The 57671-nt window shown below is 73.3% G+C and carries 39 protein-coding genes and 3 pseudogenes (3 of these 42 only partly in view); 19 read left to right on the top strand and 23 right to left on the bottom strand.

Annotated elements, in window-relative coordinates; genetic code table 11:
* Position 1 carries a 1-nt sliver of a class I SAM-dependent methyltransferase gene (locus RM590_RS13110; RefSeq protein ID WP_311704682.1) on the top strand. Its footprint begins 746 nt before the window's first position, so a 1-nt sliver of its 747-nt coding sequence is all that appears in the window; its start codon lies off the left edge, out of view; its stop codon straddles the left edge of the window (only 1 of its three bases is visible, at position 1).
* On the opposite strand, the gene RM590_RS13105 is transcribed toward RM590_RS13110, so the two are convergent.
* Both RM590_RS13105 and RM590_RS13100 read right to left on the bottom strand, forming a co-directional pair.
* A protein-coding gene (locus RM590_RS13105; protein ID WP_311704681.1) for a glycoside hydrolase family 2 protein crosses the window boundary here: on the bottom strand, positions 1-1670 show its 5' portion. 40 nt of this gene lie to the left of the window's left edge; 1670 of the gene's 1710 nt are visible here — the first part of the coding sequence; its start codon is at positions 1668-1670; its stop codon lies beyond the left edge, outside the window. The two genes, RM590_RS13110 and RM590_RS13105, sit on opposite strands and share 41 nt — an antisense overlap.
* Before the next feature lie 107 nt (positions 1671-1777).
* Positions 1778-2812 (bottom strand): annotated as a pseudogene (locus RM590_RS13100) (extracellular solute-binding protein); the annotation flags it as partial.
* Positions 2813-2988: 176 nt separating this feature from the next.
* On the opposite strand from RM590_RS13100, the gene RM590_RS13095 reads away from it, so the two are divergent.
* From RM590_RS13095 to RM590_RS13080, 4 genes are all read left to right on the top strand, one after another.
* Positions 2989-4026 (top strand): LacI family DNA-binding transcriptional regulator, encoded by a 1038-nt coding sequence (locus RM590_RS13095; RefSeq protein WP_311704680.1) that lies wholly within the window; start codon positions 2989-2991, stop codon positions 4024-4026.
* A gap of 117 nt (positions 4027-4143) precedes the next feature.
* On the top strand, positions 4144-5331 hold the full coding sequence (locus tag RM590_RS13090; RefSeq protein WP_311704679.1) for an MFS transporter: 1188 nt from the start codon (positions 4144-4146) through the stop codon (positions 5329-5331).
* A 202-nt stretch (positions 5332-5533) separates the two neighbouring features.
* Positions 5534-8230: a pullulanase-type alpha-1,6-glucosidase gene (pulA, locus tag RM590_RS13085; RefSeq protein WP_311704678.1), complete on the top strand. Its 2697-nt coding sequence runs from the start codon at positions 5534-5536 to the stop codon at positions 8228-8230.
* A gap of 350 nt (positions 8231-8580) precedes the next feature.
* Complete coding sequence (locus RM590_RS13080; protein WP_311704677.1) at positions 8581-9741, top strand: lactonase family protein; 1161 nt, start codon at positions 8581-8583, stop codon at positions 9739-9741.
* Positions 9742-9750: 9 nt separating this feature from the next.
* Here RM590_RS13080 and RM590_RS13075 read toward each other — a convergent pair whose 3' ends face one another.
* Complete coding sequence (locus RM590_RS13075; RefSeq protein WP_311704676.1) at positions 9751-12066, bottom strand: Orn/Lys/Arg family decarboxylase; 2316 nt, start codon at positions 12064-12066, stop codon at positions 9751-9753.
* 203 nt (positions 12067-12269) lie between these two features.
* Between RM590_RS13075 and RM590_RS13070 the strand changes: the two genes are divergently transcribed.
* Together RM590_RS13070 and RM590_RS13065 are read left to right on the top strand one after the other, a co-directional pair.
* Positions 12270-14012 carry an ABC transporter ATP-binding protein gene (locus RM590_RS13070; RefSeq protein ID WP_311704675.1) on the top strand — a complete coding sequence of 581 codons (1743 nt, stop codon included), beginning with the start codon at positions 12270-12272 and terminating at the stop codon, positions 14010-14012.
* A complete protein-coding gene (locus RM590_RS13065) occupies positions 14009-15781 on the top strand; it encodes an ABC transporter ATP-binding protein (protein ID WP_311704674.1) in 1773 nt (590 codons plus the stop codon). The genes RM590_RS13070 and RM590_RS13065 overlap by 4 nt, the downstream gene beginning before the upstream one ends.
* Before the next feature lie 202 nt (positions 15782-15983).
* Here RM590_RS13065 and RM590_RS13060 read toward each other — a convergent pair whose 3' ends face one another.
* Positions 15984-16775, bottom strand: a complete 792-nt coding sequence (locus tag RM590_RS13060) for an alpha/beta fold hydrolase (protein WP_311704673.1) — start codon at positions 16773-16775, stop codon at positions 15984-15986.
* A gap of 56 nt (positions 16776-16831) precedes the next feature.
* Entirely contained in the window at positions 16832-17284 is a 453-nt protein-coding gene (locus RM590_RS13055; RefSeq protein WP_311704672.1) for a hypothetical protein, read from the bottom strand.
* A gap of 376 nt (positions 17285-17660) precedes the next feature.
* Between RM590_RS13055 and RM590_RS13050 the strand changes: the two genes are divergently transcribed.
* From RM590_RS13050 to RM590_RS13040, 3 genes are all read left to right on the top strand, one after another.
* On the top strand, positions 17661-18614 hold the full coding sequence (locus RM590_RS13050) for a sugar phosphate isomerase/epimerase family protein (RefSeq protein WP_311704671.1): 954 nt from the start codon (positions 17661-17663) through the stop codon (positions 18612-18614).
* Between the two features lie 122 nt (positions 18615-18736).
* Positions 18737-20863 carry a PQQ-dependent sugar dehydrogenase gene (locus RM590_RS13045; protein ID WP_311704670.1) on the top strand — a complete coding sequence of 709 codons (2127 nt, stop codon included), beginning with the start codon at positions 18737-18739 and terminating at the stop codon, positions 20861-20863.
* Between the two features lie 156 nt (positions 20864-21019).
* Entirely contained in the window at positions 21020-23224 is a 2205-nt protein-coding gene (locus RM590_RS13040; protein ID WP_311704669.1) for a DEAD/DEAH box helicase, read from the top strand.
* Positions 23225-23258: 34 nt separating this feature from the next.
* Here the strand turns inward: RM590_RS13040 and RM590_RS13035 are convergent, their stop codons facing one another.
* The 3 genes from RM590_RS13035 to RM590_RS13025 all read right to left on the bottom strand — a co-directional run bounded on the left by RM590_RS13035 (position 23259) and on the right by RM590_RS13025 (position 25568).
* Positions 23259-23894 (bottom strand): SAM-dependent methyltransferase, encoded by a 636-nt coding sequence (locus tag RM590_RS13035; protein ID WP_311704668.1) that lies wholly within the window; start codon positions 23892-23894, stop codon positions 23259-23261.
* On the bottom strand, positions 23891-24886 hold the full coding sequence (locus RM590_RS13030) for an NAD(P)/FAD-dependent oxidoreductase (protein ID WP_311704667.1): 996 nt from the start codon (positions 24884-24886) through the stop codon (positions 23891-23893). The genes RM590_RS13035 and RM590_RS13030 overlap by 4 nt, the downstream gene beginning before the upstream one ends.
* 82 nt (positions 24887-24968) lie before the next feature.
* Complete coding sequence (locus tag RM590_RS13025) at positions 24969-25568, bottom strand: TetR/AcrR family transcriptional regulator (protein ID WP_311704666.1); 600 nt, start codon at positions 25566-25568, stop codon at positions 24969-24971.
* A 72-nt stretch (positions 25569-25640) separates the two neighbouring features.
* Here RM590_RS13025 and RM590_RS13020 point away from each other — a divergent pair, with 72 nt between their 5' ends.
* The gene (locus RM590_RS13020) at positions 25641-26477 is read left to right on the top strand and encodes a class I SAM-dependent methyltransferase (RefSeq protein WP_311704665.1); all 837 of its coding nucleotides are present in this window, start codon (positions 25641-25643) and stop codon (positions 26475-26477) included.
* A 45-nt stretch (positions 26478-26522) separates the two neighbouring features.
* Here the strand turns inward: RM590_RS13020 and RM590_RS13015 are convergent, their stop codons facing one another.
* A complete protein-coding gene (locus tag RM590_RS13015) occupies positions 26523-27983 on the bottom strand; it encodes an MFS transporter (protein WP_311704664.1) in 1461 nt (486 codons plus the stop codon).
* A 131-nt stretch (positions 27984-28114) separates the two neighbouring features.
* Here RM590_RS13015 and RM590_RS13010 point away from each other — a divergent pair, with 131 nt between their 5' ends.
* The 4 genes from RM590_RS13010 to RM590_RS12995 all read left to right on the top strand — a co-directional run bounded on the left by RM590_RS13010 (position 28115) and on the right by RM590_RS12995 (position 32285).
* Entirely contained in the window at positions 28115-28657 is a 543-nt protein-coding gene (locus tag RM590_RS13010; RefSeq protein ID WP_311704663.1) for a MarR family winged helix-turn-helix transcriptional regulator, read from the top strand.
* The gene (locus RM590_RS13005; RefSeq protein WP_311704662.1) at positions 28635-29477 is read left to right on the top strand and encodes an aldo/keto reductase; all 843 of its coding nucleotides are present in this window, start codon (positions 28635-28637) and stop codon (positions 29475-29477) included. Before RM590_RS13010 ends, RM590_RS13005 begins: the two co-directional genes overlap by 23 nt.
* 62 nt (positions 29478-29539) lie before the next feature.
* On the top strand, positions 29540-30520 hold the full coding sequence (locus RM590_RS13000) for an SDR family NAD(P)-dependent oxidoreductase (RefSeq protein WP_311704661.1): 981 nt from the start codon (positions 29540-29542) through the stop codon (positions 30518-30520).
* Positions 30521-30575: 55 nt separating this feature from the next.
* A complete protein-coding gene (locus tag RM590_RS12995) occupies positions 30576-32285 on the top strand; it encodes a GNAT family N-acetyltransferase (protein ID WP_311704660.1) in 1710 nt (569 codons plus the stop codon).
* Here RM590_RS12995 and RM590_RS12990 read toward each other — a convergent pair.
* The 5 genes from RM590_RS12990 to RM590_RS12970 all read right to left on the bottom strand — a co-directional run bounded on the left by RM590_RS12990 (position 32275) and on the right by RM590_RS12970 (position 39235).
* The gene (locus tag RM590_RS12990) at positions 32275-34182 is read right to left on the bottom strand and encodes an AMP-binding protein (protein WP_311704659.1); all 1908 of its coding nucleotides are present in this window, start codon (positions 34180-34182) and stop codon (positions 32275-32277) included. The two genes, RM590_RS12995 and RM590_RS12990, sit on opposite strands and share 11 nt — an antisense overlap.
* A gap of 91 nt (positions 34183-34273) precedes the next feature.
* Positions 34274-34786 carry a barstar family protein gene (locus tag RM590_RS12985; RefSeq protein WP_311704658.1) on the bottom strand — a complete coding sequence of 171 codons (513 nt, stop codon included), beginning with the start codon at positions 34784-34786 and terminating at the stop codon, positions 34274-34276.
* An 80-nt stretch (positions 34787-34866) separates the two neighbouring features.
* The gene (locus RM590_RS12980) at positions 34867-35676 is read right to left on the bottom strand and encodes an SAM-dependent methyltransferase (protein WP_311704657.1); all 810 of its coding nucleotides are present in this window, start codon (positions 35674-35676) and stop codon (positions 34867-34869) included.
* A gap of 74 nt (positions 35677-35750) precedes the next feature.
* The gene (locus RM590_RS12975; RefSeq protein WP_311704656.1) at positions 35751-37970 is read right to left on the bottom strand and encodes a polysaccharide pyruvyl transferase family protein; all 2220 of its coding nucleotides are present in this window, start codon (positions 37968-37970) and stop codon (positions 35751-35753) included.
* Complete coding sequence (locus RM590_RS12970) at positions 37967-39235, bottom strand: tetratricopeptide repeat protein (protein ID WP_311704655.1); 1269 nt, start codon at positions 39233-39235, stop codon at positions 37967-37969. Before RM590_RS12970 ends, RM590_RS12975 begins: the two co-directional genes overlap by 4 nt.
* Before the next feature lie 454 nt (positions 39236-39689).
* Between RM590_RS12970 and RM590_RS12965 the strand changes: the two genes are divergently transcribed.
* Positions 39690-40928 (top strand): WS/DGAT domain-containing protein, encoded by a 1239-nt coding sequence (locus RM590_RS12965; RefSeq protein ID WP_311704654.1) that lies wholly within the window; start codon positions 39690-39692, stop codon positions 40926-40928.
* Positions 40929-40967: 39 nt separating this feature from the next.
* On the opposite strand, the pseudogene RM590_RS12960 reads toward RM590_RS12965, so the two are convergent.
* Positions 40968-41990: pseudogene (locus RM590_RS12960) on the bottom strand (glycoside hydrolase family 43 protein); the annotation flags it as partial.
* A 113-nt stretch (positions 41991-42103) separates the two neighbouring features.
* Positions 42104-42940, bottom strand: coding sequence for a LamG domain-containing protein (locus RM590_RS12955; RefSeq protein ID WP_311704653.1), 837 nt, complete (start codon positions 42938-42940; stop codon positions 42104-42106).
* A gap of 244 nt (positions 42941-43184) precedes the next feature.
* Between RM590_RS12955 and RM590_RS12950 the strand changes: the two genes are divergently transcribed.
* A complete protein-coding gene (locus RM590_RS12950; RefSeq protein WP_311704828.1) occupies positions 43185-44840 on the top strand; it encodes an N-6 DNA methylase in 1656 nt (551 codons plus the stop codon).
* 16 nt (positions 44841-44856) lie between these two features.
* Here the strand turns inward: RM590_RS12950 and RM590_RS12945 are convergent, their stop codons facing one another.
* The 5 genes from RM590_RS12945 to RM590_RS12925 form a co-directional block, all read right to left on the bottom strand.
* On the bottom strand, positions 44857-46062 hold the full coding sequence (locus tag RM590_RS12945) for an McrC family protein (protein WP_311704652.1): 1206 nt from the start codon (positions 46060-46062) through the stop codon (positions 44857-44859).
* Positions 46059-47930, bottom strand: coding sequence for a DUF4357 domain-containing protein (locus tag RM590_RS12940; protein ID WP_311704651.1), 1872 nt, complete (start codon positions 47928-47930; stop codon positions 46059-46061). Before RM590_RS12940 ends, RM590_RS12945 begins: the two co-directional genes overlap by 4 nt.
* A gap of 115 nt (positions 47931-48045) precedes the next feature.
* Positions 48046-48519 (bottom strand): hypothetical protein, encoded by a 474-nt coding sequence (locus RM590_RS12935; protein WP_311704650.1) that lies wholly within the window; start codon positions 48517-48519, stop codon positions 48046-48048.
* Positions 48516-50942, bottom strand: coding sequence for an ATP-binding protein (locus tag RM590_RS12930; RefSeq protein WP_311704649.1), 2427 nt, complete (start codon positions 50940-50942; stop codon positions 48516-48518). The genes RM590_RS12935 and RM590_RS12930 overlap by 4 nt, the downstream gene beginning before the upstream one ends.
* 175 nt (positions 50943-51117) lie before the next feature.
* Positions 51118-51618 (bottom strand): ATP-binding protein, encoded by a 501-nt coding sequence (locus RM590_RS12925; protein WP_311704648.1) that lies wholly within the window; start codon positions 51616-51618, stop codon positions 51118-51120.
* 274 nt (positions 51619-51892) lie between these two features.
* Here RM590_RS12925 and RM590_RS12920 point away from each other — a divergent pair, with 274 nt between their 5' ends.
* Together RM590_RS12920 and RM590_RS12915 are read left to right on the top strand one after the other, a co-directional pair.
* Positions 51893-52744, top strand: a complete 852-nt coding sequence (locus RM590_RS12920; protein WP_311704647.1) for a helix-turn-helix domain-containing protein — start codon at positions 51893-51895, stop codon at positions 52742-52744.
* Between the two features lie 9 nt (positions 52745-52753).
* Positions 52754-52945 carry a hypothetical protein gene (locus RM590_RS12915; RefSeq protein ID WP_311704646.1) on the top strand — a complete coding sequence of 64 codons (192 nt, stop codon included), beginning with the start codon at positions 52754-52756 and terminating at the stop codon, positions 52943-52945.
* Here the strand turns inward: RM590_RS12915 and RM590_RS12910 are convergent, their stop codons facing one another.
* Positions 52946-57091, bottom strand: coding sequence for an Eco57I restriction-modification methylase domain-containing protein (locus RM590_RS12910; RefSeq protein WP_311704645.1), 4146 nt, complete (start codon positions 57089-57091; stop codon positions 52946-52948).
* A pseudogene (locus RM590_RS12905) lies at positions 57091-57671 on the bottom strand (helicase-related protein); it runs 2337 nt beyond the window's last position. Before RM590_RS12905 ends, RM590_RS12910 begins: the two are co-directional and overlap by 1 nt.

The raw sequence follows: 57671 nt of genomic DNA, 5'->3' as shown, positions 1-57671 counted from the left end.
ACGGCGCGCGCAAGGCCCGTCCGGCCCGCGAAGCGCGTCTGGAACTCCTCCTCGTCGCGCGGCCGGTCGCCGTAGCCCCAGGACTCCTGCCGGTCGTCGCCGCGCGCCTCGGCCACCGTCTCCGGGTGCCACCAGATCCCGCCGAACTCGCTGACGAAATACGGCTGGCCCCGGTACGGCAGCGACCAGGGCCGGCCGTCGGGGTGGGCGTTCACGAACGGCTCGCCGTCGGCGAGGCCGGAGAGCAGCTTGCGGAGGGCGGCCGGGTCCTGCTCGTAGGTGTGCGAGTCGTACACATCGCTCTCGGCGACCCGGTGCGCGTAGCCGGAGGCGTCCAGCACCGGCCGGGTGGTGTCCATCGCCTTGGTGGCCAGGTACATCGCCCGGGTGACGGCGTCGAGTTGGGTGATGCGGTCGTGGAGCCGCTGGTAGGTCTCGTTCAGCGGGCACCAGCCGACGATCGAGGGGTGCGAGTAGTCGCGCTCCAGCGCCTCCAGCCACTGCGCGGTGTACGACGCGTCGGGCTGCTGGTTGTCCCCCGAGCTCCCGCCGACCTCGCAGCCCCAGTCGCCGAACTCGCCCCACACCAGGTAGCCGAGCCGGTCGGCGTGGTACAGGAACCGCTCCTCGAAGACCTTCTGGTGCAGCCGCGCGCCGTTGAAGCCGGCCTCCATGGCCAGCTCGATGTCCCGCACCAGCGCCTCGTCGCTCGGGGCGGTCATCAGGCCGTCGGGGTACCAGCCCTGGTCCAGGACAAGCCGCTGGAAGACGGTGCGGCCGTTGAGCGTGATGGCCTTGCCGCGGATGCCGACGGCCCGCAGCCCGGCGTAGCTGTCGGCGGCGTCCACGAGCTGCCCGTCGGCGTCGAGCAGTTCGAGCCGCAGGCCGTACAGGTGCGGGTCCTGCGGGCTCCACTCCCGGCGGCGGTCCGCCGGGACGGGCAGGTGGAGGTGGGGCGCGAGATCGAGGTCGGCGCGCGACTCGGCGCGCGCCACCTCGCCGTCGGCGTCGCTGAGGACGGCCCGCACCCGGTGCCCGGGGCGGTTGCCGGACAGCGGCAGCTCCAGGTGGAACGCCGAGCCCGCCAGGTCGGGGGTGATCCGGGGCCGCCGCAGATGGAGGTCCGGCACCGGCTCCAGCCAGACGGTCTGCCAGATGCCGGTGGTACGGGTGTAGTTGCAGTCGTGGTTGGCGTAACGGGTGGCCTGCTTGCCGCGCGCCTGCGGCCCGGACCGGGGGTCCCGGGCCCGCACGGTCACGGTGATCTCCCGGCCGGCCCCGGGCACCGGGCCGAGGTCGGCGGTGAACGGGGTGAACCCGCCGCGGTGGCGAGCCACTTCGGTGCCGTCCACCCACACGGTCGTGTCGTAGTCGACGGCCTGGAAGTGCAGCAGCGCGCGGCGTCCGGCCCAGGCGGCGGGCAGCGTGACGGCCCGCCGGTACCAGACGGCGTCCAAGAAGTCGGTCTCGCCGATGCCGGACAGCTCCGACTCCGGGCAGAAGGGGACCGTGATCTCACCGTCGAGGTCACGTTCGAGCAGGCCGCGTTCCAGACCGCTGTCCCCACGGTCGAACTCGAACTGCCAGGTGCCGTTGAGGTTGAGCCAGTCGCCGCGGACGAACTGCGGTCGCGGGTACTCGGGCCGCGGCACGGCGGAGGGAGTGGGCACAAGAACTCCTGTGTGAGGAAACGATCGTGGTACGGGTGCGTACCGAGGGGTGCGGGGCGCCGGCGGTCAGGTGCCGCCGAGTCCGGTGGTGGCCACCGACTTCACGATGCGCCCCGGCGGCGGCCCGGATCCGGGTTCTCCTGCCGCGGCAGCACATAGCTGTGCGAGTCGGCGTTGACGGCGGGCACGCCGAAGACGGTGGGGTACGGGGCCGCGCCCAGCGGCCGGCCCGAGTCTCGGAGCGTCGGCAGCTCCCACTCCCCGCACATGATCATGGCACCGCGCCCGCTGGTGAAGGCGGCCATCGCGCCGTCGTAGTCGAGGTTGTTGGGGTTGGTGCGGCCGTCGAAGAGCTGCTGCATGAACGACACCACGCGGACCGCCGCGTCGACGTCCACCTCCGGCGCGCCGCCGTCGGGCAGCGACCAGGTGCTGCCGGTCTGGGCGTAGAGCCCGTTGAACATGCGCCAGTTCTGCGCGGGGTCGGTGACATGGCCGAAAAGCACCCCTGCGCCACCCTGTGTGTCGGCGAGCGCGGCGCTCGCGTCCAGCATGGCCTCGGGCGATCCCATCTCGACGAGAGCGCCGTCGCCGTCCAGCAGCCCGGCCCGGTCGGCGATCTCCTGGTCGTAGAAGACGATGAAGGGGTGGGTGTCCAGCGGGATCGCGTACACGACGCCGTCGTACTGGGCCCGCTCCCAGATCGCCGGCGTGAAGTCCCGTTCGGTGACGCCGAATTCGGCGAGCAGGTCGAGGTCGAGGGGGTCCAGCAGCCCGCCCGGCGCGTAGCCGGCCAGCCGGGAGAGATGGAGAACGGCGATCTCGGGCGCCCGGCCGCCAGCCGCCGCCATGGCGAGCTTGGTGTAGTACGAGGTGCCCCACTCCAGGATGGTCCGGTCCACGTCGAAGCCGTCCGGGCCGCTGGAGACGTCGGCGATCATCTCGTCCATCAGCTCGCCGTCGCCGCCGGAGAAGAGGTCCCACACGCGCAGCGACGAGTCCCCGCCGGAGGCCGCGGGAGACGCGCAGGCCGTCAGCAGCCCGGGCGCGAGCCCCGCCCCCGCGCCGACCAGTCCAAGGCGGAGGAAATCTCGCCGTGCCAACCGCGAACGGCCCCCGGGCCCTGAGTGATCACGACTCATCTCGCACCTTCCCGACCTCCCGACGCTGGGCTGGGGCTACTTTTTACATCGATGTACATGGAGTGTAAAGATCCAGCCATCCATGGCTTTGCGTGCGGGAGTTCGTCACGGAACGTAATGCCGGGCCGGGTCCGGAGGCGGCGAAGTAGGCTTGCGACCAGCTCAGGGAGGTGGGGGTGGCCAGGCCCAGGATCAAGGACGTCGCACTGCGGGCGGGCGTCTCGGAGAAGACCGTGTCCAACGTGCTCAACGACTATGTGCACGTCTCCGAGCGGACCCGGCAGGCCGTGCGGGAGGCGATAGAGGAGCTGGGCTACCGGGTCAACCTGGCGGGCCGGCACCTGCGCCGCGGCCGGACGGGCATCATCGCGCTGGTGGTGCCCGAGTTGGACATCCCCTACTTCGCCGCGCTGGCCAACCAGATCATCGCCGAGGCCGAACGGAACGGCCTCACCGTGCTGGTGCACCGGACGCGGGCCGACCGCGCGCACGAACTGGCCGCGCTGGACGGCTTCAACTCCGACTTCGCCGACGGGGTGATCCTCAGCCCGCTGGCCCTCACCGCCGCCGACCTGCGGGAGCGGCGGGGCACGCTACCGGCCGTGCTGCTGGGCGAGGCCATCGAGCCTGGCTGCGCCGACCATGTCGCCATCGACAACGTCCGGGCCGCGCGCGAGGCCACCGAGCATCTGCTGGCGCTGGACCGGCGGCGCGTCATCACCATCGGCGGCCGGGAGGCGCCCGGCCCCGGCACCGCCGAGACCCGCACCCGCGGTTACCTCGCGGCCCTGGCCGACGCCGGGCTGCCGCACGACCCCGCGGCCGTGCTGCCGGTGCGCGAGTTCCGCATGCCCGACGGCGCGGCGGCCACGGCGGCGGCGCTGGACGCCGGGCTGCGTCCCGACGCGTTGCTGTGCCTCAACGACCAACTGGCGCTGGGCGCCCTCCGGCTCCTGCACGAGCGCGGGCTGCGCGTTCCCGAGGACGTGGCGGTGGTCGGCTTCGACGACGTGGAGGGCGGTCGGTTCAGCGTGCCCACGCTGACCACGATCGCGCCCGACACCGGCGCGGTGGCCCGGGAGGCGATGGGGCTGCTGCTGACGCGCATCGCCGAGTCGGGGGACGCCGACGCCGAGCCGCCGCGCGAGCGGGTGGTGCCGCACCGGCTGGTGATTCGCGAAAGCACCGGCGGACGTTCCGGCACCGCGCTCTGACAGCCGTGCGCGTTCGCGAGCCGTCCGGCCCGGGCGACGGGGGGCCAACCGCGCCGGGCGGTCTGCTTGTAGGATCGGCCCTCGCACGAGTAGCCGACCGCAGGCAGGAAGAGAACAATGACCACTGCTGTCGGCAGGGCCGTCCGGGCACGCGTCGCCGTCGCCGTCATCTTCTTCGGCAACGGATTCGTCTTCGCGAACGTCGTCCCCCGCTATCCGGAGATCAAGGCGGACCTGGAGCTGTCCAACGCCGCCCTGGGCACCGCGATCGCGGCGATGCCGCTGGGCGCCCTGGCGTTCGGGCTGCTGGCGAGCCCGCTGATCAAGCGGTTCGGCTCCGGGTGGACGGCCGTCGGCACGCTGGCCCTGATGGGCGGCAACGTGTTTCTCATCGGCACCGCGCCCGGCTTCGCCCTGCTGTGCGTCGCCCTGTTCACCGCGGGCAGCCTGGACGGGACGACGGATGTGGCCATGAACGCGCACGGGCTGCGGGTCCAGCGGCTGTACGGCCGCTCCATCCTGAACGCGTTCCACGGACTGTGGAGCGTCGGCGCGGTGGTCGGCGGGTTCACGGGCGCCGGGGCCGCGCAGGCCGGGATCCCGCTGCCGGGCCATCTCGCCGTCGTCGGCGGCCTGACGTCGGCGGCGGCCCTGGTGGCATCCCGGTTCCTGCTGCCGGGCGCCGAGGACACCGAGCGGGCGGAGGCCAGCGCGGACGGCGGAGCGGCCCACCGGCCGGGTTCGCGCCTGCCGGTGCTCGGAGTCCTGGTCGCGCTGGGTCTGCTGGCCGCCGCGGCGGCGGTGGTCGAGGACACGGGCGCCTCCTGGGGTTCGGTCTATCTGCGCGACGAGCTGCAGGCCAACGCCTTCGTGGGCGGTCTCGCGTTCGCCTCGCTCCAGGGCGCGCAGACCGTCGGCCGGCTGCTCGGCGACCGGGTCGTCCACCGGCTCGGCGAGCGGAGCACCGCCCGGCTGGGCGGCGCGCTGGTCGTCACCGGGATGGGCGCGGCCCTGCTGTGGCCCTCGGTGCCGAGCACCGTCGTCGGCTTCGGGCTGGCCGGGCTGGGCGTGGCCACCCTGATACCGGCCGCGTTCCACGCCTCCGACGAGATCCCCGGCCTGTGGCCGGGCGCGGGCATCACCGTGACGTCGATCCTGATGCGGATGGGCTTCCTCCTCTCGCCGCCGCTGGTCGGGGTGATCGCCGACGCGGAGTCGATCCGGCTCGGGCTGGTGATCGTTCCGCTGGCGGGCCTGGTCATCCTGCTCACCTCCGGCGTGCTGAAGAGCCGGACGCGGGGCTGACCGGCGGCGGCATCGGGCCGTTTTCTGCAAGGACTTGCAAAGCCTCATGCCCCAACTGCCGACCGCGTCATGCCCATCCACCACGGAGAACGAGCGCTGCGGCACCCCTTGACCGGGCCCTCGGTCCGCTCTACGGTCAGGTCGCCGAAAGGAGTTGCAGCAAGAATCTGCCTCCGTTCGTCTCTCCGAAGGAGTGTCCCGCGTGCCGCGCTTCCGCCATGCCCGCGCCGCCCTCGCGGGCGCCCTGGCCGCCGTGCTGCTGTCCCTGCTCGCCGCCGCCCACCCGGCGCCGGCCGTCGCCGCGGCCGTTCCGGAGGTGGACCTGACCGCGGCCCGCGCGCACTGGATCGACGCCACCACCGTCGTCTGGCCGGTGGCCGCCGCGCCCGGCGGCAGCCACCGGCTGCTCCACGACCCCCGGGGCCGGATCGCCGCGGCCGACGGCCGGCTCACCGGCACGGACCCCGGCCGTTCGCTGCGGCTGACGCCGGCCCAACTGACCGCCGAGCAGCGCGCCGCGCACCCCCATCTCGCCGACCTGCCCGCCTTCGCCGTCGACCGGCGCGACGCGGACCGCGTCGAGGCGGCGCTGCGCGGTCAGCTCGTCGCCGCCCAGTGGTCCGCGGACGGCACGCTCACCGCCGCCACCGGCGTGCAGATCCCCGGGGTACTGGACGATGTGTACGCGCGAGCCGCCACCGAGGCCCAACTCGGCCCGGTCTTCGGCGAGAACGGCACCCCCACGCTGTCCGTGTGGGCGCCCACCGCGCGCGAGGTGGCCCTGGAGCTGGGCGGCAGGACCGTTCCCATGCGGCGCGACCGCGACAGCGGCGTCTGGTCGGTCACCGGACACCGCGGCTGGTACGGCCAGCCCTACCGCTACCGCGTGACCGTCTGGGCCCCGGCGGCGCAGGAGGTCGTCACCAACCGGGTCACCGACTTGTACGCCACCGCGCTGACCGCCGACTCCGAGCGCAGTCTGGTGATCGACCTGAACGATCCCCGGCTCGCCCCGGCCGGCTGGGACAGCCTGGCCAAGCCCGGGCCGGTGCCGCCGCGACGGGCCACGATCCAGGAGCTGCACGTCCGGGACTTCTCCGTCGCCGACCCCACCTCCGCGCACCCGGGGCGCTATCTGGCCTTCACCGACGAGGACTCCGCCGGCATGCGTCATCTGACCGGCCTCGCCGAGGCGGGCACCACCCATCTGCACCTGCTGCCGACGTTCGACATCGCGACCATCCCCGAGCGTGCCGAGGACCAGGCGGAGCCAAGCTGCGACCTGGCCGCGTTCCCGGCGGATTCACCGGACCAGCAGGCGTGCGTGGCGGGGGTCCGCGCGGACGACGCCTACAACTGGGGTTACGATCCGTTGCACTTCACCGTGCCCGAGGGCTCCTATGCCACCGACCCGGACGGCGCCCGGCGCACCCTGGAGTACCGGCGGATGGTGCAGGGCATCAACGGGGCCGGGCTCGGCGTGGTCCTGGACGTCGTCTACAACCACACGGCGGCCGCCGGCCAGGACTCCGCGTCGGTGCTGGACCGCATCGTGCCCGGCTACTATCACCGGCTGCTGGCGGACGGCTCCGTGGCGAACTCCACGTGCTGCGCCAACACCGCGCCCGAGCACGCGATGATGGGCAAGCTGATCGTGGACTCGGTGATCACCTGGGCCACGCAGTACAAGGTGGACGGCTTCCGCTTCGACCTGATGGGCCACCACCCCCGGCAGAACATGCTGGACGTCCGCGCGGCCCTGGACGATTTGACCCTCGCCGGGGACGGGGTGGACGGGCGGAACATCCTTCTCTACGGCGAGGGCTGGAACTTCGGCGAGGTGGCGAACGACGCCCGCTTCGTCCAGGCCACTCAGGCCCATATGGCGGGCACCGGCATCGCGACCTTCTCCGACCGGGCGCGGGACGCGGTGCGCGGCGGGGGCCCGTTCGACGCCGACCCGGGCGTGCAGGGCTTCGCCTCCGGCCTGTTCACCGACCCCAACTCCTCGGCGACGAACGGCACCGAGGCCGAGCAGCGGGCCCGGCTGCTGCACTACCAGGACCTCATCAAGGTCGGGCTGACCGGCAATCTGGCCGGCTTCACCTTCACCGACTCCACCGGCCGGACCGTGACCGGCGCCGAGGTGGACTACAACGGCGCGCCCGCCGGTTACGCTGCCGACCCCGGCGACGCGCTGGCCTATGTGGACGCCCACGACAACGAGACGCTGTTCGACGCGCTGGCCTACAAGCTGCCCGCGGACACCGCGCCGGCCGACCGGGCGCGGGCCCAGGTGGTGGCCCAGGCCACGGCGCTGCTCTCCCAGGGCCCCGTCCTGGGCCAGGCCGGCACCGACCTGCTGCGTTCGAAGTCGCTGGACCGCAACTCCTATGACTCGGGCGACTGGTACAACGCCATCCACTGGGACTGCGCGGCGGGCAACGGCTTCGGCCGCGGGCTGCCGCCCGTCTGGGACAACGAGCACTACTGGCCGTACGCCGCCCCGCTGTTGACCGCTCCCGGTCTGGACATCGGCTGCGCGGAGACCGGCGCGGCGTCCGCCGCCTACCGGGACCTGCTGACGATCCGCGCCACCGAGGACGTCTTCGGCCTGGCCACCGCGGAGGAGGTGACGGAGCGGATCTCGTTCCCGCTCTCCGGCCCGGGCGAGACCCCCGGGGTGATCGTGATGGCGGCGGGCGACCTGGTCGTGGTGTTCAACGCGACGCCGGAGCGCCAGTCGCAGCCGGTCGCCGCGCTGGCCGGGCGGGACTACGCGCTGCACCCGGTGCAGGCGGACGGCGCCGACCCGGTGGTCCGGTCGGCCGCCTTCTCCCCGGCGAACGGGACCTTCGAGGTCCCGGCCCGCACGGTGGCGGTCTTCGCCCGGGGCTGAGCGTCCGCCCGCGCGGCCCGGGCATGGCGCGGCGGCCCGTGGGCAGACACTCGGAGCCGGCGGTGGGAGATCGGCCGGAGGGCACGGGGACCGCTCGCCCGGTGCCAAATCCCGCTGAAGGGAGCGCGGACAGTGTGGCCCGCACGCTGTCCGCGCCTCCGGCCGGTCTCCGAACTCCCCCGCGTGATCGGCTCGTTGACCCTGCCGGCGCGGGCCGGGACCGCTCGACACGTCCGGTGCCACTCGCGAGCGCTGACGCGCCCGGGCGTACGCTTCCCTTCCCCCGGCGGGGTGTGGCGGTGATGCTGTATCGCGCACCGCCGGGAACGACGCCACCTATGGAGAAGCCGATGACGCCACAGCCCACGCGACGCACGGTCCTCACCCTGCTCGGTACGACCGCGGGCGGTCTGCCGCTCGCCGAAGGTGCCGCGCGGGGCGCCGGGGGAACGGCCGGGGCCGCCTCGGGGCGGGTCTTCCTCGGGGGCTATTCCGGCGGTGACCCGGCGGCGGGCATCGGGGTGGCCGGCGTCGACGAGGGGACCGGGGAGCTGCGGCTGGAGACCGTGGTGCCCGGCGAGAACCCGTCGTTCCTCGCCCTGTCCGCCTCGGGGCGCGTGCTGTACGCCGTCAACGAGACGCGGGACGGGACGGTTTCGGCGTTCGCCCTCGACGAGGACGGCGCCGTTCTCGGCTCCCTGGGCACCGCCTCCAGCGGCGGCGCCTCGCCCTGTCACCTCAGCGTGCACCCGCTGGGCGGGCACCTGTTCACGGCCAACTACGAGTCCGGAACGATCGCCGTGGTGGCCCTGCGGGAGGACGGCGGCCCGGGCGAGGTCACCCAGGTCGTGCAGCACACCGGATCCGGGCCCGATCCCGAGCGGCAGACCGGGCCGCACGCACACATGGTGCTGCCCGACCCCGGTGGGGAGCGGCTGTTCGCCGTCGATCTGGGGACGGACTCCGTGCACGTCTACGCCTTCGACCCCGGCCCGGGGACGCTGACGCGGGAGAGCGAGCTCAAGATGACGCCGGGGTCCGGCCCGCGGCATCTGGCCCCGCACCCCGGCGGGCGCGCCGTCTACGTCGTGGGGGAGCTGGACTGCACGCTCACGACGTGCGCCTACGACCCCGGCACGGGCGCCCTCACGCCGCTGGCCACCGTCTCGGCGCTGCCGCCGGGCACGCCGTCCGACGGGGCCATCGCCGCCGGGGTGCGGGTGTCGGCGGACGGCCGGTTCGTGTACGCCTCCGTCCGCGGCCAGGACAGCGTCGCCGTCTTCGCCGTGGAGGAGGAGGACGGGACCGCGCTCCGCCTCCTCTCCCACCACCCCGCGGGGGGCCGGACGCCCCGGGATCTGTACCTGGACGAGGCCCGGTCCCGGGTGTATGTCGCGAACCAGGACTCCGGGCTCGTCGCCGTGCTCGACCGGGATCCGGCCGACGGCGGGCTGGCGCCGGCCCGCGAGGCGCTGGCCTTCCCCCGGGTGACCTGTGTGCTGCCGCTGTGATGCCGGCGCTCAGGCGTCCGTCGCGCGCACACACTCGATGAGGTAGTCACCGGTGTCCGGGTCGACGGTCACGCCGTGGGTCTCGCTGCGGAAGCCGGGGAAGTGCCGGTCGAACGTCTCCAGCGCGGTCAGGTAGCGCAGCAGCGGGCCGTCGGAGGTACCGACGTTCTCGCCGGGCATCAGGACGGGGATGCCGGGCGGCGTGACGGTGATCATGGCGGCGGCCGTCCGGCCCGCCGCGTCGGCCAGCCGGAGGCGTTCGGTGCCACCGCGGATCAGCCGCCGGTAGCAGGACTGCGGCGGGCTGACGGGCTCGGGCAGTTGCTGGAACGCGGCGTCCAGCAGGTCGACCAGCCGCGCCTCGCGCAGGTGGTCGTGCATCTCCTGGCACAGCTCGCCCAGGGTCCGGCCCATGTAGCGCGCCGGGTACGCGGCGACCAGGTTCGGCAGCGCGCGGTCCAGCGGGGCGTCCTCGTCGTAGAGCGCCTTGAAGTCGATCAGGGCGTCCAGCAGGGTCCCCCACTTGCCCTTGGTGATGCCCATGGAGAACAGGATCAGCGTGGTGTAGCTGTCCGTCTTCTCCACGACGATGTTCCGCGCCGCCAGATAGGCCGTCAGCACCCGGGCGGGGATGCCGCGCTCGGCCATCCGGCCGGTCGCGTCCATCCCGGGGCAGGTCAGGGTCACCTTGATCGGGTCGAGCAGGCAGTAGCCCTCGCTCAGCCCGGGGAAGCCGTGCCAGTCGGCACCGGGTTCGAGCTGCCAGCACGACGGTTCGGTGCTGAGCAGCTCGATCGGGGCGTCGGCGAAGGCGAGCCGTTCGCCGGTGGCCGGGTCGGTGACGGCCTCGGGCTGCCAGACGCCGAAGAACCAGGCGGGCCGGTCGCCGGCGTCGGCGACGCGGCGCCCGATCCGCACCACCGCCTGGCGGAAACGGATCGCCTCGGTGACCGCCTCGTCGATCAGCCAGCGGCCCTGGGGACCGTCCATCATCCCGGCGGCGACGTCCAAGGAGGCGATCATCGGGTACAGCGGCGAGGTGGTGCCGTGCATCATAAACGCCTCGTTGAACCGCTCGTGTTCCACCGGCGCGCGGGGCGAGGGCTTGATGTGCACCATGGCGCTCTGCGACAGCGCGGCGAGCAGCTTGTGGGTGGACTGGGTGGAAAAGACGGTGGGCCGCTCGGGCCCGGGGAAGGTGTCGGGGCCCACGGACATGCCGTACCGCCCCGCGTAGAGGGGGTGGAACCGGGCATAGGCGAACCACGCCTCGTCGAAGTGGAGCCGGGGGGTACTGGGCGCGAAGGCCCGGGCGACCTGGAGGGCGTCGTAACACAGCCCGTCGTAGGTGGAGTTGGTGAGGACGGCGTACTGGGCCGCCGGGGAGGCCGCGCCGGCGGCCAGCGGGTTGCCGGCGATCCGCGCCGCGACCGCCGACGCCTCGATCTCGGCGGGGGGCAGCGGGCCCGCGAGGCCGTAGCCGTTGCGGGTGGGGACCAGGTAGACCGGGCGGGCGCCGGAGAGGACCAGGCCGTGCAGGACGGACTTGTGGCAGTTGCGGTCGACGAGGGCGATCTCGTCGTGGGTGACGCTGTAGTGGCCGACCAGGCGGTCGCAGGTGGAGTCGCCGTGCAGCACGAAGTAGGTGAGGTCGGCGCCGAAGATCCGGGCGGCGTTCCGCTCGGCGTCGCCGATGGGGCCGGTGTGCTCGAAGAGCGAGCCGAGTTCGCCGACGGAGATCGACAGGTCGCTGCGCAGCAGCCGCTCCCCGAAGTAGTCGTGGAAGGCGCGGCCGACGGGTGACTTGAGGAACGCGACGCCGCCGGAGTGGGCGGGGGTGTGCCAGGAGTACTCGTGCGCGTCGTCGAAGCGGCGCAGTGCCTTGAAGAACGGCGGCAGCACCGCCTCCAGATAGCCGCGGGCGGCGCGGGCGATGCGCCCGGCGATGAACCGGGGGGTGTCCTCCAGCGGCCACACATAGCCGACCACGGTCTCCGCCACCCACAGCGGCACCCGTTCCAGGTCCTCGCCGGGCGTGACGAGGAAGACGGGCAGCCCCTTGAAGCGCCGCCCGGCCCGGCGCAGCACGCCGGCGCCGCCCGGCTCGCCGCTCGCGTCGCCGGGCGGGAGGTCCCAGGCCACCACGGCGGCGCCGAGGCCCGCCTCGGTGGTCAGCACCGCCTGCGCGTCGGCGCCGGTGCCGGCCCACCGCACCTCGAGGCCGGAGTCCGCCAACTCCTTGTGGATCCTGCGCAGTTGCTCGGCCGCCGCGTCCGTGCCCGACGGGCTCTCGGGCACCGCGAACAACACCGTGCCACCAGACATCGCCATCCCCTCCGCACGACTTCCGCCCGCCGACCGGGCTGCCGCACGAGGCAATCGCGGAATCCCCGCGGCCACAATCGAGGTGGCGGTAAACCACCCTGTCGGGGGAATCGGGCGCGCGCGGTCGATGCGCCCCCGGGGTCGGGAAGCGCGCCTGGCAGGATGACTCCCGGTTGTCGTTTCGTGAGCGCGGAGGGGTGGAAATGATCGATTCCTTTAGGAATCCGGGTGTTCCGGATACTCAAAGCGCCGCGCGGTATCTGTGGTGGCTGGTCGTCAAGCAGCGTCGGCGCGTGGCGGCCGGGGCGCTGCTGGGCACCTCGTGGATGGTCGGCCTGATGGTCCCGCCCTATCTGCTGTCCCGCGCGATCGACGACGGTCTGGAGCCGGGGGACCGCTCGGCGCTGCTGGGGTGGAGCGCCGCGCTGCTGGCGGCCGGGGCGGTGAACGCCACGCTGGGGATGCTGCGGCACCGGACGATGACCCAGGTGCGCATGGACGCGGCGTTCCGCACCGCGCAGTTGGTGGTGGAGCACGCGACCCGGCTCGGGGCCGCGCTGCCCCGGCGCGTCACGGCCGGGGAGGTGGTGACGATCGGGATGGGAGACGTCGCGGCGATCAGCACCTCGATGACCGTCACCGGACCCGGCGTCGGCGCGGTGCTGGCGTATCTCGGCGTGGCCGTCGTGCTGTTCTCGGTCGCCCCGCTGCTGGCCGTCGTGGTCCTGCTGGGCGTGCCGCTGCTCGCCGTGCTGATCGGCCCGCTGCTGGGGCGGTTGCAGAAGGCGGACGCGGTGTACCGCGAACACCACGGCGGCCTGGCCGCCCGGCTCGTCGACCTGGTCGGCGGGCTGCGCGTGCTCGGCGGCCTGGGCGGCAAGGACGTGTACGCCGGCCGGTTCCACCGGGCCTCGCGGGAACTGCGCGCCGAGGGCTACCGCGTGGGCGCCGTGACCAGTTGGCTCCAGGCGCTGGGGGTCGGGCTGCCGACCCTGTTCCTCGCCGCCGTGACCTGGCTGGCGGCGCGGATGGCGGCTCAAGGGACCATCACTGTGGGCGAGTTGGTCGCGGTCTACGGCTATTCGGCCGTGCTGGTCGTGCCGGTGTCGTTCTTCATCGAGGGCGGTGAGCAGATCGCCCGGGGGCTTGTGGCGGGCCGGCGGGTGGTCCGTTTCCTCGGCCTCCCGCCGGAGCCGGAGACGGCGGACGGCGCCCCGGCGGTGGCCGCGCCCGCCGCGCCGTCCGCGCTGCGCGACCCGGCCTCCGGCGTCGAGGTCGCCCCCGGCCGGCTCACCGCGCTGGCCGGCGCGCGCCCGGCGGACGCGGCCGCGGTGGTCGACCGGCTGGGCAGGTTCGCGGCAACGGCCGTCACCTGGGGCCCGGTTCGGCTCGACCGCGTCGCGCTGCCGGAGGTCCGGGCCCGCGTCCTGGTCGGCGACAACGAGGCCGATCTGTTCGCCGGAACGCTGCGCGAACTCCTCTCGGGCCGCGGGGACCCGGACGACGAGGCCATCATGCGCGCCGTGCGCGCGGCGGTGGCCGGGGACATCGTGCGGGGGCTGCCCGGCGGGCTGGACTCCCCCGTCGAGGCCGGGGGCCGCAACTTCTCCGGGGGCCAGCGGCAGCGCCTGCGGCTGGCGCGGGCGCTGCTCGCCGATCCCGAGGTCCTGCTGGCGGTGGAGCCCACCTCGGCGGTCGACGCGCACACGGAGGCGGCCATCGGGGACCGGCTGGTGGCCGCCCGGGCCGGCCGGACCACCCTGGTCACCACCACCTCGCCGCTGCTGCTGGCCCGGGCGGACACCGTCCACTTCCTGGTCGACGGCCGGGTCGCCGCCACGGGCACGCACCGCCAACTGCTCGAATCCTCCCCCGGCTACCGCGCGCTGGTGGCCCGGGGGCAGGCGGAGGACTTCCCCGAGCCGGCCGAGGAGGCCGTCCGATGACGCATCCCGCCGGGCCGCCGCGCGGCCTGCCCATCGCCTCGCCGTCCCGGGTGCGCGGGGCGGCGCTCCGGCTGGTGGCGCGGGACCGGCGCGCCGTCGCGCTGCTGCTCCTTCTCAACGCGCTGGCCGCCGGGGCCGGGCTCGTCGGTCCCTGGCTGCTCGGCCGGATCATCGACGAGGTCAAGGCGGGCGGCCGGGTGGCGACCGTGGATCAACTGGCCCTGGCCATCGTGGCGTTCGCGCTGGTCCAGTTGCTGCTGACGCGTTACGCCCGGCTCCTGGCGCACCGTTTCGGCGAGCGGACCTCGGCACGCGTCCGGGAACAGTACGTCGACCGCGCGCTCGCCCTGCCGGCCTCGGTCGTGGAGCGCGCCGGGGCCGGTGACCTGACGGCCCGGGGCACGGCCGATGTGGGAGCGGTCGCCGTCACGCTGCGGGACGCCGGGCCGGACATCCTCATCGCCGGTGTCCAGGCGCTGTTCATCCTCGGCGCCGTCTTCCTCATCTCTCCCCTGCTCGGCGCCTGCGGGGTGCTGGGGCTGCTCGGCATCGGTGTCGTGGTCCGCTGGTACCTGCGCCGGGCCAACGCCGCGTATCTCGCCCAGGGCGCCGCCGCCTCCGGCATCTCGGAGGTGCTCGCCGCCACCGCGTCGGGCGCGCGGACCGTGGAGGCGCTGGGGCTGGCCGAACGCCGCGTCGCGGCCTCGCGGGACGCCATCGAGTGGGGTCGCGTGACCCAGATGCGGACGCTGTTCCTGCGCGGTGTGCTCTTCCCGGTGGTGGACTTCTCCTACTCCGTTCCCGTGGTCGGCGTCCTGCTGATCGGCGGGGCGCTCACCGACCGGGGCACGGTGAGCCTGGGGGCGGTGGTCGCCTGCGCCCTGTATCTGCGGCAGTTGGCGCAGCCGCTGGACACCATCCTGATGCGCGTCGAGCAGGTGCAGAGCGGCGCCGCCTCCTTCGCCCGGGTGGAGGGACTGGGCGAGGCCGCGCGGCCCACGCCGCCGGCCGGTGCCGCGCCCGTGCCGGAGGGGCGGCGCGTGCGGGTGGCCGGTGTGCGGTACGCGTACGACGACGGCCCCGATGTGCTGCACGGGGTGGACCTCACCGTCCGGCCCGGCGAACGGCTGGCCCTGGTGGGCCCGTCGGGCGCGGGCAAGTCCACGCTGGGCCGGCTGCTGGCCGGCGTCGACGCGCCGCGCACCGGCAAGGTCACGGTGGGGAACGTCCCGGTGGCCGACCTGGATCCCGAACGCCTGCGCAAGCACGTCGTGCTCGTCACCCAGGAGCACCACGTCTTCATGGGCACGGTGCGGGACAATCTGCGGATCGCGGCCGAACCGTCCGCCACCGACGCCGACCTGGTGGCCGCCCTGAGCGCCGTGGGCGCCGACTGGTTCGGCGAGCTGCCGAACGGCCTGGACACCGAAGTCGGCGTACACGGCCACCCGTTGGACGGCGCGGCGGCGCAACAGCTCGCGCTGGCCCGGGTGGTGCTGGCCGATCCGCACACCGTGATCCTCGACGAGGCGACGGCGCTGCTGGACCCGGTGACGGCCCGCCACACGGAACGCGCCCTGGCCGCCGTGCTGGAGGGACGGACCGTCATCGCGATCGCACACCGGCTGCACACCGCCCACGACGCGGACCGGGTGGGCGTCATGGAGAACGGCCGCCTCACCGAACTGGGCACCCACGACGCCCTGGTGGCGAGCGGCGGTGCCTATGCCGCGCTGTGGAACTCGTGGCACGGCGGCCAGCGGAAATAGCGGGGGCGGCGGTCCGCCCCGCTGGTGCGCGTGCTCCTGGTGCCGAAGGACGGCTCCTCGCCGTGGCTTCCGCCCACGGCGTGGTCCGTGGGCGAATTCGAGGCGCGGCTCGGGCCCCCGCTCTGAGCACTTCCCGACAGCGCGCCGTGCGGTTCTCGGTCCTCTCGGCCCTCGCCGCGGTGCGGAACTCCTGGCACGGCGGTCAGTGGCTCGTCCGGGCCTTGGTGAGGAAGTCCCGTACCAGCGGGCTCGCGAGCGCCCGGAACTCCTCGAAGTAGGCGTGGCGCGCTCCGGGGATCAGTTCCAGTCGGGCGCCGGGGATGCGGGCGGCGAGCAGCGGTGCGTTCGCGGTGGGGTTCAGCCGGTCGTCGGTGCCGTGCACCACGAGGGTCGGTGCGGTGATGGCGGGCAGCGCGTCCCACGCGTCGTGCCGGTTGCTGGCGACGAGATGGTGGTGCCGGGCGTGGGCGGGCATGGTGGGGTCACCGAGGGTGGCGTGCGGGCCGGGGTGGGTGGCCAGCCAGGCGGGGGTGTACATCAGGTCCCGCAGGGCCCGGCCCACGGCGGCGGGATCGCGCGCGGCCAGCGCCCTGCGGACGTCGGCCGGCCGCTCGACGGCGTGGGGGCCGCCGGGTGAGGTGCAGCCGAGCACCAGGGCCCGGACCCGGTGCGGGTGGCGGATGGCGAGCCACTGCGCGACCCGGCCGCCCATGGAGGTGCCGTAGACATCGGCCCGCCCGACGCCGAGGTCGTCGAGGACCGCGATCACGTCCTGGGCGAACCCCTCGGTGCTGTACGGCTCGTCGGGCTTGTCGCTGTCGCCGGTGCCGCGGTGATCGAGGGTGATGGTGCGGTGGGTGCCGTGGAAGTCGTCGCGGACGGCGTCCCACCAGTGGTGGTTGTTCGACTGCCCGGAGAGCAGGACCAGCGGCTCGCCCGTGCCCCTGGGCTGGTAGGCGATGCGTGTCCCGTCGGCGGTCTTGGCGTGCGGCACGGCGTGGATCCCTCCGGCGGGTCGGTCGGTCCCCTCCATGGTGCCGCAGCCGGCCACTACCCCTGGGCGGGCGGCGGGTTGACGCTGACGTCACCGTGGATGACGCCGGCCGCGATGGAGCCGCCCTCGGCCTTGATGGTGAGGTCGCCGCCGACGGCGATCCCGTCCGTGGCCGTGGCGGAGGTGCCGCTCGCCTCCTGGATCTCGCGCAGGGCCGCGCGCAGCGCTTCCGCGAAGGCGGGGTCCCGCTCGGCGGCGTCCTCCAGCGCGTCGGCCACGCGTCGGCGGGTGCGGTCGCTGGGGGTGTCCCGGCCCTCGGCCGCCTCCTCCGTCAGTCGCTCCAGCGCCGGGTCCTCGCCCAACTCGCCGCGGACGGTGGTCTCCAGCCGCTCCAGCGCGACATCGAGCACCTGGTCGGCCGCGGCCTCCGCGCGGCCCGCCACGCGGGCGGCGGCCCACTGGAACAACCACATCGCCGCGGACGTCGCCGCCGCTCCCAGCTCGATCATTCCGGCTCCCCTCCCTGGAACGGCCCCACGCGGGCGGCAAAAAGCCTACCGGTGGTGAGCGTCACGCGGGCCGGACGATCGCTTTGTGCCGTCCGCGATCATAGTTTCGCGACTTGAGGCAGAACTTTCTCTTGACGGCGGGCAAAGTCATTCCTACGTTGCCCCATGACGGGCACGGCGCAGCCGCCCCGTCGTGGGAACCACTTCCACCGCCATCGAGGAGCCGACCGGCCGGACTGGGCCCAGCCGTCGGCACGCGTTCACCCCAGCCCCCCACTCCCGCAACGCCGGCGCGAGGCGCGCACGTTCGGGCACCCGCCGACGGTTGTCATGATCACTGCTTTTTCGTCCCGGCACGACGGACAGGAGCCGCACCATGTGTTACGGATTCTCCGATGACCGGGCGCTCGCCACGGCGCGCGCCCAACGCTCCCCGGGCAGACGGCCCTTGCTGCGCGGCGCGGTCGCCGGCGCCCTCGCCATGACCGCGGCGCTCGCCGCGGGGTCGGCCGCCGCGCACGCCACCCCGCGCCGGCGCGGGCCGGAACTCGTGCCCCCCGGCCGCATCAGCATCCAGCTCTGGACGATGCGGGACGCGCTCAACGGAACGCCCGGCTTCGACGAGACGCTGCGCGCGATCGCCCGCCTCGGCTACCCCAAGGTCGAGCAGGCGTTGGGCTACTTCGGCCGCACCGCGGCCGAACTCCGCGCGTTCTACGACGAGATAGGCGTCCGGGCCACCTCCAGCCACGACGGCATCGCCGCCGACGCGGCCGCGCTGGAGACGAAGTTGGCAAACGCCCGCACGCTGGGCCAGTCCTTCATGGTCGTCCCCTACCTGGACGCGCCCAGCGCCGACGACTGGAAGCGCTACGCCGAGCAGATGAACCACGAGGCGTCCGCCGCCCGTTCGCTCGGACTGCGCTACGGCTACCACAACCACGCGCACGAGTTCACCCGCGACCTGGGCGGTCGCACGCCCTGGGAGGTGCTGACCGCGGAGCTCGATCCGGGCCTGGTCCACCTGGAGATCGACCTCTACTGGGCCGCGACGGGCGGCATCGAGAGCGGCGACGGGGCGCGCGACCCGGAGGGCTTCGTGCTCGACGTCATCCGCTCGGCCCCGCAGCGGGTGCTCCAGTACCACGTGAAGGACCGCGACCCGGCCACCGGCGACATGGCCGACCTCGGCACCGGAATGATCGACTTCCGGCGCATTTTCCGGGCCCACCCGGTCCTGGAGTACATCGTCGAGAACGACACCCCGGACGTGACGCCCCTTCGGACCGCCGAGACCGGCTACTCCTACCTCCGCGCCCTGCGCTGCTGACGCCCCGGACCGCGAGACCCACCGTCGGCCGGGTCGGCTCACCGCCCCCGGCCGGCCCGCCCGGGCCGCCGCCGGCAGCGGCGGGCCGGACCCGCACCGTTGGCACGCCACGAAAGGTCGCCATGCGCACCATCACCGCAATCGCCACCGCGGCGCTCACGGCCGCGGCTCTCCTCACGGGCCCCGCCGTCTCGGCCGCACACGGCGGACACCCCGCCGAACCCCCGGCCACCGGCGGCGACTTCCAGAAGGTCGTCCTCAACGACATGCCCGGCGAGCCCATCGACCTCGTCGTCCTCCCGGACTCCCGGGTGCTGCACACCACCCGCGACGGCCAGGTGTGGCTGAACGACCCCGACACCGGCTTCAACACCGTCGCCGCCCAGCTCGACGTCTACCAGCACGACGAGGAGGGCCTGCAGAGCATCGCCGTGGACCCCGGGTTCAACGGCACCACCAACCGTTGGGTCTACCTCTACTACGCGCCGCCGCTGGACACTCCGGTGGACGATCCCGCGACGCCCGACGTCAACGAGGGCGACGCGCCGACCACGGGGGACGCGGCGGACTTCGCGCCGTTCGAGGGCGTGAACCGGCTCTCCCGGTTCCTGCTCACCGGCGACACGCTCGACCTGTCCAGCGAGCAGCGGATCCTCGACGTCGAGGCGGACCGCGGCCTGTGCTGCCACGTCGGCGGCGACATCGCGTTCGACAGCGAGGGGCTGCTCCACCTCTCCACGGGCGACGACACCAACCCATTCTCGTCCGGCGGCTACTCCCCCATCGACGAACGGGCCGACCGCAACCCGGCGTTCGACGCGCAGCGCACCGCCGCCAACACGAACGACCTGCGCGGCAAGGTGCTGCGCATCCGCGTCGCCCGGGACGGCTCCTACACCGTGCCGCCCGGCAACCTCTTCGCGCCCGGCACCCCGGACACCCGGCCGGAGATCTATCTGATGGGGCTGCGCAACCCGTTCCGGATCGAGATCAACCGGGAGACCGACGACCTGTACGTCGCCGACTACTCGCCGGACGCCAAACGCGCCGACCCCGCCCGGGGGCCGAACGGCCACGGCAAGTGGTTCGTCGCCCGGGCGGCCGGCAACTATGGCTGGCCCTACTGCGCGACCCCCCAACTCCCCTACATCGACTACGACTTCGGCACCGGCGCGTCCGGCGCGGCGTTCGACTGCGCGGCCCCGGTCAACGAGTCGCCGCACAACACCGGGCTGCGGGAGCTGCCCCCGGTGGAGCAGCCCGACGTCTGGTACCCGGGCGTCGCGTCCGCGGAGTTCCCCGAGCTGGGCACGGGCGGCATCGGGCCCATGGCCGGCCCCGCCTACGACTTCGACCCCCGGGACACCCGGCGCCGCAACCCGGTCGCCTGGCCGGCCGAGTACGACGGCATCCCGCTGTTCTACGAGTGGACGCGAAACTACATCAAGGGCTTCGTCCCGGACGCGGCCGGCCGGCTGGCGGCCATCGAGGACGTGGCGCCGGAGCTGGAATTCTCCGGCCTGATCGACATGGAGTTCGGACCCGACGGCGCGCTGTACGTGCTGGAGTACGGCGCGGGCTACTTCGCCGAGAACCCCGAGGCCATGCTGGCGCGCGTCGACTGGCTCGGGCCCGGCGCCAACCGCTCGCCCGTTCCCGTGGCCACGGCCGACGACGTCGCCGGCCACGCGCCGCTCACGGTCTCCTTCTCCGCCGAGGGCACCGCCGACCCCGACGGCGACCGGCTGCGCTACGCCTGGGACTTCGACTCGGACGGCCGCACCGACTCCCGGGAGGTGAACCCGCGGCACGTCTACACGGAGGAGGGCGCCTACAGCGCGAGCCTGCGGGTGACGGACACCGGCCGCCACGGCGGGCGTTCGGCGTCGGCGGAGGTCCGCATCGTGGTGGGGAACGAGACGCCGGTCGTCACGTTCGTCACGCCGGAGGACGGGCAGGAGTTCTCCTTCGGCGACCAGGTGGCGTTCGAGGTGGCGGTGACCGACGACCAGCCGGTCGACTGCTCCCGGGTGACCGTGCACTACATCCTGGGCCACGACGATCACGGCCACTCGCAGAGTTCGGCCGTCGGCTGCTCCGGCACGATCCGGACCACCTACCCCGAGGGCCACGACCCGGAGGAGGACAACCTGGCCGGGGTGTTCCACGCTTCCTACACCGACCCCGGCACCGGCGACCTGCCGGAGCTGACGGGCCGCACCGAGGTCGTCCTGACCCCGACGGGCTGACCGGCCCGGTCCGGCCCGGCCGGGTCCCGCGCGGGCGGGACCCGGCCGGGCGCCGCCCCCGCCCCACGCCTGAAGTGCGCGAAGTCCTCGGCCCGTTATGCGTCCGGGTGAGATCATGCCGGGGACCGACAGGGGGCACTCAGAAGGCGGGTACGCGTGGCCGACGAAGGCGCCAGGCGCAGGCCGGGCGGGCGGCAGGCGGTGCGAGCCCTGCTCGGCCGGGGCGAGCGGCTGGCCGCGGCGGCGCGGACCGTGCTGGAGGAACACGCGCGGGCGTGCGCCGAGGTGCGGGAGGCCCTAGCCCCGCTGCGGGACGAGCTGGTGGCCACCGAGCTGTCGGGCATCCCGGTGTCCCGGCTGCGGGACGTCACCTCCGGGCGGCTGCGGGTCGCCGCGCTGGAGCAGGCCGGGTTCACCACCGTGGGCTCGGTGGTGGACGCGGGCGAGTACGCCCTGCGGCTGGTGCCCGGCATCGGCGAGCAGTCGGCCCGGCAGGCGCGCGGCGCGGCGCACCAGATCCGCCGCGCGGTCAGTGAGACCGTGGCCGTTCGCCTGGACATCGAGGACCGCGACGACCCCCGTTCGACGGCGCTCGTCGTCGCGCTCGGCCGCCTGGTCGCCGCCGGCGGCGGGCTGTCCGGGGCGCGGGAGGCCGCCGAGCGGACGCGCGGGGAGCTTGCCGGGCCGCTGGCCGGGGCGCGGCCCGCGGGCGGCCGGACGCGGATGCTGTTCGCCGGGCGGCGGCGGCGCGCGACGGCCCTGGCCTCCCTGGCCCGCGTCGAGGAGGTGCTCGCCGACGCCGAGGAACGGTCGCTGCCCGAGCTGTTCGCGCAGACGTCGGCGGATCTGCTGCGCCGGCCGGCGTCGGACACCGAGGCGTGGCTCGACTTCGAGGTGCGGTCGCCCGAGTACTACGGCGTGCTCGGCGAGGTCTCGGGCGTCGGTCCCGACCACGTCGCGGCCGAGGGCTTCCTCCCGGCCGGGCTGGTGGACCGGGTGCGCGCCCAGCGGCTGGACGGCACCCGGCTGCGGGTGTCGCTGCGCGGCTACCAGGCGTTCGGCGCGCGGTTCGCGCTCGCCCAGCAACGGGTCATCCTGGGCGACGAGATGGGGCTGGGCAAGACGGTGCAGGCCATCGCGGCGCTGGCGCATCTGGCGGCCGAGGGCGCGACGCACTTCCTGGTGGTCTGCCCGTCCAGCGTGCTCCTCAACTGGATCCGCGAGGTCGAGGCGCGCAGCGCGCTGCCCGCCTACCGGCTGCACGGCCCGGAACGCGAGGCGGGGCTCGCCGAGTGGCTGCGGCGGGGCGGCGTGGGGGTGACGACGTTCGACGCCCTGCACGGCCTGGCGGTGCCCTGCGGGACGCCGGTGGGGATGGTGGTGGTGGACGAGGCGCACTACGTGAAGAACCGCGCCACGCGCCGGGCGCGTTCGGTGGCCGCGTGGACGGCGCGCGTGGAGCGGGTGCTGTTCCTTACCGGGACGCCCATGGAGAACCGGGTCGAGGAGTTCCGCAGCCTGGTGCAGTATCTGCGCCCCGGGCTGGTGCGGCAGATCCGGGTGGGGGACGCGGCGGCGGGTCCCCGGGCGTTCCGCCGGGCCGTGGCCCCCGCCTATCTGCGCCGCAACCAGCAGGATGTGCTGACCGAGATCCCCGAACTGGTGCGCACCGACGAGTGGGAGGAGTTCTCCCCCGGTGACTTCGCCGCCTACCGGGCGGCCGTGGCCGAGGGCAACTTCATGGCCATGCGCCGGGCCGCGTACGCCGACCCGGCGCACTCCGCGAAGCTGGGCCGGCTGACGGAGCTGGTCGGCGAGGCGGCGGTCAACGGCCTCAAGGTGGTGGTCTTCTCCTACTTCCGCGATGTGCTGGCCACCGTGCGCGCGGCGCTGGGCCACCGGCCGCTGGGCCCGGTGGACGGGCGGCTGTCCCCGGCGCGGCGGCAGGAGCTGGTGGACCGGTTCGCCGCCGCGCCGGGCCACGCGGTGCTGCTGTGCCAGATCCAGGCCGGTGGCGTCGGTCTCAACGTCCAGGCGGCGTCGGTCGTCATCCTGTGCGAGCCGCAGGTCAAGCCGACGGTGGAGCATCAGGCGGTGGCCCGGGTGCACCGCATGGGCCAGGTGCGGCGCGTCCGGGTGCACCGGCTGCTGGCCACCGACAGCGTGGACCAGCGGATGCTGGACATCCTGGCCGCCAAGCAGCGTCTCTTCGACGACTACGCGCGCCGCAGCGACATGGCGGACTCGGCGGCGGAGGCGGTGGACTTCTCGGAGCCGTCGCTGGCCCGGCGGATCGTGGAGGACGAGCAGCGGCGGCTGGCCCTGTCCGCCGACGAACGCGAGGAGGCGCCGGAGGGCTGAGGCCCGACCCCCCGGCGCCTCGGGGGGCGGTGGCTCAGCGGGCCAGGCGCCGCGTCTTGAGGGCGTTGTCCATGCGATGGGCCGGCTCTCCGTCGGGGCCGGTCTGCACGCGCTCGTGCTCGTCGCTGAGCAGCACCTCCCACTGCCCGTCCGGGAGTTGGAGGGACTCCAGGAGCTCGTCCGGGGTGGGGAAGTGGATGTCGGGGTGCGCGTGCGACTCCCATGGGGGGAAGCCGCCGTGGCTGACGATCAGCAGCACTCCGCCGGGCGCGACGGCCGCGGCGGCGTTCCGCAGGATCCGCTCCCGGGGCATGTCGCCCCAGGTGTGCAGGAACTGGGCCGAGACGAGATCGAACTCGCCCTCGGGGAAGGATTCCCCGAGGTCGCGCCGCTGCCAGTCCACGCGGTCGGCGACGCCGGCCTCCGCCGCGTGTCCGGCCGCCCGGTCCAGGGCGACCCGGGAGATGTCGACCGCGGTGACGCGCCAGCCCTGGCGGGCCAGCCAGACGGCGTCGGCGCCCTCGCCGCAGCCCAGGTCCAGGGCCCGGCCCGGGGTCAGTTCCTTGACCTCGCGGACCAGCACGACGTTGGGGTTGCCGCTCCAGATCCGGTCGCTCTCGGCGTAGCGGGCGTCCCAGCGCTCCGCCTCGGTCAGGTTGTCGTCGGTCATCGGTGTGCGTCCTCCTTGATGCGCGACCGGCGGGCGGCGACGGCCCGGCGGGTGTCCTCGGCGATGAGATCGGCGTTGATGGCGGCCGCGGCGCGCACGCCCGCGGCGGCGGCGCCGATGACCTGCCCGGTCAGGTCGGTGACGTTGCCGGCGACCCAGACCCCGGGCACGTCGGTGGCCCCGGTGGGATCGGCGGGGATGTGCGTGCCTATCACCTCGCCCGCCCACTCCTGCTCGCGGGCCTCGAGCCCGAGGCCGGTCAGCAGGCCGGCGCGGGCGGTGAAGCGCGGGGAGACGGCCAGCGCCTCGCAGGGCACGGCCCGGCCGCCGGCGAGGACCACCGCGGTCAGCCGGTCGCCGGCCGTCTCCAGCCGCGCCACCTGGCCGTCGACCACGGCGATGCCGCGGGCGGCCAGTTCCTCGTACGCGTCGTCGCCGAACTCGGGGGCGGTGTGCCGGAACAGCGTGATCTCCGCGCTCCACTGCCGCCACAGCAGGGCCTGGTGGACCGCGAGCGGTCCGGTCGCCAGGACACCGATCGCCCGGTCGCGCACCTCCCAGCCGTGGCAGTACGGGCAGTGCAGTACGTCGCGCCCGAGCCGTTCGGCCAGGCCAGGCACGGGGGGCAGTTCGTCGACGAGGCCGGTGGTCACCAGGAGCCGGCCGGCCTCGACCGCCGTTCCGTCGTCGAGCAGCACACGGAACGCGCCGGCGTCCGAGCGCTCGGCGGTCACGACGGTGCCGGGCACGATCCGGCCGCCGTGGCGGGTCACCTCGTCGCGCCCCAGCTCCAGGAGCCGGGCGGGCGACTCCCCGTCGCGTGTCAGGTAGGAGTGGACATGGGCCGCGGGGGCGTTGCGCGGCCGGCCGTTGTCGATCACCAGCACCGAGCGGCGCGCCCGGGCCAGGGTCAGCGCCCCGCTCAGCCCGGCGGCGCCCCCGCCGACGACAACCACATCGACCGGGGTGCGTGGTCCTGCTTGTTCGGTCACGTGCGGTACCTCCGTTCACTGGAGATGGTCCGCTCGGGCGCCACGTTTCGACAAACATCGTTGCCGGAATGGCAAACCCGTTTCAGGGTCGCGGTTCGCGCAGCACGCCGGCGACGACCGTGGTCACGACCCGGCGGACGGCCGCGGCCTCCGGCGGGGCGCCCCGACGGTCGGCGAACAGCAGGTGCCCGGCGCCGATCAGCGTGGGCGCCAGCGCGTCGACGTCCGCGCCGGGCGCGACCCGGCCGAGGTCGCGCTCGGCGGCCAGATACGCGGCGATCATGGCCGTGGCCTCGGTGAGGACCGGGACGCCCGGCCGGCCGGCCGCGCGCAGCCGGGCACGCAGGTCGTCCCGGAAGGTGATGAGGGCGACGATCGCCACGGCGACCGTGCCGAAGACATCGGTCAGCGCGCCGGTGAGGTTGCCGGTGACGGTGCCGGTCCCGGCGGCCTCGCGCAGCGCGGCGGCCCGGGTCTCGATCCGGCCGGCGCGGTCCAGCACGAGCTCGGCGAGGAACGCGTCGAAATCGGCGAAGTGCCGATGCAGAACGCCCTTGGCGCAGCCCGCCTCCGTGGTGACCGCCCGGCTGGTCAGCGCGTTCGGCCCGGCCCGGAGCAGGATGCGCTCGGCCGCTTCGAACAGCTGCTCACGCGCGTCGCGCATGGCGACCCCTGTCGGCACCGCGCGGCTCCTTCCACTCGCACCGGGCCCGCCCGGTTGACGAGTGGGCGCCCGCCCACTCATAGTGGGCGCATGCCCACTATACCCGCGGAGCCCGCTCCCCCTGCCGGGGAGCAGCCGCATCAACACCGGGAGATGGCCGAGTCGTTCGGCACCGACGCCGAACGCTACGACCGCGCCCGGCCCCGCTACCCCCAGGCCCTGGTGGACCGGATCGCCGCCGCCCCGGGCCCCGCCGTCGTCGACGTCGGCTGTGGCACCGGCATCGCCGCCCGGCAGTTCGCGGCGGCCGGCCGCACGGTGCTCGGCGTCGAACCCGACCCCCGCATGGCCCGCACGGCGCGCGAGCTCGGGACCGAGGTCGAGGTGGCGACGTGGGAGGCCTGGGATCCGGCGGGCCGGGAGTTCGACGCGGTGGTCGCCGGCCAGGCCTGGCACTGGATCGACCCGGTCGCCGGAGCGGCCAAGGCCGCCCGGGTCCTGCGCCCCGGCGGCCTCCTGGCCCCCTTCTGGAACGTGCCCCGGTACCCGGCCCGCCTGGCGGAGGCCGTCGCCGAGGTATGCGGGCGGGTGCTGCCGGACGCGCCGTTCGACTTCCGGGCGATGACGCGGGGCGCCCTCGACGGATACCAGCCGATCCTCGCCGGGACGGCCGACGGGATCCGGCGGGCGGACGCCTTCGGGGAACCGGAGCAGTGGCGATTCGACTGGGAGTGGGACTACACCCGGGACGCGTGGCTGGACCAGATGCCCACCCAGGGCGCGTTCACCCGGCTCGAACCCGCGGCGCTGGGTGAGGTGCTGGCGGGTGTCGGGGCCGCCATCGACGCGATGGGCGGCGGCTTCACCATGTCCTACAGCACGGTGGCGGTCACCGCGGCGCGAACCGGCGCCGCCCGCCCCGGCTGAACGGAGGAACGGCGCGGTGGCCCGCAACGGCCCCGCGGGAACGGGTCATTGGGGCGAGACCGCGGTGCGGGCCGCGCCGGGGACGGCGCCCGGGGCGGGGACCGTCACGGTGGGCCCGGTCGTGCGGCCGGGAATGGCCAGGATGACCAGGGAGGCGACGATCGCGGCGCAGCCGCCGAAGACGAGGGCGGCGCGGAAGCCGTTCTCGGAGGGCAGCGTGGCCCCGCCCCACTGGGTGGTCATGTTCGCCAGCAGCACGCCGACCACGGCGCTGGAGGTGGACGTGCCGATCGACCGCATCAGCGTGTTCAGGCCGTTGGCCGCCGCGGTCTCGGTCGGGGGCACGGCGGCCATGATGAGGGCGGGCATGGCGGCATAGGCGAACGCGATCCCGGCGCCGATCACCGAGGTGAAGACGAGCACGCCCCAGACGGAGCCGGACAGGGCGAGCGCCATGGCGTAGCCGGAGGCGATGACGAGGGCGCCGGTGAGCAGGGAGATCTTGGGGCCGCGCGCGGTGGACAGACGGGCGCCGAGCGGGGAGATGACCACCATCACCAGCCCGGAGGGCGCCATCCACAGCCCGGCGGAGACCATCGACTGGCCGAGGCCGTAGCCGGTGGCCTCGGGCAGTTGGAGCAGTTGGATGGGGACCAGCATCATCGCGAACATCGCGAGGCCGACCAGCACGGAGGCCAGGTTGGTCACCAGGACCTGACGGCGGGCGCTGGCGCGGAGGTTGACCAGCGGGGCGGGGGCGCGCAGCTCCCAGACGCCCCAGAGCACGAGCACCACGGCGGAGGTGGCGAACAGCGACAGCGTTTTGCCGCTGGACCAGCCCCAGTCGCCGCCCTTGGAGATGGGCAGCAGCAGGGCGAGCAGCCCGGCGGACAGGGCGACGGCGCCGACGAGGTCGAACCGGCCGGGCGACCGCACGGCGGACTCCGGCACCAGCCGCCAGGCCAGCGCCGTCACCACCAGGCCGAGGAAGCCCGAACCCCAGAACAGCATGTGCCAGTTGGCGTTCTGCGCCACCGCCGCGGCGGCCGGCAGGCCGAGCGCGCCGCCGATGCCCAGCGAGGAGCTCATCAGCGCCATGGCGGAGCCGAGCCGCCGCGGCGGCAGCACGTCGCGCATGATGCTGATGCCGAGCGGGATGATGCCCATGCTCATGCCCTGGAGGGCGCGGCCCGCGAGCACGGGTGCCAGGGAGTCGGCCAGCGCGCAGAACACCGAGCCGGTGGTGAGCAGGAGAAGGCTGGTCAGCAGCATGCGCCGCTTGCCGTAGAGGTCGCCGAGCCGTCCGAGCACCGGGGTGGCCACCGCGCCGGACAGCAGCGTGACGGTGACGACCCAGGAGGCGTTGGCCGCGCTCGTGCCGAGGAGCCGCGGCAGGTCGGGTATCAGCGGGACGACGATGGCCTGCATCAGCGAGGTGACGATTCCCGCGGCGCACAGCACCCCCACGATGGCGGCGCTGCGGGGCGCGGGCGAGGTGTTGCTCATGCGGTTCTCCGCTCGGAGGGGCGAGCTGGGCCGACTGTGCACGATGCACAAGCTATGCACGATACACATAATGTGTGCCCTACATATGGTTGGCCCCCGGGGTGACCGAGTCCCGAAAGGAGAGGGTCGGGATGCGGCAGGACATGGACCGGATCGAGCGCGAACTGATGCTTCTCGGGCGTCATACCGCCACAGGCTCGATCGGCCGCTGTGGCGGCCCCGCCGAGGACCGGCTGGAGCGCAGCGCCTATCTGCTGCTCAGCCGCATCGAGGCGCAGGGACCGATGTCCATCGGCCAGCTCGCCGAGGCGCTGCGTCTGGACTGCTCCACGGTCAACCGCCAGACCGCCGCCGCCCTGCGGGCCGGCCTCCTGGAGCGCATCCCCGACCCGGAGGGCGGACTGGCCCGCAAGCTGCGCGTCACCGACGAGGGGCTGCGCCGGCTGCGCCGCGACCGCGACGAGCGGATCAACGGCCTCAGCGGGCTCCTCAACGACTGGTCACCCCGCGAACTGGCCGCGTTCGCCCGGGTGCTGACCCGTTTCAACGCGACCGTCGAGCGTGAGGAGGGCGAGCCCTGGCCGCGTTCGGACCAGCCCCGTCCAACGGCGCTGTTACCGTTGCCCCTTGAGCGAGGGGACACAGCGGCGCATGACCACACCGACCACGTTTGACATCGGCGGGGACCTCACCGTGGGGCGGCTCGGCTTCGGGGCCATGCATCTGCCCACCGAGCCCGCCGCCGACCGGGAGAACGCCGTCGCGGTGACCCGGCGGGCCGTCGAGCTGGGCGTCACACTGATCGACACCGCCTTCCTGTACGGCGGCGGGGCCAACGAGGAGCTGCTCGTCGAGGCCCTGTACCCCTACCCGGAGGGGCTGCTCGTCACCACGAAGGTCGGCGTCGCGCGTTCGGCGTCCTCGGGCGAATGGCGGCTGGACGGGCGGCCGGCCGTCCTGCGGGCCCAGGTCGAGGCGGCCCTCGTCCGGCTGCGCGTCGAGCGGCTGGAGCTGCTCCAGTTGCACCGCGTCGACCCGGACACGCCGCTCGCCGACCAGGTCGGCACCCTGCGCGAGCTCCGGACGGAGGGCAAGATCGGCCGGATCGGGCTGTCCGAGGTCACCGTCGACGAGCTCGCCCGGGCCCGGGAGATCGTCGACATCGCCAGCGTGCAGAACCGCTACAACCTGCTGGACCGCGAGCACGAGCCGGTGCTCGCCGCGTGCGCGGCGGCGGGCATCGCGTTCCTGCCGTGGCGGCCCGTCGCGTGGGGGGCGCTGGGCGAGCGCGCCGAAATCGCCGCCGTGGCCGTCGAGTTGGGCGCCACCCCCACGCAGGTCTCGCTCGCCTGGCTGCTCGGCCACTCGCCGGTCGTCCTCCCGATCCCCGGCACCGCGCGGATCGCCCACCTGGAGGAGAACGTCGCCGCCGCCGGGCTCCGGCTGGCCCCGGCCCAGCGCGAGCGCCTCGACCGGCTGGCCGGGCAGGAGTAGCGAAGGGCCGGCCCCGGCGGAGACTTGCGCTGGAGTGCTCTCGAATACCTAGCCTCGGCGCCATGACCACACAGCAGCGCAAGATCGGCTCCGGCTTCGGCGCCCGGAGCACCGCCGAGGACGTCCTGGCGGGCCTCGACCTCACCGGCAAACTGGCCGTCGTCACCGGCGGCTACTCGGGCATCGGCCTGGAGACCACCCGCGCGCTGGCCGGCGCCGGCGCCCATGTCATCGTCCCGGCCCGGCGGCGGGCCATCGCCGAACAGGCCCTCGGTGACATCCCCGGTACCGAGGTGGACGAGCTGGACCTGGCCGACCTCGACAGCGTCCGGGCGTTCGCCGAGCGCTTCCTCGCCTCGGGCCGCGCCCTCGACATCCTCATCGCCAACGCCGGGATCATGGCGGCCCCCGAGACCCGGGTGGGCCCCGGCTGGGAGGCCCAGTTCGCCACCAACCACCTGGGGCACTTCGCCCTCGTCAACCGGCTCTGGCCGGCCATGGCCCAAAGCGGCGCGGCGCGCGTCGTCTCGGTCTCCTCCGGCGGCCACCACGGCTCCCCAATCCGCTGGGACGACGTGCACTTCGAGCGGGGCTACGACAAGTGGCTTGCCTACTGCCAGGCGAAGACGGCCAACGTGCTGTTCGCCGTGCAACTCGACGCGTTCGGGCGCGACGCGGGGGTGCGGGCGTTCTCCCTGCACCCGGGCGCCATCCTCACCCCCCTGCAACGGCACCTGCGCACCTCCGAGATGGTGGAGGCGGGCTGGATCGACGAGGACGGGAACCTGGCCGACCCCAGCTTCAAGACGCCCGAGCAGGGCGCGGCGACCCAGGTGTGGGCGGCGACCTCGCCCCAACTGGCGGGCCTGGGCGGGGTCTACTGCGAGGACTGCGACATCGCCGAGCCGGTCCGGGAGGACACGCCCGGCGGCGTGCGGGACCACGCGATCGACCCGGAGCAGGCGGCGCGGCTGTGGCGGCTGTCCGCGGAGCTGACCGGGGTGGACGCGTTCGCGGCGGTCCCCGGCGGCGCCGCGGCATGACGCCAACGTCCCTCTAACATGGGGGCGTTGGGCGAGCGCGGGGGTGGGCATGGGCGTGCGGATCCGGGATGCCCGGGCCGGGGAGGCGGCGGAGCTGACCGCCCTGGTGCTGCGTTCCAAGCGCTCCTGGGGCTATGACGACGCGTTCATGGCGGCGTGCCGCGCCGAGCTGACCATCGCGCCCGGCGAGGTGGCGGCGCGCCGGATCGTCGTCGCGGAGGACACGGCGGGCGCGCGCGACGTGCTCGGGGTCGCCTCGCTGGAGGGCTCGGCGCCCGAGGGCAGGCTGGGCCTGCTGTTCGTCGAGCCGCGGGCGAACGGCCGGGGCGTGGGCTCGGCGCTGTACGCGCATGTGCTCACCACCGCGCGCGGGCTGGGGTTCACCCGGCTGCTCATCGAGTCCGATCCGCACGCGGTGCCCTTCTACCGGCATCTGGGCGCGCGGCGGTGCGACGGGGAGGGGCGGGCGTTGCCGCTGCTCGGCGTCTCCCTTGCCCCGGCCGGGTGGCCGGAGGCGTGGACGGGCGGGCGGCGGACGGTGCACCTGGGCAATGCGGGCGAGTTCCAGGGGCAGTTCGGCCCGCTGCCCAAGGGCGTGCGCGGCGGCGCCGACCACTACTCCTGCCTGGCGGCGTTCACCGGCCCGCACCCGGCGGCGCTGGTGCTGCCCCGGACGGTGCCGCCGTTCTGGATCGAGCTGGTCGCCCGCCGGCTGGCCTGGGGCCAGGTCGAGGTGTTCGACGGGCTCGACGAGCCGGACGGCACGGCCGCCGCCGTGCTGCGCCGGCCGGCGCTGGCCGGGCATCTGCGCGGGCTGGGCCTGCCGCTGGTGGCGTGGGGGCAGACGCGGGCGGTGGCGGAGCTGACCGGCGGCCCGTGGTCGCCGGACGTCCTGCGGTACGAGTCGAAGCGGGCGGCGAACGAGCTGTTCGCCCGGCTGGCGCCGGACCACCCCGGGGTGCGGGTGCCCGCGCAGTGGCCGGCCGCCACCCGCCGGGCGGCGGCCCGGCTGCTCGGCGCGCGGCTGCGCTCCGGCGCGGCGACCGTGGTCAAGACCGAACATGGCGCGGGGGGCTCGGGCACCCGGGTGGTGACCTCGGGCCGGGCCCGGGCGGCGCTGCGCACGCTGCCACACGGGCCGCTGCTGCTGGAGGAGTACCTGGCGGGCGGCGGCGTGCCGGGCGACCTCACCTATGACGGGTTCGTCGACGCGGCGGGCGAGGTGCACGACGTGGGCGCGGCCGTGATGGACGTGCGGGATGCCGGCTACCGGGGCGCGACCGTGGGCCCGGGCGTGGTCCCGGCCGAACTGGCCGGGCCCTGCCTGCGGTTCGGGCGGGCGGTGGGCCGGGAGGTCGCCGCGACCGGCTACCGGGGCTGGTTCGACGTGGACTTCGTGACGGGTCCGGACGGCCGGCCGGCGCCCACCGAGATCAATCTGCGCCTGACCGGCCCTGCCGTGGCGTTCATGGTCCAGGCCCGCCTCGACGCCGTTCGCGGCGGCGGTCATCTGGTGCGCACGATCGACCGGGTGCCGCTGGGCGCGCGGCTGCCGGAGCGCGAACTGGCTGCCTGGCTGGGCGAGTTGTCGGCGCGCTGCGCGGGGGTGGAGGCGCTGCTGGTGCCCTCGATCCCAACGGCCGCGTTCGAGCCGGACCCTTACGTGGGGGTCGTGCTGGCGGCGCGCACCCGGGAGCGGCTGGACGCGGCGGACGCGCTGGTCGGCGCGGCGGCGGCCGAGCTCGGCGCGATGTTCACCTCCTAGCGGGCGGGTCCGAATCCCAGACGGCGAACGCGACGACGATGCCCGCGGCGATCATCAGCGGGACGTTGAACGAGTAGACCAGCGCGGCCTGCTGGGGCCAGTCGTCCTTGGCGGCGAGCCGGTAGAAGTTGTCCTGGGGCCACCAGGAGGCCAGGAGCCAGACCAGGGAGAGATGGGCGGCGACGGTCAGCGGCAGCGGCCGGCCCAGGCGCCGCAGGGCGCGCCAGCCGTTGAAGAGGAACGTGACGCCCCCGGCGAACGCCAGCCACTCCGCCGCGTAGAGCCCGCGGAAGCACCAGGCCCAGGGGTTGGGCACGCCGGTCAGGTCGGTGGAGCCGGGCCAGAACGTGTCGGTGAGGAAGACGGCGAAGGCCAGGGCCAGCAGCGGCAGTCCGCACCAGCGGGCCAGGCTCGCGACGTCCTCGGGACTCAGATCGGCGCCCTTGCCGCCGGCCGGCCGGGACCGGGACTGGGGTGGCAGCGGAAGCGCGTTCCGGTCGATCTTCCCGGCGTCGTCGCGCGGCAGGGAGCCGAGCCGGACGACCGTCGTGGGGATCTCGGCGTCCGGCACGGTGCCGGTCAGGTGGGCGCGCAGCGTCGCCACATCGGGGCCGGCGCCCTTTTCCGGGACCACATAGGCGATCAGGCGGGTGCCGTCCGGGCCCGTCCCGGCGGCGATGGCCACCTCGCGCACGCCGGGGTGGCCGGCCAGCGCCGCCTCCGCCCGGTACGGGTGCACGGTCCGCCCGCGCGCCGTGACGCTGTCGGTGGTCCGGCCCAGGAACTCCAGCAGGCCGTCCGGCCGCTGGGCGCCGCGGTCCCGGGTGTTCACGAGGTCGCCGCCGTCCGGGGCGCCGAGCCAGATCTGGCCCTTGCGGATCTCCGCGTGGCAGCCGGGCAGGGGGCGGCCCAGGAGCACGACTCGCTCCGGCTCGGCGACCGGCGCGGTCAACTGATCCGTCTCGAACCAGGTGCCGCAGCCGGCGACTTCGGCGGGGCCGTACACGTTGAGCAGCCGGACACCCGGGGCCAGGAGCGCGTGCAGCCGGGACTGCTCGGCCAGCGGCAGCCGTTCGCCGCCGACCGCCACCAGGCGCAGCCGTTCGGGGCGGGGCGTGCGGTCGAGCACGCTCGCCGCGGTGCCGGGGTCGGTGTCGAGCACGGTGACCGCGCGGCCCCACGCGCCCTTCAGGAGCCGGGAGTTGAGCGGGCCGGTGGGCAGGGCCAGGGTGGCTCCGGAGCACAGGGCGCGTATCCAGCCGGCGGTGAAGGAGACGCTGTCGGCGGGTGCGGTGACCAGGTGGCGGTCCTCGGGGCCGAGCGCGAACACCTCGGCCCATGCGTCGTAGGCCGCCAGCAGCCGACGGTGGCCGGCCGGGACAGCGCGCCGCGAGCCGGTGATGCCCGCGGTCAGCAGCACGGCCGCGAGCTCGGTGGCGTCTGCCGGGCCCGTGCCGGGCTCCGGTGGCTCAGTGGCATGGGCACCGATGGCGGCGGCGTCGGCGTCCAGGTCCACGACGGGCCGCCGGCCGGCGTCGAAGTCGGGCCGGAGGCCACCGCGTGTGACGACAGCGACCGCTTTGGTGCTCTTCAGCAGGCGCCCGGTCTCGCGGGCTCCCCGCCGCTGGTCGATGAGCGCGCAGGCGCCGCCGGCCTTGAGGGTGGCGAGGACCGCGACCAGCAGGTCGGGGTGCCGCTCCATGCGGATGGCGACGGTTCGGCCCGGCGACAGTCCGGCCGCGCGCAGGTGATGCGCCAACTGGTTGGCGCGCGTGTCCAGTTCCCCGTACCGGAGCTCGGCGGTCTCGGTGACCACGGCGACTCGGTCGGGCGAGGCGCGGACGTGGCGCTCGATGAGATGGTGCAGACGACGATGTGGTGCGGACCCCCCAGCCATGGCATCCGATGATCTCAGAATCCGGGCGCGCGGGGTAGGGCCGAGCGGCGGCAGTTTTGGCGAAGTCCCGTGGCTGCGACGGAGGTTCGTCTCAGCGTGCCTCGACCTCGGTGGTGCCCACCGGTGCCAGGGGACGGTCCGACCCGACGAGGCAGAGCATGGGGTGCAGCCCGAGCAGCGCGGCCCGGGCCTGGGCGGCGAACATGTCGAGCAGCGCGTGCGCGGTGCGTTCCTCCCGCGCGTGGAAGAGGCCGAAGCCGGGGAGGGCGAGGGCCGTTCCGGTGGCGGACAGATCGGTGCCGTGCGAGCGGAACGCGGCGATGTCGCGGAACATGTCGTTGAGCGCGTCCAGGTTGTGGCCGTAGTAGTCGGGGAAGCGCAGCGCCCCGGCCAGGTCGCGGTGCATGGCCCGCTGGTCGTGCCAGCGGGCGGCGTCGATCACGTGGACGCGGTAGCCCAGGTGCTGGAGGCCGGCCACGGCGGCGTCCAGGGCCTTCCTGGTGGAAAACCGCGTCACATGGCCGTTCCTCAGCAGCTCCAGGTCGAGGCGGTGCGGGTGCGGGGCGGAGAGGTCGCGGGCGTCGTGGAACGGCAGATCCGGCATGGGGGCATCTTCTCGCGGCCGCCCCGAGGTGGGCACCACCGTTTCGGATGGCGGGGGAAGGCGGCCAGTGCCCTGGCGGACTATGGCTTCACGGCCAGGGCGGCGGCGATCAGTTGTTGCCACACGGTGAGTTCGGCCTCGGGGTCGTGGCCGGGGCCGGGTCGCCACAGCGCGGCCGGGGTGATGCCCGGCGGCAGCAGGGTCAGGCCCGTCATCAGGGCGCCGATCTCCTCGTCCGTGCGCCACCGGCCGCGGCCGAGGGAGCGTTGCAGGATGTCCTCCAGGCGGTCGGCCTCCGGGCCGCCGGCGCGGCGGAAGTGGGAGACGAAGACATGGCTGCCCGAGGGCACCGCCTCCCGCCAGAAGCGCATGACGGCGGCCGGGTCCTCGTCGTCGTTGAGGTGGTGCAGGATCGCGGACAGGATGACCGCGACCGGCTGGTCGAAGTCGATGAGGCGGCGCGTCGCCTCGTGGTCGCGGATGGTGGCCGGGTCGCGCAGATCGCCCCGGATGACGGTGGTGCGGTCGTTCTCCTCCAGCAGGGCCCGCCCGTGGGCGAGCACCACCGGGTCGTTGTCCACGTAGACGACGCGGGCCTCGGGCGCGTGCCGCTGGGCCACCTGGTGGACGTTGTCCGCGGTGGGCAGGCCGCTGCCGATGTCGATGAACTGCCGCACCCCCGCCGCGGCGATCTCGGCCACCGCGCGCACCATGGCGCGGCGGTTGTCGTGGGCGATGACCGAGGCGCCGGGGAGCTGGGTGCGGAAGACGTCGCCGAGCTCGCGGTCGACGGCGAAGTTGTCCTTGCCGCCGAGGAGGTAGTCGTAGACGCGCGCGATGCTGGGCTTGCTCGCGTCGACTCCGGGTATGACCACGCCCTCGTCGGCCATCGGGTCTTCTCCTCGTGCGTAAGGTGAGTTGACGCGCTGCCGCGCCAACTCACCTTATGCGACGGCCCGTCAGATCAGGCGAAGATCGCGCGCAGCGCCGTCATGTTCTCCTGGGTGATCCGCCAGAGGTTCTCCTGTCGGTCGTGGACGTCGGCGACGGCGGCCGCGTGGTCGCCGAGCAGCGCGCCGGCGCGTTCGGTGAGCACCGCGCCGAGGTCGCGGTCGTGCACCGAGACGCCCCACTCGGGCCGTTCGATGTCGGCGAGGAAATACGCCAGCTTGGGGTGGGAGACCAGGCTGATGATCGGGGTGCCGCAGCCGAAGGGGATCATCCCGGCGTGGCCGCGCATGCCGATGACGAGTTTGGTGCGCCGGTAGAGGTCGCGCACCGCGTCGTTGTCCAGGTCGTAGAGCGGCTCGACGGGCAGGGCGATGCCGTGTTCGCGGCGCAGGTCGTGCACGAACGTCTCGTCGGTCGGCATATGGGCGGCGTAGCGCACCTCGGCCCGGTCGCCGAGCGCGCGGACGGCGCTCGCCATCTGGGCGAGGAAGTGGCCGTAGTCGTGGCCGAAGCGCAGCCCGGCCCGGTCGTAGGCGCAGTTGATGAGCACCGTGTCGTCGCGCTCGGCGGGGTCGGTCCAGTCGGGCACGAGCTGCCGGGTGACGGTGGTGGGGCAGGGCTGGTAGAGCACGCGGTGGCGCAGGTCCTCGGGGAGCAGCTCCCGGACGCGGGCGACGGAGCCGCGGTTGCGCAGGCCGAAGAACGCGGACTGCGCGACCAGGGCCCGCAGGCTCTCGGCGAAGCGCTGCCGGCGGTAGACCTGTCCGTCGAAGACGTTGTAGCCGACGGCGAAGACGGCCAGCGGCACGGTGATGCGCGCCAGCGTCTCGTTCGGCACGTTCCACTGCCAGGTGCTGTTGGCGTTGGGCGCGGTGTCCGGGAGGAACAGTCCACCGCCGCCGATGATCAGGCCGCGGCGGGCGTTGACCTGTTCGAGCGCGGCGTCGTCAAACAGGCGGTGCGCGTGGATCGACAGCCAGCGGCCGGGACCGGTGTCGGTGTCCAGGCACATCCGCACGGCCTCGGGCAGCACCTTGTCTCCCGCGTTCTCCTGGCCGTCGGCGAACAGGGCGACGTGCGCGAACTGTTCCTCGGCCGGGCCGGCCGCCGCCCGCTCGCGGTTGCGGACGGCGGGGCGGGTGCGTTCGTACCAGGCGCGGCAGGGGCCGTCCGTGGGGTCGGCGTCGAGCCCCTGCCGGGCGTAGGCGTGGGCGGCGTCGTCCGCGCCGCGCAGCCAGGCCAGCCGGGCCAGTTGGGTGAAGACCTTGGAGGCGATGTCGGGCGCGGCGGTGGCCAGCAGCAGGTGCGTCTCGGCCTCGTCGTAGCGGGAGAGCGCCATGAGGCTGACGCCGAGCGTCTGGTGGCAGCGCGGCCGGTCGGCGTCGCTCGCGACCAGCGGTGCGAGGACCTCGACGGCCTCGGTGTAACGGCCCTGCTGGCGGTGGACCTCGGCGACGGCGCGCGCGAGGTCGACGCGGGGCCGCCGCCGCAGGAGGGGAACGGCGCAGTGCACGAGGAGGTCGGGGTGCTTGCCGCCGGGCAGCGCGCAGTACGCCTCGCGGAACTCGTCGTCCGTCATCTCGAAGCGGCGCCGGGCCTCCTCGGCGGGGGCGTAGCCGGGCCGGCCGGTGGCGCCGGTGAAGCGCAGGATGGCGACGTTGTCCGGCACGGGGGCGTCGTCGAACAGGCGGTGCGCGAGGAAGTCGTAGCGCGCGTCGAGGCGGACGAGCGCGTCCTCCAGCGCGCCGTCCACGCCGGAGCCGGTGCCGAGCCGGGCGAGGAGGCCGTCGGTCAGGGCCGTGCGCTGGATCACCAGCAGGCCGTCGTCCAGGACGGTCCGCCGTTCCTTGGTGAGGTCGCCGGGCAGGAGCTGCGGAACGGCGCCCACGCCGTCGCGCAGCCGCAGGAGTTCACCGATGTCGCCGAGCACGACCATGCCGGGCTCCAGGGCGACGACCGTGTCGTAGTCGTCGATCCGGAAGAGCTCCGCGCGGCGGGGCGTCTCGGCGCGGCGGGCGACGAGCCGGGGGTGGAGGCGGCCGGCGGCCTCCAGGGCGGCCTCCGGCAGGCCGGGGTGCAGGAGGACGAAGTCCTCGCAGACCCGGGGGTTGGTCAGGGCCAGACTGCGCAGCAGCACCAGCAGGTGGGGCAGGCGCTCCTCGTCGGCGTAGGCGGCGAAGGCGAGCCGGCGCTTGCCGGTCACGGCGCGTCTGTCGTCCGCGGAACGGGTCATCGCAGGGCGATCCTCATCTGGGTGCTGGCTTCGGTGCTGTCGGCGTTCCGGGCGTGGGCCATGACCCACGCGTGCTCCGCGGGGCGCAGCCGGCCGGGCAGGCCGAAACCGATCAGGTCGATGCGGGGGCTGACATCCAGGAAGTCGAGCAGGCGCAGCACGGCGAACGCCGTGGTGACGCCCTTGTCCCAGCCGGACTCGCCCATCAGCGCCGGGTCGGCGACGGGCCGGCGCAGCGAGGCGTCGCCTATGTGGCGCTGGGTGCCGGGGACCAGCCGGCGGCGCAGCGCGCGCCGCCAGGCGTCGGCGGACCCGCCGAAGACGAGCCGCACCGCGGTGGGCTGGATCCAACGGGGGCCTTCCCAGGGCGCCTTGCCGGGCAGGGTGACCGCGTGGACGTCGGTACGCCGGCCGGTGCCGCGGGGGTCGGAGCGATAGGAGTCGCAGCGGAACACCAGGTCGTAGCCGTCGATCTCCTCGCCGAGTCCGGCCGCGGCGACCTGGTCGGCGTCGGCGACGAGGCAGACCGTGCGGCCGGCGATCAGGTTGCGGAACGGGCCGACGCCCACCGGCGCGTCGCCGCCGAGCAGCGGGTCGGCCATGCGGCCCTCGGCGGTCAGCCTGCGGTAGGTGGCGTAGAGGTCGGCGAGCCGGCGCACGGCGGGATCGCCGGGGCCGGGGTCGTCCAGGCCGGCGCGGATCAGCGCGGTGAAGGCGGCCCGGATCCGGTCGGGGCCCTGCGCGCGGGCGTCGCGCAGCGCGGTGTGGCGGGGGAAGAGGCCGGCGGCCTCGTCCACGCAGGCCCGGATCTCCTTGAGCGTGTCGGCGCGCACGGCGATCTCGCCGCCGTCCACGGTGTCCTGCCGCAGGGCGAGGTGGCGCTCGTACGCGGTGAGCGCCTCATCGGGCCGGCCGAGCGCGTCGGCCACCAGGCCGCGCAGCCGCCAGGCGCCCTGGGACCGCTCGCGGACCGCCACGGCAGCGTCGGCGAGGGCCAGGGCGAGCCGCAGCTCGGGCTCGCCACCGGCCTCCAGGGCGCGGTTGCCCGTGCGCAGCAGCGCGTCGAAGGGGTCGGTGGCCCCGTCCGCGCGGGCCGTGACCAGCGCCCCGATGGCCGACGCGAGGCGCATGCGGCCGGCGTCGGGCTTCTCGCCCAGCTCGGCCAGGTACGCGGCGCACAGCCGGACGCTTTCGGCCAGCGCCTCCTCCCGCTGTGTGGAGGTTCTGTGTCTTGCCCTGAACAACGCCGACAGGGTCCTTGTCATGCTGTGTGCCCACCGTTCACCGACAGAACGCCGACTGTGCCCGACGGTCAGTCGTCATATGGAACGCTCAGATGTATTGCTGATGAACTGTATGCGGTGGGCCGGGAGAGGTTGAACAGCCGGGGCCCGTACCGGAGTCACCGCGCCGTCGCGGCTTCTTCCAACGTCCGCCGGAACCGCCCCGGCCGCATGTCGTTGAGGCAGGATGGAGGCCGGGATCGTGAGGGGGAGGAAGCCTGTGACCGCTAGGGGCTGTCGTTTGGGTCTTCGTGGGTCAGGTCGCGTCGTCTGGCGCCCGTCTGGCAAGGCGCCGGATCGCAGCTCGTACTTGGCCGTACTCGCGCGATTCGGCAACGCAGCCTGGGGGCACCTCCCGGACGGAGTCTGGGGGAGGGATGCCAGGCGGCGCGGCCCCGCGGAGATCCAAACGACAGGCCCTGGAGGGCACGCCGTCATGACACCGGCCGAGGGGGCCATGGTCGCGCTGGAGGACCGGGCGTCGGTCCCGGCCACCATCGCCCTCGTCACCGCGTTCGACGGAACCTGCCCCGAGCCGGACGAACTGCGCGCGCGAGTCCTGGAGCGCTGGCTGCCGTTACCCGCCCTGCACCGCCGCGTCCGGCTCGGCCGCGACGGACGCCCGGTCCGCCCCTACGCCTGGGCCCCGGCCGCCGGGGCCCAGGACGAGGTGGCCGGGCAGGTCCGGCTCCTGGACCCGGTGGCGGACCCCGCCGGCCATGTGGCCGGGCTGCTCGGCAGGCCGCTGCCCCCGGGCGGACCCCTGTGGGGACTTGACCTCCTGCCGGACCCGGGGGCGGAGCGCTTCACTCTCGTCCTGCGCACCCACCACGCGCTGCTGGACGGCACCTCGGTGAGCACGTTGACGCGGCTGCTGAGCGACGACCCGGCCGCCGAGGCCCCGCCGGGCGCCGCGCTCTCCCCCGTGCCGGACGGCGTGGCGGCCCGGGCGGGCGCGGCCCTCGGCGCGCTGCGCGGGCTCGTTCCCCCCGCCCGGCCCCGCCCCTACAACCGGCCGGTCGACACCACCCGGGCGATCGCCCGCGCGACCGTGCCGGCGGCCGCGGTCGACGCCGCCCGCGACGCGCTGCCGCGCGGCCGGGCCACGGTCAACGACGTCTTCCTGGCGGCCGTCGCCGGCGCGCTGCGCCACGAGCTGCCCTCGGGGAACGTGCACACGCTGGTCCCGGTCAGCATGCGCGGGCCCGGCGAGGCCGCCCTCCTGGGGAACGCCGTGGCCGCGGTGCGCGCTCCCCTGCCCGTCTCGCTGACCACCCCGGCCGCCCGGCTGCGCGCGGTCCACACGGCGATGTCCCGCGCGAAACGGCAGCGGTGGGCGGCCGGATTCAGCGGCACGACGGGCGCGCTGGCCGTCGTCGCGCCCGGGACGGCCGGCACCCTCACCGGCCGGCTGCTGGGCGTTCCCGCCCTGTGGAACCTGCTGTGCTCCGCCATCCGCCTGTCCGACCGGCCGCTGGCCCTGGCCGGGCGGCCGATGCGCGAGGCGTACGTCCTGACCTGCCTGCCGCCGCGCATGGGCTTCGTCTACGTCCTCACCCGGTACCACGACACGTACACCCTGGGGCTGACCGGCGACGGCGCGCACGGCCCCCGGCTGGACGGCCTGGCCCGCGCGGCGCGGGAGGAGATCACCTCGCTCGCCGCGCGGACGTAAGGCGCGTCACCGGCCGGGCGCCGTGCCGAGGCGGTCCGCCACGCGCTGGTACTCGCCCTCGGTGAGCGGCAGCACGGTGCCGTGCCGGGGCGAGGCCGGCAGCTCGTAGTTCTCGGACATCGTCCACTGCCCGGAGGCGAGGTCGGTGGTCTCGAACGGCACATAGCCGCGCCCGCCGAACTCGTCGATGAACAGGTACCACTTGTCCTCGGTGTTGGCCCTGAACACCGTCGGGCCCTCGCCGCGGGAGATGCCCGGGCTGTCCTCGGTTCCCCGGCCGATGCACTCGGCCACGAAGTCCCAGGAGGTGTCCAGCAGATCCGTGGCCCGCTCACCCACGATGAACTTGCTGCACGGGCCGCCCGAGGACGGATCCCGCTCGTCCTTGGTGAAGCGGTAGTAGTCGCCGTCGTGCGCGATCACCGTGGAGTCGATCACCGAGTACCCCGGGTCGTGCCACACCCGCGCCTCGCTGAACGTCACGAAGTCCTCGGTGGTCGCGTACATCATGCGGTTGTAGCTGTCGCCCGTGTGGTCCGGGTCGTCCGCCGCGTACAGCTTCGAGGCCCAGAACACGACATACACGCCGCGCTCCGCGTCCCAGTACGCCTCCGGCGCCCAGGTGTTGCCCGCCGTCGGCGGCGAGACCTCGACCGAGCGCTGCTCGGACCAGTTCACCAGGTCGGTCGACTCCCACACCATGATGGAGCGGCTGCCGTGCCGCTGCGCGCCGTCCCAGTCCCCGTTGCCGTGGATCCGCAGATCGGTGGCGATGAGGTAGAAACGGTCGCCCTCGGGCGAGCGGATGATGAACGGGTCGCGCACGCCGCCCTCGCCCAGGGTGGAGGTGAGCACCGGCTGCCCGCCGTTCAGCTCCCGCCAGTGCAGCGGGTCGTTGCCCCGGCTGAGCGCCATGTAGACCTGTTCGCCGTCGGCGGTGCCCTCGCCGGTGAAGTAGGTGAACAGGTAACCCCCGTAGGTCTCCTGCCGGTTCTCGGCCGCCCCGGACGGCGACCCCAGCGCCAGGGCGGTGGTGAACAGGATGGCCAGACTGATGAGCACGGCGGCCGGCCGGTGCCGTTCTCTCGCGTGAAGCACGTCTCTCCCTTCCGCATGTTTGCGTAAACATCGGGCCGGTGCCGGAACCCTCGCCCCCTGGCGCGACCGGGGGGCGGTCAGGCGCGGCTGCGGCCGACGTAGATGTTGCGGGCGCGGTAGTAGGTGTTGCCGGAAGGGCCGGAGCTGCCGGAGGAGCCCTCCATCTGGAGGTTGCAGATCAGCCACAACGGCTTGCCCACGAAGCCCGCGCCCCGGTGGACGGCCTGCCAGGTGTCGTCCAGGTAGTAGTGGATGTCCACGTCCGTCGCGTTGACCTTGGTGATCCAGGCCCGGTAGGCGTGCCAACTGCCCGGCGAGGAGACCGTGACGATCTTGCTGGAGACGTCGGAGGAGGTGCGGAAGGTGTTGAACCAGTTCCGCGAGTCGCCCTTGAACTCCAGGATGTCGCTCTCCGGCGGCCAACTGTTGACGCCGGTCAGCCAGAACGCGGGCCAGGTGCCGGGCGCGCTCGGGGCCTGGAACTCGCCCTTCACCTCGTAGTTGGGGAACTGGTCGTTGACCAGCACCTGGTGCTTGGCGTGGATCGCGCCGGAGTGGTAGCGGATCGGCAGGTGGGGCGTGGAACTGCTGTTGCCCTCGTTCCAGTTGATGCGGGTCGCCTGAAGGGTCAGCACGCCGCCCGACAGGTAGATGTGGTTGTGGTCGCTGGGACTGCCGTACATCCGGGCGGAGCCGTTGTGGTCCGAGCCCCAGGGGTACAGGTAGTTCCAGTTCGCCTCCAGCGACTGGTAGCTGGCGAAGGAGTCGGTGTTGAGCACCGTCTCCCAGGTGGCGGCCCGCGCCCGCCGGGCCGTGCCGAGTGTTGCCGCGGCCGAGGCGGCGACGGCCGCCGCTCCGGTGATTAACGTCCTGCGACCGAATCCCGCGCGGGATCGATCGGCGAACTCGCCCATGAGTGACCTCCATGCGCACGGAACAACAGAAACAAACAACTCGTGGCACGAGTCACCATGGAGCTCTTGCCGCATTCATGTCAACAGTCGGTCACGGTTGAGTTTCGCGGCGCATATGTGGGTGACAGCCGCCGGCCGGCGTCACACCTCCGGTGCCGGCGAAAACCTCTCCGACCACACCTGCGTTGACACAGCTAACCGATCGCCCCTCCCCTGGCATCGGGGGGACGTGTACGGTGAGCGCATGAAGGACGACGCGCACTCCCCCGACGCCAGGGTCACCGGCGCGGAGATCGCCCGGCTCGCCGGAGTGACCAGGGCGGCCGTGTCCAACTGGCGGCGGCGTTACCACGACTTCCCCGATCCCGTGGGGGGCGGGCCGAACGCTCCGCTCTTCTCCCTCTCCGAGGTTCGCACCTGGCTCGCTGAACAGCGGAAGGGCCAAGAGGTGCCGGACGAGGTGAGGTTGTGGCAGGCGCTGCGCGGTTCGTTCGGCGACAGCATGATCAGCGGGCTTGCCGCGGTGGCGCAGCTGCTCACGGAAGGGGACGCGCCGGCGCTCGATGCCGCACTCGCTGACTTGACTCACCGACTTGCCGCGAGTGAATCGCCGAGGCAGGTGGTTGACGGCCTGGCCGAGCGCTATCAGCACTCGGGGCGCCGTTCCGGCTCGGATCAGACATCTTCCCCGCGGCTGGTCAAAGCGGTTGGTTATGTCGCGGGACGCGTCCCCCCGGACGCGACGATCTTCGATCCGGCGTGTGGCATCGGATCACTGCTCCTGTCCGTCGGCCCGCACAAAGGTCCCGTACGCCGGGGGCAGGAGGTGGACGCCAACGCCGCGCGCTTCGCCCAGGCACGCGCCGAGCTGACCGGCTCGGCGGGCGCCGTCATCGAGGTCGGGGATTCCCTGCGTACGGACCGCTGGCCGAAGCTGCGCGCGGACCTCGTGGTGTGCGATCCGCCGGTTGCCGTGCCCGATTGGGGGCGGGAGGAGCTGTTGCTGGACGCCCGATGGGAGCTGGGCATCCCCTCCCGCGCCGAGAGCGAGCTGGCCTGGCTCCAGCACTGTTACGCCCACACGGCTCCTGGCGGCCGGGCACTGGTCGTGCTGCCCGCCTCGGTCGCGTACCGCAAGGCGGGGCGGCGCATCCGGGCCGAGCTCGTCCGCCGGGGCGTTCTCACTCAGGTCGTCGCCCTGCCGGCGGGGATGGTGGCATCGCATGCCATGCCCGTGCACCTGTGGACGCTGCGCCGCCCGCTGGTTCCCGCCGAGGCCCCGGCGCCGGTGCGCATGATCGACCTGACGGCCAACGATCCGGACGGCCCGTGGGAGCCACGTCCCGGGCAGATGACGGAGGTCGCCCCGGTTCAGTTGCTGAACGACGTGGTGGACCTTACGCCCGGCAGCCATGTACGGGCCTCCCGCCAGGACTACCCGGCCGAATACGCGGCGCTGCGGCGCGAAATCGAGGATCGGCTGCGGGTCCTGGCCACCCTGTTGCCCGCGCTCGAAGCAGGCGGCGGTCCCAGTTCCCTGGACCGCGCGACGGTGGGCCTGGCCGACCTGTCACGGGGCGGGCTCGTCGAGTTCGGGGAAGACGGTCCCGCGTCCGTCAGCGACCAGCTCGACACCGAGTATCTCCGGGGCTTTCTGCGCAGCGCCTCCAACACCCGCCGTGCCACCAGCGGCAGCGGCACCTTCCGTCTCGACGCCAGAGGCTCACGGGTTCCGCAGATGCCGCTTGATGACCAGCGCCGGTACGGTGTGGCGTTTCGCGCGCTGCGGGAATTCGAGGAGTTGGCGAAACGGGTGGCCGGGCTCGGTGAACGGGCGGCCTCGCTGGCGCGTGACGGCCTGACCAACGGAGCACTGACCCCGCGGCCGGACGAGGAGTGATCTCCCGCTCCGCCCCTCACCGCGGCGGTCCGGCCAGCCGCTCCGCCAGCACACGTATGGAGGCGAGCAGTTCGCCGGGGGAACCATCGAGGTCCAGAGCGTGCTGGTGGAGGACGATGCCGGCGCGCCGGACCCGGTGGGAGACCGGTGGACCGCTGCCCTTGGCATAGACGAGGTGGCCTTCGCCCAGGCCGAGCGCGGTGCAGTAGGCCAGCATCTGGTAGAGGTCGGCGTCCGGGAAGCCCTCCGGTTTTTCCGCCTTGTACTTGGCGTCCACCACGGCGCGCGGCCGGCCACCGTCCTCGTACCAGACGAGATCGGGGCGCATCCGGATCGTGGCGTCCTCGTCGAGGTGTACTCCGCCCGCCTGGAGAACGCTTCGGCCACCGTGCGGTAGCAGCGCCTCGCGCAGCGCCACACAGACGAAATCCTCGAAGATCTTGTGCGTGTCGAGCAGGAAGCCGTCCACGGCCACGCCGCCCGGCAGGTGGTCCACGGAGGAGCCGCGCAGCACGGCCTCGGCCAGCCGCAGCGCGGGCTGGTAGCGGAGGTTGAGCCGGCTGGGGCGCCACCCCGGCCCGGCTCCCGGGCCGGGCGACAGCGGGCCGGCGTCCCCGAGCAGCACGCGATGGTGTCCGAGGCGCCGCCGGACGCCGCCGGGCACCCGGGGCAGCCGCAGCAGCCGCTCGGTCGCGGCCCGCAGCAGCCGGTTCTCCGGGATGTCGGTGGTGTACGCGTCGTAGGCCACCTCCACCGGGAAGGTACGTCCGTGGTGGCGGCGGATCTGGTCGGCCTCGCGCAGCCGCCCGCGGAGCACCGGGCTGGCTTCCTCGGTGTACCGGTAGCCCTGGAGGACACCTTGGCGCAGGGCCCCGGCGAGAGCACGCTCGTAGACCTGGGCCATGGCGGGCAGGACGTCGGGCTGCTCCGCGAGCCCGACGAAACCTTCCCGGTGCACCTGGGGGTTGACGGCGTAGCCGAGCAGGAAGAACAGCCGGGCGATGGGGACCTTGGGCGCGATGCGGAGGGTGAGGCGTTCCCCGTCCGCCGCGCGCAGGGACACGGCACCGGCCTTCCCTCCCGCCCGCAGCCGCCAGTGGTCCGGCCGGTGGGGATCGGGGGCGGTGTCGATGACGCCGGATCCGGCGAGGGCCCGGGCCGCCGCGGCGGGCAGCGGCCGGGTGACGGCCGCGCCGTGTTCCTGAAGCTCGATGTCGATCACGGGGCCGGCGCGTCCGCGCTTCCGTCCTCGCCGAGCTGCCGTTCCAGAGCGGCGAGCCCGTAGCGCTTCTCGATGTCGACGGACTCGCCGTAGTGATGCTCCTCCAGCAGCGGCAGGATCTTCGTCCGCCAGACTCGCCGCAGTCCGCCGTCCCGGTAGACGCCCGGCTTCATCAGGTAGGACGGCCCGATCCGGAAATCCTCCTCCCCGATGCGCGCGTTGAGGGCGTCGAGCAGGTCGGCCGGGCGGCTGTCCCGGCCCTCCCGGTGCAGCCAGCGCCGCAGCAGTCCGCGGGTCGGCTCGGTGCGCGGGGACAGCTCGACGAAGGCGAAGCGCCTGCGCATCGCGGTGTCCACCAGGGCGATGGAGCGGTCGGCCGTGTTCATGGTCCCGATGACGAACAGGTTGGGCGGGAGGGCGAAGTCATCGCCGGAGTAGGTGAGCCGGACGGACTTGTTGCGGTATTCCAGCAGGAAGTACAGCTCGCCGAAGACCTTGGCCAGGTTGGCGCGGTTGATCTCATCGATGATGAGAAAGTGCGGGATGTGCCGGTTTCCCTCCCGGGAGGCGAGGTCGGCCAGTTCCCGCAGCGGGCCGGCGGTGAGCCGGAACGCGACCTCGCGCGTGCCGGGGTCCTCCCGAGGGCGGAACCCCTCGAAGAAGTCCTCGTAGGTGTAGGAGGGGTGGAACTGCACGAGCTTGACCCGCTCGGGCCCGCCGCCGAGGAATTCGGCCAGCTTGAGCGCCAGATAGGTCTTCCCGGTCCCCGGAGGCCCGTAGAACACCAGCTGCCGTTCGTCCCAGAGGAGATCCCTCACCTCGCGCAGCCACGCGGCGTCGTGCACCAGCAACTCGTCCGCCAGCCGCTGTCCGGGAACGGGGAGTTCGAGCTCGCGGCGGGCGGTGAGGGCGGGGATCACCTCGCTCGGGTCGCGGTCCGCCGTCTCCGACTCGTCGGCGAGTTCGTCATCGGTGCGGCCGAGGCCGTCGATCAGCGGCTTGACGGTGCTGAGATCGACCACGTCGTGCTGGGCGGAGAGCTTCTGCTGTATTTCCTCGGGCAGTTCGTCGTAGGCGTAGCCGCCGTTCTGCCACTCGACCGGTCTGCGGAGGTTGGACCGGTTCCCCTCGGACATCGCCTGCTCCGCGTCCCCGGTGATCTCGCCGACGTGCAGGCGCCCGCCGGAGAGTGCGCACACGGTGTCCCCGGGGCGCATCCGGGAGAGGAAGGCGTGCAGTTCCTCGACGAGTTCGAGCTTCTGATTGTAGGTCGCCGTCGGGCCCCAGTCCTCCTCGACGATCCCGCGCAGCGCTTCCTTGCTCTCGCCCTGCGGCACGCCGGGGCGCAGGCGGGACGCGCCGAGGGAGACACGCCCCTCTTGCAGCCACAGGAGGCGCACGAGGTCGACGCCGGACACGTTGGATCCCCGGACGAGCCAGGCCCGCGGCGCGCCCGTCCGGACGCCTTCCATGAAGTCCGCGAGCGGCGCCCCGCTGTCGGCCGTCCAGTCGACCCAGCCGTTGCGCGGGGCGCCGACCAGCAGTCCGGCGGCGAAGGACGGCGATCCGCACTCCACGTCCTCGGCCAGCTCCAGCCACCCGGGCCACCGCGCGGAGGGGCGGAGCACGCCCGACGCGAGCAGCTCCTTCCGTCGCCTGACAGTGCTGGCGAAGTGCCGGGCGAACGACGGCATGACGTGGTCGCGCGCCGGGGAACCGGCCCGGATCAGGAACATACGGCTGCCGTTGGTGCCGACCGTGTCCAGCAGTACCCCACGGGCCAGATCGATGCCCTTGGCGCCCGGCAGCCGGAGCGAGAACTCCCTCGGCTGCCGGGGGGCAACGGGGCCGCCGACCGTTCCACTCACCTTCGCTCCTCGCCGGGGCGCCGTCCGGTGCCCCTGGTTTCTCCGGTGCTTCTCCCAAGCACCCTACGCACTCGCGCGGTTGCTCTGTGATCCCGGGTCGGCCGCCCGCCCCGGGCTACGTGCCCGCGGTGGGCCGGGGACCGGTCGGGGGGCCGGGCTTCGCGGCGGCGGAGAAGGGCTGTCCGCGGTGGCCGGGAGCTCCGCCCGGGCGCGGCACCGCGGTGGCCGGCAGCGCGCGCAGCAGATCGCGCACCTCCCCCAGGCGCGCCCGCATCTCCGCCGGAGTCGGCGGCAGTTCATAGGTGTGGTAGTGACAGGCCGCGCTGAGGGCCGTCCACGTGGTGCGCCACTGACGGCCCACGGCACGGCTCGTGTACCGCTCCAGACAGAGCATGCGGTGCTTGCCGATACGGGTCATGCCGGGGGCAACACCTCGCCAGAAGGCGTCCAGGCCACGCTCCAGAGCCATCCGCAGCAGCACCGCGGCGGCCCGGGATCGCAGGCCGGGGGTCAGCGAGCCGGCCGGCCCCGTCGAGGGGTCCAGCAGCCGCTGGGCCGCGTCGACCAGACCATGAGCGGACGGGGTCATCGGGCACCTCCCTCGGGTACGGAGCCGGCGCCGCGCCGGATCGCGGTGGCCAGTGTTTCGGTACGGCGCACGAGCCGCTTGCGGTCGGCCACCGACGGCAGGGAGCCGTGCGCGCCGGAGTTGAACTCCTCGATCAGTCCCCAGCCACCGGGGCAGAGCTGCTCGACGCGTGCCCGGGCGGGAGCGTTCGCGTCGCCGAGGAGCGCGAGGGCGACCAGCGGCTTGGTGCGCTCCAGCGGCCTGACGGCCTCCTCGATCTGGCCCAGGGCCAGATGGTAGTCGTCGCGCAGTCTCCGGCGGGCCGTTTCCAGACAGGCCGCTTCCAGCGCGACCCGGCACATGGTGGGCAGCACGTGGTCGGCGACCTCCACCGGCAGGTGCTCGTCGAGGGACAGTTCCCTGGCCTCCTTCAGTGCCTGTCCGACGGGGTCGGTGACGGTCTCGACGGTGACGGCGGAGTCGGTGCCCCGGGAGATCCGCAGCACGGTGGCCTCGATACCGAGGTGGGCGATCGCGTGCTGGAGCCGGGTGTCGTGGGTGAAGACGACCACCTGCCGGTGCCGGGCGCACTCCTCAAGGACGTGGGCCAGCCCCTCCACCTTGTCCGGGTCCATCGACTGCACCGGGTCGTCGATCAGCAGGAACCCGAACGGGCTGCCGCTGTGGGTGGCGCGGGGGATGAACAACGACAGTGCGAGGGAGTGCAGTTCGCCCTGGCTGAGGACGCTGTACGCGGGTGCGTCGACGGCGTCAACCGCGACGCCCAGCTCGACCCGCCCGTGTTTGGCCGTGCCCGCGAGGGTGACCGAGCCGAGCGAGACGCTGCTGCGCTGGCAGAGGCGCTTCCAGACGGTCTGCGACTCCTGGACGAAGGGCCGCAGCCGTTCGTCACGCAGCTCGTCGGTGACCGTCCGCAGCCAGGCCCGGGCCGCCTTGATCCGCCGGCTCAGCGGGTCGGCCTCGGCCGCGGCCTCGGCGGCGCCGACCCATTCGGCGAGCCGGACGGCCACGGGCTGCCAGCGTTCGTCCCGGTCGGCGAGCCGTCGGGCGGCGTCCTCCCGTGCCCGCCGGCTGGCCTCGTCCAGCGCGGCGGCCAGCTGCGCCACGCGGTCGGCGAGGGCGCCGGGTTCGTTCAGACCACGGCACAACGCCCAGTCGCGCCACAGGGACGCGAGCGAGGAGGACTCGCGCTGGAGCAGCGCCGGAACCGGCTGCACGAGATCGTGCACGGCGCGCCGCGCGGCGTCCAGCGCCATCCGGGCCCCTTCGGCCTCGGCCGCCACGGCCTGGAGCCGTGCCACCTCGGCCCGGGCACGTTCGGCCCAGGCGTGGTCGAGGCGGCCCGCGCTGCCGCACAGGGGGCAGTCCGCGCTGTCGGCGTGCCGGCGGTGCTCCAGGCCCTGCTCCAGCAGCGCGGCCAGCCGCCGGGCATCCTCCGCGGTGCCGTCCCGGACCGCCTCGGCGCGGGCCGTGGCGGCCCGCAACCGCTCGACCGCGCCGGCGACTTCGTCCGGATCGGGGCCGGCGAGCGAGGCGAGTCCGCGCAGCCGGGCGGTCTCGTCGGCCGCCGCCCCGGCGTCCGCTTCGAGGAGCCCCCGGACCAGGGCGAGGTCGGGCTTGCGGCTGCGGAGCACCGCGGCGGCGGCCACGGCCCGGGGGTCGTCGTGGCCGGACAGTTCGGCGAGAACGGTCTTGGTGAGGGCGGTCAGCCGCTTGCCCGCGTCGGTGAGGGGCTTGTTGCGGGCGAGCAGTTGCTCGTCCATGTCGCTGAGCGGGCCGAGCCCGAGGAAGCGGGCCAGCGCGTCGTGCAGGGAGCTGAGCGTCCCGTCGACCATCGCGCCCAGTTCGCTGTAGGGCAGGAACGGCCGGTAGAGCGCCAGGGCCTCGGCGTCGACGACGTCCTCCAGCGCGCGATCCGGGGCCCCCGGCCGCTCGACGACGGTGGTGGCGTCGTCGACGGACTCGCCGTGCCAGACGCGCCGGACGGTAACCGGCGCGCCCCGGTCATCGAGGGTCAGCCTGACGGAGATCTCGGGGGTCTGGGCGGCATGCAGATTGCGCCAGCCCTTCTTCCAGACCTGGGTCTTGGTGCGGCCCGCGTCCCACCGGTAGTTGCGCCCCGTCAGAGCGATCTCCACCGCCTCGGCGAAGCTCGACTTCCCGGTGCCGTTGGGACCGGTGACGACGGTCAGTCCCGGCCCGAACGGAAGGTCGAGCGTGACCTCGCGGCCGATGCCCCGCCATCCGGCGGCCGTGAGGGAGCGGAGGTACATGGGCCCGGCCTGCGCCCGCCCGGCCGCCGCCGCTTCCGGCAGCAGGTCCCTGAGCAGCTCCCGCACATCGGCGGCGAGTCCGGATTCCTCCAGACGCTTGAGCAGGACATCCCGCAGCGCAAGCACGGGAGTTATGGGGTCGTCGGACACGACGGGGCTCCTTCGCCGAGGACAGGGGAGGCGGAAGCACGGGCGGCCGGGACCGTTCCCGTTGTGGAATCGAGCATGCCCTCGACGCGTTGACGGTGTCAACACAGCCCAGTAAACCAGGCGTTCGACCTTGTGTACGAATATCGCGCGCGACACACAGCGAAACCCGCTCCTGTTATCGGGTCCAGCCGTGGGCGGGTTGGGCCAGGGTCGCCCAAGTGCGGGTCCCCATGGCCGGAAGCTCGGCGGCATCGATACCCCAGCCGCCGCGATGAACCCGAGCCAGCTCGGGCGTCAGCCGGAGCGCGGCGCGGCGCAGCCCGTCACAGTAGGCGGCGTCGCGCGGCTGCGCGTGCCGGGGGTGCGTGTCGTAGACGGTAAGGCGGAGAACCCCTTCCCGCTGGCGGATGTTCAGGTAGACCTCCGCACCCGATGGGGTGAATCGGCACGCGTAGTCGGTCAGTTCGAGCACCAGCAGCAGAGCGGGCCCCAACAGGCCGGTCACGCCGTGCCCGCCGAGCACCGCCTCGGCGACCTCGTGCGCGATGGCCGGCGTGGCCGACGAACACGGCAGGGTGAAGCCGTACGCCAGATTCCCCGGACCGGGCTCGCCGCACGGCGACGGCGCCAGGCACTCCGGACGCCCGGAGGGGGTGAGGGTGTTGTGTTCGGGCATGGCAACTCCACTCGCCGAGAACGCGGATTGGGGCATGAGGGACTCACGCGGCGACAGTGGCCCGTCTCCCTGGCGCGCCCCCGCCACTCACAGGGAACGAGCGGGCAGGCAGGACCACGCGATGCACTTCTGCTTGCCGCAGGTGAGCGCCGCACTACCGAAGGTAAGGCATGAAGGTGGCTCCGCGCCACCACACAGGTGGCACATGCGCCACCAATGGATCCGTATCCTGGGGCCCGGCAGACTGAACTGCGACCACACAGAAGGGACCTCGATGGCTCCACGGACGACGCCTACTCAACGACAGAGGAGACTGGGTGCCGAGATCCGCAAGATGCGGACCACAGCGGGCATGTCGACCGAGTACGCCGCTGGGCTCCTCGGCATCGATCGCGGCAAGATCTCGAATATCGAGTCCGGCACCCGCAATATCAGCCCTGAACGTCTCCGCACCCTGGCCACCCACTGCGAGTGCATAGACGAACGGTACGTAGCCGCACTGGTGGATCTCACCGCCCCTTCCAAGGGCAACTGGTGGGACGAGTACCGGGGAAGACTGTCACCTGGGCTGCTCGACATCGTCGAGTTGGAATGGCACGCGTCTCGCATTCAGACCATCCAGACAGTCCACATCCCCGGCCTCCTCCAGACCGAGGACTACGCCCGCAGCGTCTTCACCGCCGTACTACCCGCCTTGTCGCCCCTTGAGGTGGAACTGCGCGTCGCGCATCGGATGGGTCGACAACAGGTTTTCCATCGCGAGTCACCGGTCGACTACGTGGGCTACGTACACGAGGCGGCTCTGCGCATGCGCTTCGGCGGGCGGGAGACCGCCAAATTCCAGCTCAAGACATTGCTCGAAGCAAGCGAACGGAACAACATCGCCGTCCGCATAGTGCCCATCGAACTCGGGAGCTTCCCCGGCGCCGGACACGCCTTGCTCTACGCAGAGGGCAGCGTGCCTCAGCTGGACACCGCCCAGCTCGACTCGGCCCACGGCCCTGAGTTCATGCATGCGGACTTGCAACTCGCCAAATACCGCGCCCACTTGCAGTGGATGGATGAGAAGTGTCTCTCACCTCATGCATCGCGCGACTTCATCCATGTCATCATCCGCGAACTCTGAGGAGACCCGTTGCCCGAGATTATTTGGGAAGAGCCCTTCTGCGGGGAAGGCAACAACTGCTTCCGCATCGGCACCGACGCGGACGGCAACGCCTACATAGCGGTGGCCGGCCAGGAGGACACCTACCTGACCGACACCGCCGCCGCCTTGCGCAACCTGATCCGAGAGATCAAGGCCGGCAAGGCCGACCATCTGTTGTAGCTACTGCTCCACCAGTGGGTGGCGCGGACCTTCGCCGGGTGGCGGGGTCAGAGTGGAAACGTAGTTCTCACCGTCGATCGCGGGCGCGGTGAGGCTCACTCCGGCGGCCGCCATCCGGTCGTACTCGGCGAGGACCAGATCCCTGGTGCGGAAGTGACCGTACTTGGCGATCTCGTTGTTCTTCAGCCCGCCGCCGGAGTCCGACTGGAAGGTCTCCAGAATGTACTCGGTGTCGCCCTTGCCAATCCCGTAGAGGTGGAAGAAGTAAGCGTCCAACTCGGCCCGGATCTGGGCCCGTCGATCCTCATCCCACCGGAATGGCTGCCCGTCCACGTCACCGAGATCACGAGCCAACGGTGCCATGTCGAGAGCCGTGTAAACGAGTTCGCGGACGCGTGGGGCAATGAAGGGGACGTGGGGTTCCAGCGTCCCCGGAGTTGGCACGGGAAGCTGCTTCCAGATGAACAGCCCCATGCTCGTGCCGCCAATCTTTTGACGGCTAACGTAATCGAAGACCAGCGAACTTTGCATTGCGATCAGACCTGCCACGAGGGCAGCCGGAACTCGGGGCAGCATGAGAGGAAATTTGTGGCCGACCGCTGTACGCGGTAAGAAGGCCGCGATGGCCGTACGTTCATCCGTGGTGCGGCAGACGTCCCGCCAGCCACAGAGCCAGTCGTGTTCCCAGGCCACTTCTTCGAGGCGCCGGGCCACGCCCGGGACGTTGACGTCCTTACCGGACCGGATCACCGGAACGTCCCCGTCCTCGGCGACCCAGTAGCGCGGGGCCGCACTAACCATGGGGTCTTGCTTCTCCGACAGGGTCAGACGCCACCGGTCCTCGTTCCCCGTGCCGTGATAGCTGTTCCACCGATGGTCGAAATGGTGCGCCATCTTGCCCTCGTACAAGGGCAGCACCCGCACTCCATCCAGGCTGAAGACATTACCCTCGCGGCCCCAGCCCTCGTCCTCCAGTTCCTTCTCCGTTCGGAACAGATCGGAGTCATCAGTCATGTCGAACAACCGCTTGAACACGATCCCCCACGGATTCCCCCCACGTTTCTTCTCGTTCCACAGCACCGGAATCCGACTGTAGATGGCGGCCGTCAGGTCCGCGTCCCGGCGACTGCGGAAAATGGGCAGAGTCCCGGTGTTGGGGTTGATGAGGGCGATCTCCTCGGGACTGAGCGCGAACACCCGGTCGGCGTCGGCCAGATCCTCCGTGTCCTCCAGGTAGAACGCGAATCGGGCCGCCGACTCCCGCAGCTCCCGGCCCGCCAGGGCGAGCAGACAGAACTTGTAGCTGGCGTGCACACCGACGAAGAGCGGCTTGCGGTTCTCGAAGTCGTACAGCGACGCGACCGCCCCCCGCCGGGTGAAGTCGCTGAACAAGTACTGGGCGCCCGCCCCGGTCGCGATCGCCGTGGGGATGATGCAGCCGAAGCGGCTGCGGGGCGCGGCGATGATGGCGAAGCGCTCAGCGAAGAGCTGATCGGTTTGCAGGGAATTGACCCCCTTCACCGTCAGTCCCTTGCCGCACAGCGGGAAAGCCCCCGACGCCCCCACGAACAGGAACGTGGACTTCACCCTGCGGCGTGCCGCCCGGTAGTGCTTCCCGGCCTCCGGGTTCTCGGCCTCCCACGCGGCGATGCGCGTGCGCCTGGCCGTTCCGGCGATGCCAGCGATCGTGGGCTCGATGACGCTGAAGTACTTCTTGTCCTCGAAATCGACCTTGTCCCACGGCGGGTTGCCCACGACGCAGGAGAAGCCGCCCGTCCAGCCCGTGGAGTCGTCCACCCCCGCGCCGTCCTCCGGGACGTCGAACACGTCCGGGAACTCCAGGTGCCAGTGGAAGAACCGGTACTCGTCCCGCAGTCTCTCGATCTCGTCGTGGGTCGCCCGGGAGGCTGCCGTGCCCTCCGGGTCCTGCAAGGCGCGGAAGACCTCCTCGGTGATGGCGGGCGGGGCGTCCTCTGTCTTGTGCCACATGAACGCCGCGCACCAGGCGTCGGCGACGTGCAGTGCGTGCACATAGGCGTCCGACGCCTCCCAGGCCCGGTACGCCGCCTCCTGCTCGTGCACCTCCCGCAGCTCGCCCGAGGGGGCCGCGATGATCCGGCGCAGGCCCTCCGCGAAGGTGGAGTTGGCCACCCTCGTCGCCGCGCCGGGGTCGAAGATGCTGAGCTGCTGGGTGCGTTGCAGGGCGTTGAGCTTGCCCAGCCGTCGTGCGAACGCCGGGTCGTCGCCCTCGACCGGCTTGAACGCCTCGTTGGGGATGCCGCCGCGCAGCAGCTTCGGTGTCGCGCCCACCAGACCGTTGCCGTGCTTGATGTGGGCGTCGAGGAAACTGAGGGCCTTGCCCGGCTCCAGACCCTCCAGCCACAGCGAGACCTTGGCCAGCTCGACGGCCATCGGGTTCAGGTCCACGCCGTAGACGCAGCGGGCCACGACCTCGTGCAGGGCCTCCCGGACCGCGCCCGGGGTCGGTTCGGGATTGCCCTCGCGGACGGCGGCGACGCGCTTGGCGATACGGCGGGCGGCGGCGACGAGGAAGTGGCCGGAGCCGCAGGCCGGATCGCAGACCGTCAGGGACAGCAGTTCGGCGACGATGTCCGGGCCCGGATCGGGGCGGCCGGCCGCCGTCGCCCGCTGTTCGGCGCGCTTCTGGGCGTCGTCGATCACCGGGTCGAGCGTGGAGTCGAGCAGCGTCTCGATGAGAGAGCCGGGGGTGTAGTACGAGCCGGTCTTCTTCCGGTCGTTTCCCAGCCGGTTGACCAGGACGAAGCTGCGTTCGCTGGCGCTGTGTTTCGGCACGAGTTCGAGCAGCGACTCGTAGATGGAGCCCAGTTCCTCCGCGCCCATGTTGCGGTAGTCCACCGGCCGCCACCGGGCGGTGGCGGTGTCGCGTATGCGGCACAGGTGGCGGACGGCCTCCAGCAGCGAGGCGTTGGACAGGGAGCAGCCCCGCAGCGGGAAATCGGCCGGGATGTCGTCGAACAGGCCGCCGATTCCGCGCAGTCCCAGCTCCGGGCGGCCCTCGTCGCGCCCGAGAGCGTCCAGCACGACGCGCAGCGAGGCGTAGAGATCGGCGTGGGCCGTGCCGCGGCGGCGCAGGGCGTGGCGGCGTAACCGGGCCGAGGAGAAGTAGCGCGCGTACCGGTCGCGGGCCCGCGCGTCCGCGGCGGGGTCGTGCAGCGCGCCGCGGTCCTCGGCGACGAAGAGGAAGATCATCCGGTAGACCAGGCGCAGCAGAGCGGCGTGGTAGTCGACGATGTAGCCGTGCACATGGTCCATCCGTTCCCGCAGCTCCGCGTTGTCCGGGTGGCGCAGGAAGCCGGTACCGAGTGCGGTGAGGGCATGCTGGACGCCGTCCCGGTGCTGATCCAGGGCGCGGGTACCGGTGGCTATAGCCGCGGTGCGCCACTTCTCCAGCCAGCAGGCGGACGGCGGCGCGCCCTCGGGCACCTCGAAGCGGGAGACGTGCAGCAGGCGGTAGAGCAGGACGAACTCGCTGAACAGCTCGCCGTCGAATATCGCTTCGAGGTCGAACTCGACATAGGAGGCGGTGGCCAGTGCGCTGGAGTCGCGGAGCAGCCGCAGCTGGCGGCCGTTGGTGAGGACGGCCCACAGGTGGGCCCCGGTGCGGTTGAGGCATTCCTGCACCAGGGAATGGGGCGGAACGGTGCCCGGGCCCGCGGGCCTGCGATCGAGCGAGGCGTTCCAGGCCGGCAGGTGGAGGAGGACGTGCCGCCAGCGGTGGCTGACGGGGAAGACCCGCTCGGGGTCGCTGTCCGCCCGGAGCTCGGCCGGGCCGACCGTCTCCAGCCGGCCGAAGCCCAGCTCTCCGAAGAGGGGTTCGAGCCATTGGGTGAGGGCGAGGCCGGTGGGGTCGGCGGGGGTCTCGGCCTCCGGGCGGCGGGGCAGTCGCTGCCGCAGCTCGCGCCACACGGACTTGAGGTAGTCCCAGTGGCGTTCCGCCTCGTCGCGGACCGAGCGGGGGCCGATCACCCGGTAGTCGGCCGGGGCGGTGCCGGGGATGTCCCTGCCTTCGCGGCCCTCCGAGACGTGGACGAGCATGTCGGCGGGCAGCAGGCCGCCGACGGTGTGTACGGCGGAGAAGACCTGGCTGCGTGCGGTGGCGGACATCAGGGAGCCTTCCCGGGGGTGGCGATCGGGGGCAGGTAGACGTAGACGCCGAGGAGGTCGGCGGGCCGCTGGACCGTCACCCGCAGGCCGCGGATGATCTCGTCGGAGGCGCGCCGGACCCGGCGGTGGGAGGCGTGCAGCTCGGCGGCCAGCTCCTCGCCGTAACGGCCGAGCCGGCCGTCGACGGCGGCGAGCCGGTCGAGGGTGCGGGCCATGGTGCGTTCGCCGAAGTAGTCGTCGGTGTTCTCGGTGGCCTTGGCGGCGAGCAGTTCCCGGGCCCGCTCCCCCGGTAGCCAGGCCGCTTTCCCCGGCGGCCCCTCGAAGGCGAGCAGGCGGGCGTCCTCGGCGACCAGCTTCCGCTCGCCGTGGCGGGAGGGCAGAGTGAGGTGGAAGCGGTAACGGACCAGCAGCAGCGTGGTGGGGACGGTGACGGCGTCCGTGGTGACGACGCCGCAGCGGCGGGCCGGGCGGGGGCCGTCCGCCTTCGGGTCCAGGGCCGTGTTGAGGACGTGCGCGGCGAGGGCGCCAACGGCCGGGTCGGTGCGGACCAGCGCCGCCTCGCCCCGGGCCACCGCGGCCG

The sequence above is a fragment of the Streptomyces litchfieldiae genome (assembly GCF_031845365.1).
Classification (GTDB): Bacteria; Actinomycetota; Actinomycetes; order Streptomycetales; family Streptomycetaceae; genus Streptomyces; species Streptomyces litchfieldiae.
Note: the sequence above shows the minus strand (reverse complement) of the source record. Positions and strands in the feature narration are given on the sequence as shown.

What these genes read in the sequence shown, in the direction of transcription:
- RM590_RS13090 (WP_311704679.1), top strand. Translation starts at nt 4,144, where the DNA reads ATGACCACTGCTGTCGGCAGGGCCGTCCGGGCACGCGTCGCCGTCGCC.
- RM590_RS13080 (WP_311704677.1), top strand. Translation starts at nt 8,581, where the DNA reads ATGACGCCACAGCCCACGCGACGCACGGTCCTCACCCTGCTCGGTACG.
- RM590_RS13075 (WP_311704676.1), bottom strand. Translation starts at nt 12,066, where the DNA reads ATGTCTGGTGGCACGGTGTTGTTCGCGGTGCCCGAGAGCCCGTCGGGC.
- RM590_RS13070 (WP_311704675.1), top strand. Translation starts at nt 12,270, where the DNA reads ATGATCGATTCCTTTAGGAATCCGGGTGTTCCGGATACTCAAAGCGCC.
- RM590_RS13065 (WP_311704674.1), top strand. Translation starts at nt 14,009, where the DNA reads ATGACGCATCCCGCCGGGCCGCCGCGCGGCCTGCCCATCGCCTCGCCG.
- RM590_RS13055 (WP_311704672.1), bottom strand. Translation starts at nt 17,284, where the DNA reads ATGATCGAGCTGGGAGCGGCGGCGACGTCCGCGGCGATGTGGTTGTTC.
- RM590_RS13050 (WP_311704671.1), top strand. Translation starts at nt 17,661, where the DNA reads ATGTGTTACGGATTCTCCGATGACCGGGCGCTCGCCACGGCGCGCGCC.
- RM590_RS13045 (WP_311704670.1), top strand. Translation starts at nt 18,737, where the DNA reads ATGCGCACCATCACCGCAATCGCCACCGCGGCGCTCACGGCCGCGGCT.
- RM590_RS13035 (WP_311704668.1), bottom strand. Translation starts at nt 23,894, where the DNA reads ATGACCGACGACAACCTGACCGAGGCGGAGCGCTGGGACGCCCGCTAC.
- RM590_RS13020 (WP_311704665.1), top strand. Translation starts at nt 25,641, where the DNA reads ATGCCCACTATACCCGCGGAGCCCGCTCCCCCTGCCGGGGAGCAGCCG.
- RM590_RS13015 (WP_311704664.1), bottom strand. Translation starts at nt 27,983, where the DNA reads ATGAGCAACACCTCGCCCGCGCCCCGCAGCGCCGCCATCGTGGGGGTG.
- RM590_RS13010 (WP_311704663.1), top strand. Translation starts at nt 28,115, where the DNA reads ATGCGGCAGGACATGGACCGGATCGAGCGCGAACTGATGCTTCTCGGG.
- RM590_RS13005 (WP_311704662.1), top strand. Translation starts at nt 28,635, where the DNA reads ATGACCACACCGACCACGTTTGACATCGGCGGGGACCTCACCGTGGGG.
- RM590_RS13000 (WP_311704661.1), top strand. Translation starts at nt 29,540, where the DNA reads ATGACCACACAGCAGCGCAAGATCGGCTCCGGCTTCGGCGCCCGGAGC.
- RM590_RS12990 (WP_311704659.1), bottom strand. Translation starts at nt 34,182, where the DNA reads ATGGCTGGGGGGTCCGCACCACATCGTCGTCTGCACCATCTCATCGAG.
- RM590_RS12985 (WP_311704658.1), bottom strand. Translation starts at nt 34,786, where the DNA reads ATGCCGGATCTGCCGTTCCACGACGCCCGCGACCTCTCCGCCCCGCAC.
- RM590_RS12980 (WP_311704657.1), bottom strand. Translation starts at nt 35,676, where the DNA reads ATGGCCGACGAGGGCGTGGTCATACCCGGAGTCGACGCGAGCAAGCCC.
- RM590_RS12975 (WP_311704656.1), bottom strand. Translation starts at nt 37,970, where the DNA reads ATGACCCGTTCCGCGGACGACAGACGCGCCGTGACCGGCAAGCGCCGG.
- RM590_RS12970 (WP_311704655.1), bottom strand. Translation starts at nt 39,235, where the DNA reads ATGACAAGGACCCTGTCGGCGTTGTTCAGGGCAAGACACAGAACCTCC.
- RM590_RS12965 (WP_311704654.1), top strand. Translation starts at nt 39,690, where the DNA reads ATGACACCGGCCGAGGGGGCCATGGTCGCGCTGGAGGACCGGGCGTCG.
- RM590_RS12955 (WP_311704653.1), bottom strand. Translation starts at nt 42,940, where the DNA reads ATGGGCGAGTTCGCCGATCGATCCCGCGCGGGATTCGGTCGCAGGACG.
- RM590_RS12950 (WP_311704828.1), top strand. Translation starts at nt 43,185, where the DNA reads ATGAAGGACGACGCGCACTCCCCCGACGCCAGGGTCACCGGCGCGGAG.
- RM590_RS12935 (WP_311704650.1), bottom strand. Translation starts at nt 48,519, where the DNA reads ATGACCCCGTCCGCTCATGGTCTGGTCGACGCGGCCCAGCGGCTGCTG.
- RM590_RS12925 (WP_311704648.1), bottom strand. Translation starts at nt 51,618, where the DNA reads ATGCCCGAACACAACACCCTCACCCCCTCCGGGCGTCCGGAGTGCCTG.
- RM590_RS12920 (WP_311704647.1), top strand. Translation starts at nt 51,893, where the DNA reads ATGGCTCCACGGACGACGCCTACTCAACGACAGAGGAGACTGGGTGCC.
- RM590_RS12910 (WP_311704645.1), bottom strand. Translation starts at nt 57,091, where the DNA reads ATGTCCGCCACCGCACGCAGCCAGGTCTTCTCCGCCGTACACACCGTC.